38 protein-coding genes, 1 tRNA gene, 5 pseudogenes and 1 riboswitch are annotated in these 48127 nt (G+C 42.1%); of the genes and pseudogenes, 30 read left to right on the top strand and 14 right to left on the bottom strand.

Annotated features, from left to right (window positions below; all coding sequences use genetic code 11):
• Positions 1–612: 612 nt before the first annotated feature.
• A pseudogene (locus ACY3LV_RS19835) lies at positions 613–1336 on the top strand (NPP1 family protein).
• A 438-nt stretch (positions 1337–1774) separates the two neighbouring features.
• Positions 1775–2548 (top strand): acetoin reductase, encoded by a 774-nt coding sequence (locus ACY3LV_RS19830; RefSeq protein ID WP_148961652.1) that lies wholly within the window; start codon positions 1775–1777, stop codon positions 2546–2548.
• A 245-nt stretch (positions 2549–2793) separates the two neighbouring features.
• Here ACY3LV_RS19830 and ACY3LV_RS19825 read toward each other — a convergent pair whose 3' ends face one another.
• Positions 2794–3831, bottom strand: a complete 1038-nt coding sequence (locus tag ACY3LV_RS19825; protein WP_087991916.1) for a polysaccharide lyase family 1 protein — start codon at positions 3829–3831, stop codon at positions 2794–2796.
• Between the two features lie 166 nt (positions 3832–3997).
• Here ACY3LV_RS19825 and ACY3LV_RS19820 point away from each other — a divergent pair, with 166 nt between their 5' ends.
• Both ACY3LV_RS19820 and exlX read left to right on the top strand, forming a co-directional pair.
• Positions 3998–4675, top strand: a complete 678-nt coding sequence (locus tag ACY3LV_RS19820; protein WP_087991886.1) for a YoaK family protein — start codon at positions 3998–4000, stop codon at positions 4673–4675.
• 271 nt (positions 4676–4946) lie between these two features.
• Positions 4947–5645, top strand: coding sequence for an expansin ExlX (gene exlX, locus ACY3LV_RS19815; protein ID WP_333560319.1), 699 nt, complete (start codon positions 4947–4949; stop codon positions 5643–5645).
• Positions 5646–5698: 53 nt separating this feature from the next.
• Here exlX and hpaB read toward each other — a convergent pair.
• A pseudogene (gene hpaB, locus ACY3LV_RS19810) lies at positions 5699–7149 on the bottom strand (4-hydroxyphenylacetate 3-monooxygenase, oxygenase component).
• A gap of 325 nt (positions 7150–7474) precedes the next feature.
• On the opposite strand from hpaB, the gene ACY3LV_RS19805 reads away from it, so the two are divergent.
• Positions 7475–9160, top strand: coding sequence for a methyl-accepting chemotaxis protein (locus ACY3LV_RS19805; protein WP_464864377.1), 1686 nt, complete (start codon positions 7475–7477; stop codon positions 9158–9160).
• Positions 9161–9302: 142 nt separating this feature from the next.
• On the opposite strand, the gene ACY3LV_RS19800 is transcribed toward ACY3LV_RS19805, so the two are convergent.
• Both ACY3LV_RS19800 and ACY3LV_RS19795 read right to left on the bottom strand, forming a co-directional pair.
• Positions 9303–9596, bottom strand: coding sequence for a YozQ family protein (locus ACY3LV_RS19800; protein WP_087991890.1), 294 nt, complete (start codon positions 9594–9596; stop codon positions 9303–9305).
• Positions 9597–9653: 57 nt separating this feature from the next.
• Positions 9654–9776 (bottom strand): biofilm-forming protein, encoded by a 123-nt coding sequence (locus ACY3LV_RS19795; protein ID WP_087991891.1) that lies wholly within the window; start codon positions 9774–9776, stop codon positions 9654–9656.
• Positions 9777–10038: 262 nt separating this feature from the next.
• Here ACY3LV_RS19795 and ACY3LV_RS19790 point away from each other — a divergent pair, with 262 nt between their 5' ends.
• A complete protein-coding gene (locus ACY3LV_RS19790; protein WP_464864376.1) occupies positions 10039–10239 on the top strand; it encodes a UPF0715 family protein in 201 nt (66 codons plus the stop codon).
• A gap of 240 nt (positions 10240–10479) precedes the next feature.
• On the opposite strand, the gene ACY3LV_RS19785 is transcribed toward ACY3LV_RS19790, so the two are convergent.
• Positions 10480–10773, bottom strand: coding sequence for a hypothetical protein (locus ACY3LV_RS19785; protein ID WP_333560320.1), 294 nt, complete (start codon positions 10771–10773; stop codon positions 10480–10482).
• 103 nt (positions 10774–10876) lie between these two features.
• Positions 10877–12919 (bottom strand): molybdopterin oxidoreductase family protein, encoded by a 2043-nt coding sequence (locus ACY3LV_RS19780; RefSeq protein WP_464864375.1) that lies wholly within the window; start codon positions 12917–12919, stop codon positions 10877–10879.
• A 142-nt stretch (positions 12920–13061) separates the two neighbouring features.
• Positions 13062–13153, top strand: a riboswitch (SAM riboswitch).
• Positions 13154–13248: 95 nt separating this feature from the next.
• Between ACY3LV_RS19780 and ACY3LV_RS19775 the strand changes: the two genes are divergently transcribed.
• The 7 genes from ACY3LV_RS19775 (at position 13249) to ACY3LV_RS19745 (ending at position 20529) form a co-directional block, all read left to right on the top strand.
• Positions 13249–14271 (top strand): 2-hydroxyacid dehydrogenase, encoded by a 1023-nt coding sequence (locus tag ACY3LV_RS19775; RefSeq protein ID WP_464864374.1) that lies wholly within the window; start codon positions 13249–13251, stop codon positions 14269–14271.
• A gap of 17 nt (positions 14272–14288) precedes the next feature.
• On the top strand, positions 14289–15752 hold the full coding sequence (locus tag ACY3LV_RS19770) for an FGGY-family carbohydrate kinase (RefSeq protein ID WP_464864373.1): 1464 nt from the start codon (positions 14289–14291) through the stop codon (positions 15750–15752).
• A 94-nt stretch (positions 15753–15846) separates the two neighbouring features.
• Positions 15847–17091, top strand: coding sequence for an RbtT/DalT/CsbX family MFS transporter (locus tag ACY3LV_RS19765; protein WP_464864372.1), 1245 nt, complete (start codon positions 15847–15849; stop codon positions 17089–17091).
• Positions 17092–17283: 192 nt separating this feature from the next.
• Positions 17284–17835 carry a MarR family winged helix-turn-helix transcriptional regulator gene (locus ACY3LV_RS19760; RefSeq protein WP_148961661.1) on the top strand — a complete coding sequence of 184 codons (552 nt, stop codon included), beginning with the start codon at positions 17284–17286 and terminating at the stop codon, positions 17833–17835.
• A gap of 13 nt (positions 17836–17848) precedes the next feature.
• A complete protein-coding gene (locus ACY3LV_RS19755; RefSeq protein WP_464864371.1) occupies positions 17849–18787 on the top strand; it encodes an ABC transporter ATP-binding protein in 939 nt (312 codons plus the stop codon).
• Between the two features lie 9 nt (positions 18788–18796).
• Positions 18797–19543: an ABC transporter permease gene (locus ACY3LV_RS19750; protein WP_464864370.1), complete on the top strand. Its 747-nt coding sequence runs from the start codon at positions 18797–18799 to the stop codon at positions 19541–19543.
• On the top strand, positions 19537–20529 hold the full coding sequence (locus tag ACY3LV_RS19745) for an ABC transporter permease (RefSeq protein WP_464864369.1): 993 nt from the start codon (positions 19537–19539) through the stop codon (positions 20527–20529). The genes ACY3LV_RS19750 and ACY3LV_RS19745 overlap by 7 nt, the downstream gene beginning before the upstream one ends.
• 126 nt (positions 20530–20655) lie before the next feature.
• Here the strand turns inward: ACY3LV_RS19745 and ACY3LV_RS19740 are convergent, their stop codons facing one another.
• From ACY3LV_RS19740 to ACY3LV_RS19730, 3 genes and pseudogenes are all read right to left on the bottom strand, one after another.
• A complete protein-coding gene (locus tag ACY3LV_RS19740) occupies positions 20656–21189 on the bottom strand; it encodes a GNAT family N-acetyltransferase (RefSeq protein WP_464864368.1) in 534 nt (177 codons plus the stop codon).
• Between the two features lie 43 nt (positions 21190–21232).
• Positions 21233–21410: pseudogene (locus ACY3LV_RS19735) on the bottom strand (hypothetical protein); the annotation flags it as partial.
• A gap of 148 nt (positions 21411–21558) precedes the next feature.
• Positions 21559–21864 (bottom strand): DUF948 domain-containing protein, encoded by a 306-nt coding sequence (locus tag ACY3LV_RS19730; RefSeq protein WP_464864367.1) that lies wholly within the window; start codon positions 21862–21864, stop codon positions 21559–21561.
• A 150-nt stretch (positions 21865–22014) separates the two neighbouring features.
• On the opposite strand from ACY3LV_RS19730, the gene ACY3LV_RS19725 reads away from it, so the two are divergent.
• From ACY3LV_RS19725 to proB, 4 genes are all read left to right on the top strand, one after another.
• Positions 22015–22731 (top strand): 3-ketoacyl-ACP reductase, encoded by a 717-nt coding sequence (locus tag ACY3LV_RS19725; protein ID WP_148961667.1) that lies wholly within the window; start codon positions 22015–22017, stop codon positions 22729–22731.
• A gap of 300 nt (positions 22732–23031) precedes the next feature.
• A complete protein-coding gene (rtp, locus tag ACY3LV_RS19720) occupies positions 23032–23400 on the top strand; it encodes a replication termination protein (RefSeq protein ID WP_003220337.1) in 369 nt (122 codons plus the stop codon).
• Positions 23401–23546: 146 nt separating this feature from the next.
• Positions 23547–24440, top strand: coding sequence for a pyrroline-5-carboxylate reductase (proC, locus tag ACY3LV_RS19715; RefSeq protein WP_333519548.1), 894 nt, complete (start codon positions 23547–23549; stop codon positions 24438–24440).
• A complete protein-coding gene (proB, locus tag ACY3LV_RS19710; RefSeq protein ID WP_148961669.1) occupies positions 24437–25552 on the top strand; it encodes a glutamate 5-kinase in 1116 nt (371 codons plus the stop codon). The genes proC and proB overlap by 4 nt, the downstream gene beginning before the upstream one ends.
• Before the next feature lie 61 nt (positions 25553–25613).
• On the opposite strand, the gene gltC is transcribed toward proB, so the two are convergent.
• Complete coding sequence (gene gltC, locus ACY3LV_RS19705; RefSeq protein WP_087991902.1) at positions 25614–26516, bottom strand: glutamate biosynthesis transcriptional regulator GltC; 903 nt, start codon at positions 26514–26516, stop codon at positions 25614–25616.
• A 145-nt stretch (positions 26517–26661) separates the two neighbouring features.
• Here gltC and gltB point away from each other — a divergent pair, with 145 nt between their 5' ends.
• Complete coding sequence (gene gltB, locus ACY3LV_RS19700) at positions 26662–31224, top strand: glutamate synthase large subunit (RefSeq protein ID WP_464864366.1); 4563 nt, start codon at positions 26662–26664, stop codon at positions 31222–31224.
• A 16-nt stretch (positions 31225–31240) separates the two neighbouring features.
• A complete protein-coding gene (gltD, locus tag ACY3LV_RS19695) occupies positions 31241–32722 on the top strand; it encodes a glutamate synthase small subunit (RefSeq protein ID WP_087991904.1) in 1482 nt (493 codons plus the stop codon).
• A 56-nt stretch (positions 32723–32778) separates the two neighbouring features.
• Here the strand turns inward: gltD and ACY3LV_RS19690 are convergent, their stop codons facing one another.
• Complete coding sequence (locus ACY3LV_RS19690; RefSeq protein WP_464864365.1) at positions 32779–33768, bottom strand: zinc-binding dehydrogenase; 990 nt, start codon at positions 33766–33768, stop codon at positions 32779–32781.
• Positions 33769–33896: 128 nt separating this feature from the next.
• On the opposite strand from ACY3LV_RS19690, the gene ACY3LV_RS19685 reads away from it, so the two are divergent.
• Positions 33897–34742 (top strand): LysR family transcriptional regulator, encoded by an 846-nt coding sequence (locus ACY3LV_RS19685; protein ID WP_333560331.1) that lies wholly within the window; start codon positions 33897–33899, stop codon positions 34740–34742.
• 163 nt (positions 34743–34905) lie between these two features.
• Here ACY3LV_RS19685 and ggt read toward each other — a convergent pair whose 3' ends face one another.
• Both ggt and ACY3LV_RS19675 read right to left on the bottom strand, forming a co-directional pair.
• Positions 34906–36669 carry a gamma-glutamyltransferase gene (ggt, locus tag ACY3LV_RS19680; RefSeq protein WP_333560332.1) on the bottom strand — a complete coding sequence of 588 codons (1764 nt, stop codon included), beginning with the start codon at positions 36667–36669 and terminating at the stop codon, positions 34906–34908.
• Positions 36670–36871: 202 nt separating this feature from the next.
• A pseudogene (locus ACY3LV_RS19675) lies at positions 36872–37162 on the bottom strand (Tn3 family transposase); the annotation flags it as partial.
• A gap of 196 nt (positions 37163–37358) precedes the next feature.
• On the opposite strand from ACY3LV_RS19675, the gene ACY3LV_RS19670 reads away from it, so the two are divergent.
• The 6 genes and pseudogenes from ACY3LV_RS19670 to ACY3LV_RS19645 all read left to right on the top strand — a co-directional run bounded on the left by ACY3LV_RS19670 (position 37359) and on the right by ACY3LV_RS19645 (position 40284).
• The gene (locus ACY3LV_RS19670) at positions 37359–37982 is read left to right on the top strand and encodes a bifunctional transcriptional activator/DNA repair enzyme AdaA (RefSeq protein ID WP_333560333.1); all 624 of its coding nucleotides are present in this window, start codon (positions 37359–37361) and stop codon (positions 37980–37982) included.
• 15 nt (positions 37983–37997) lie between these two features.
• Positions 37998–38546, top strand: coding sequence for a methylated-DNA--[protein]-cysteine S-methyltransferase (locus tag ACY3LV_RS19665; protein ID WP_464864364.1), 549 nt, complete (start codon positions 37998–38000; stop codon positions 38544–38546).
• A 144-nt stretch (positions 38547–38690) separates the two neighbouring features.
• A pseudogene (locus ACY3LV_RS19660) lies at positions 38691–39014 on the top strand (DDE-type integrase/transposase/recombinase); the annotation flags it as partial.
• Positions 39015–39068: 54 nt separating this feature from the next.
• Positions 39069–39299, top strand: a complete 231-nt coding sequence (locus ACY3LV_RS19655; RefSeq protein ID WP_148961930.1) for an excisionase family DNA-binding protein — start codon at positions 39069–39071, stop codon at positions 39297–39299.
• Positions 39300–39614: 315 nt separating this feature from the next.
• Complete coding sequence (locus tag ACY3LV_RS19650) at positions 39615–40160, top strand: site-specific integrase (RefSeq protein ID WP_333560335.1); 546 nt, start codon at positions 39615–39617, stop codon at positions 40158–40160.
• Between the two features lie 51 nt (positions 40161–40211).
• Positions 40212–40284, top strand: a tRNA-Arg gene (locus ACY3LV_RS19645).
• 87 nt (positions 40285–40371) lie between these two features.
• On the opposite strand, the gene iseA is transcribed toward ACY3LV_RS19645, so the two are convergent.
• Positions 40372–40917 carry a DL-endopeptidase inhibitor IseA gene (iseA, locus tag ACY3LV_RS19640; RefSeq protein ID WP_464864363.1) on the bottom strand — a complete coding sequence of 182 codons (546 nt, stop codon included), beginning with the start codon at positions 40915–40917 and terminating at the stop codon, positions 40372–40374.
• 286 nt (positions 40918–41203) lie between these two features.
• Here iseA and ACY3LV_RS19635 point away from each other — a divergent pair, with 286 nt between their 5' ends.
• From ACY3LV_RS19635 to ACY3LV_RS19620, 4 genes are all read left to right on the top strand, one after another.
• Positions 41204–42595 carry an MATE family efflux transporter gene (locus tag ACY3LV_RS19635; protein ID WP_087991913.1) on the top strand — a complete coding sequence of 464 codons (1392 nt, stop codon included), beginning with the start codon at positions 41204–41206 and terminating at the stop codon, positions 42593–42595.
• A 131-nt stretch (positions 42596–42726) separates the two neighbouring features.
• Entirely contained in the window at positions 42727–43704 is a 978-nt protein-coding gene (gene galM / locus ACY3LV_RS19630) for an aldose 1-epimerase (protein ID WP_464864362.1), read from the top strand.
• A gap of 33 nt (positions 43705–43737) precedes the next feature.
• Complete coding sequence (gene dacB / locus ACY3LV_RS19625; RefSeq protein WP_464864361.1) at positions 43738–45213, top strand: D-alanyl-D-alanine carboxypeptidase/D-alanyl-D-alanine endopeptidase; 1476 nt, start codon at positions 43738–43740, stop codon at positions 45211–45213.
• A gap of 317 nt (positions 45214–45530) precedes the next feature.
• Positions 45531–48127: non-ribosomal peptide synthetase (locus ACY3LV_RS19620; protein ID WP_464864360.1), on the top strand; the 2597-nt coding region annotated here is incomplete at its 3' end.

Here is a 48127-nt window from a genome sequence, read left to right as displayed (position 1 = left end):
TACCAACACGAAGAAAGTTCAAAGTGGTCAAAGAAATGTCTGCAGGAACTTATTCTCTCCAATTGTTATGTCAGGTAATGAAAATGCCACGATGCTGACAACTGCCACAGAGAATAGAAGTGCTTTTCTGAGAAGTGCTAAGACGAAATAAGTTTTATTCAACACCTCTGATCTATGTATGAAGGGGTGTTTTTTGATTTTATAAAATGAGTGTGAGAGCAGTTTTTAGTAAAGAGCTATTTTATAAAATGTACTAACTAATCTATGTACTAAATTTTCATTGTAATAAAAATACATTGGCACTAAGGGGTGAAACTCCTTCACAAAATCCTATTATAAAAGCTTGCACTACATCATTCTGTGCTTCAAGAAGCTCAGATGAATGATTTTTAGGTGAGTTTACTAATGATGAAACCTGGACTGGATACATGAAAATAAAAACCGAAATGTGTTCTTCAGGATGCTTTGAAGGTAAAGAATGATGAATAATCGTATCGATTCTGTTTATTGATTTTAAGATTCTGTAAATTTGATTGAATGGGGATTTCACCATTGTATAATGACTTGGCAGTTTGGATTTTACATAACTAATGCGATAAGGAGGAAAGTGAAATGAAGAAAATTGCGTTTGCTGTTTTGATGTCACTTCTCGTTTTTATCAGCTTAGTTCCAACAGTTGATGCTGCTGTCATTGATCATGACAAAGTAGTAGGTTTCGATGAAGTTGCCCCAACTACTATTTCTCAAAAAGCCGAAAAAAAGTTCCAGCCGTATTTGAAGGTTTATAGCGGCTGTGTACCCTTTCCGGCAGTAGATGCACAAGGCAATACAAGTGGCGGGTTACAGCCGACGGGAGCGCCTGAAGGAGATTGCAGCAAACATACCGGACAAGTTTATTCACGTTCAACTTGGTACAATGGCGTGTGGGCAATCATGTATTCTTGGTATTTTCCAAAGGATGAGGCTTCTCCAAGGTTGGGGCATAGACATGACTGGGAAGGAATTGTAGTTTGGGTCGAGGGTCGACAATCCGTCTAATCAAAATCCAAAAGTTTTATCTATCGCATACTCCGGGCACGGAAAATTCACGAATGTTCAGTCAAATGAAAGAAATATGAAGGATACACATCCGTTAATTGCATACAACAGCACATGGCCCTTAAACCATGAATTGCATATTAGTGATCAAGTAGGAGGCACTCAGCCATTAATTGGGTGGGAAAACTTAACACCGGCGGCGAGGAATGCTTTGAATACAACGGATTTCAGTAAAGCAAATGTCCCTTTTAATGATCCTAATTTCATGAATCATTTAGAAAAGGCATGGTTTAGATAAATTCATAATGTATCATGCTGGATTAGTCAGTAGATTAATACGGCATTTTCATAACAAGATGCAGGAATAGTTTAAAAGACTTATTGTTAAAGCTTATATTGGTCAGGATTGTGGGGATGGTAAAGTTAAAGATTTATACGGTTATCAGTTGATGAGTTGTACGAATTCTAATAAAAGATTGAATGTAAAGGCCGGTTTGAAACTTGGCCTTTTTGTAATGAGTTGGAGTCTCAAGAATACAATGAACAAGCAAAAAAGAAAGTGTCTCTGGTAGACAACCGGAACCAAATCAGAAGGCAATGTGGGTTTGAAATTATAACAGCAATTCTACATATAGAAACTGTTTTTTTGTATCAGCCCTTTAAATGATGCGGAGAGTTATTGATTTGTTAAAATAAAGATATAGTCACGTTAACTTATTGCGAAAGGGGAATGTTTATGTCCAAGACAGCGATAGTTACAGGTTCAGCAGGCGGATTAGGGAGAGGCATCGCAGAAAGACTATGTAAAGATGGTTTTCGTGTAGTGCTGCATGATATCAATGGAGCACTGCTGAATGAAACGGTTTCAGATTTCAAAGAGAAACACTTTCATGTGATTGGGGTTAGAGGGGATGTATCGAAGCGTGAAGACCAATTCAATTTGGTTAAAGAAGCAGCAGATCAGTTTGGCCGCTTAGATGTTTTTGTAAACAATGCGGGTATTGAAGCTGTTTCTCCATTTTTGGAAATCACAGAAGAACAACTAAATAGATTGTTTCAGGTTAACGTGAATGGAGTTGTCTTTGGCACTCAAGCAGCCGCTGATCAGTTCATGAAACAAAAAACAAAGGGGAAAATCATTAACGCATGCAGTATAGCTGGTCACGAGTCATTTGAAATGCTGGGCACATATTCAGCGACGAAGCATGCGGTGAAGTCTTTTACACATACAGCTGCTAAAGAGCTGGCAAAGTATAAAATAACGGTGAATGCTTATTGCCCCGGAGTCGCAAAAACAAAAATGTGGGACAGAATTGATGAAGAAATGGCAAAACATAGTGATGATCTGCAGCCAGGGGAAGCTTTTGAAAAATTTTCTTCGGAAATAGCCCTGAAAAGATATCAAACCCCCGAGGATGTTGCTAATCTGGTATCATTCTTAGCTTCAGATGCCTCTGATTACATTACCGGTCAAGCCATATTAACTGATGGCGGTCTAGTTTATAGATGATAAAAAACTAAATGATATGTAAATAGAAAAAAGATTTTGAAACTTTGTATTTATCCGATTCGATTTATTCTTTTTACTTGCGATAAACTGGTATAATAAGAAAATTGATTGAGAAGTGATTGTGAAAAAGACAATACACTTTTTGATAAGAATGGTTAGACCGGCTCTGGGCTTGATGAAGTGCAACAAGATCGGCCTATAAGTAAAAAAGAGGCTCGGCGTTTTTTACGCAGGCCTCTTTTGTGTCAGTAGCCAAATACCAGTGTTGTGCTCTGTGATCCGGCATATTTCGTGACAAATTCTTTTGTATACTGCGGCGTTTGGACACGGTAGCTATAGTTAGATCCGGGATTCCAGGAAGTCAGCGGAGAGGTTTGCTTGTTTAAAGACGGGTAGCTGCCTGTATCCTTGAAATAGCCAGTGCCCTTGTCATCGAGGATTCCGCCTTTTTCACTGCCTTTCCCAAAGTAGTTATATTCGGAATATATTTTTGCTTTTGTGGCAATGGTAATCGCTTGGTTAAAGTTGTTGCTGTAATTGTTTTTAACATGAAAGTATCCGTATCTCATGAGGCCCGGGCCTCTTACATACAAATTCTCAAAATAATTATTGGCGATTGTCATGTGGGGATAGCCGTCATATTGATGCTGTGAATCGTCAGGGTATCCCAAAATCAAACCGTATTTATGATTCGCGAATTTTGAGTTGCTGATCGTGATATAATCTGCTGATTTACCGATATACAGGAGCTTGTCCAAATCACTTCCGCTTGCGCTATAGCTGTGGCCCGAAAATGTGACGTGGTCAATCCAATAGTTGATGCCGGAATCTAAATAAAGCTGGATATCATTATTTCCGTTAATCTGCGGACTGTGTTCAAACGTCAGATTTTGAAAAATGACGTTTCCAGAAGCAGATGAAGTTGTTAAATAAATATTTTTCAGCGTTTTTTTCGCGTAAGAGCCTACGAGTGTTTTATTTGAGCCAATGGTGACTGTTGTTTTCGAAGATGCGGAAAGATCATTCTGAAGAACTAAAATTTTCGGAGTTGATCCTCCTAGATGGTTTTTTAAATCATTAACGTTTTGAATGTAAACAATCTGGCCGTTTTTTCCGCCCGTTGTGCTCGCTTTAGAAATGCCTTTTTCATTTTTAGCATTTCCGGCAAATCCTAAAAGGCCATTCGTTGAGGTGTTTGGAAAATCGACAGCTCCAAACGCTTTTCCAGGCAAGAGAACCAAAAACAAACTAAACACGGCGAACCATAAACAAAATCGTTTCAGCATAATTTGCCCCTTTCAATTAATAAATTTCCTTGCGGAGATTATTATTACAGTTAATGGAATGGAATAATAGGTTCTATCTTCCTAATTAAATCCGGGTTATTTCAAAATAAACAGATTTCGTTAAAAGACATACTTGAAATTAGAAGAAGGGATTGATACACCGTTGACTGCAGCAGCTTATCGAAACACCTTGCTTTCACTTTTATGTTTAACAGCTGGAATCGTGGATGTAATCGGGTATTTAAGTTTGGGACATGTTTTCACAGCGAATATGACTGGAAATATTGTATTGTTGGGGTTAGCGATCGGCAAATCCCTTGAGGTCACAGTTTTTAATTCTTTGACCGCGCTAATCGGATTTATATGTGGCGTGATTATTTCAACACTGATGGTCGGAAAGGCAGAAAATACCCTGTGGCCTACTGCGGTGACAAAAGCGCTTGCGCTTGAAGCATTCATTTTGTTTGTCTTTGCTTGTCTTTCTTTTTATTCGGCTTTTGTTCCTGTATACATCCTTATTATTCTCATGAGCATATCGATGGGGATTCAAACAATAGCAGCTAAAAAGCTGGGGATCGCAGGTATTTCTTCAACTGTGTTGACCGGAACACTGGCTTCTCTTTTAGAGGATTTGTCCGGCCGTTTGTTTTTTAAGAAGCAGAAGAAGACATTTTTAAGAGATGCTGTGTTAAGAGCGCTGGCTATTATCTTATATTGTGTGGGGGCTATTATTGTAGCTTTCGCTGAGCCTGATTTTTATGACATCATTATTTGGGTTCCGATCGTGCTGATATTTGGCATCATGATGACAGCTAAGTTGAAACTGAGCGGGGAAAAATAACTTTTCCTCATACTGTTATCGAGCCAAAAACGCGTTTCATGTCCTTTATTGCTATGCGAATTTTGCTCAGTAAATAAAATAAGAAATTCGGCTGATGTGCATACTCATTCATTCGTATTGGTTTTTTTCATAAAACGCTTCCTTTGATATAGGAATGATAGTGATTATGTATGAAAACCATCTATGAATCTATTTCCTCTTTCAAACCAGATGGATTGAGTCTTATAATGATAATGATTCTCATTTAAAGTCTGGATTGAGGAGGTCATGTATGAAAAAGAAAATCAGTGCATTTGTTGGCGTGATTTTGTTGATGATCCTTTGTTTTTCCCCGCAAGCTTCGGCAGCATACGACGACCAACATGAAGGCTATGCAACGTATACAGGGTCGGGTTATTCAGGAGGAGCTTTCCTGCTGGATCCCATTCCTTCCGATATGGAGATTGCTGCAATCAATCCGGCAGATCTCAATTACGGGGGAGTGAAAGCGGCACTCGCAGGCTCTTATTTGGAAGTCGAGGGGCCAAAAGGAAAAACAATGGTCTACGTTACCGATCTGTATCCTGAAGGCGCTCAGGGAGCTCTTGATCTGTCACCTAATGCTTTCCGTAAAATCGGCAATATGAAAGATGGAAAAATCAATATCAAATGGCGTGTTGTCAAAGCCCCAATCACAGGGAATTTCACGTACAGGATCAAAGAAGGAAGCAGCAGGTGGTGGGCTGCAATCCAAGTCAGAAATCACAAGTATCCTGTTATGAAAATGGAATATGCTAAAGATGGAAAGTGGATCAACATGGAAAAAATGGACTATAACCATTTTGTCAGTACCAATGTAGGGACAGGCTCTCTCAAAGTCAGAATGACGGACATCCGCGGAAAGGTTGTGAAAGACACCATTCCGAAGCTGCCTGTAAGCGGAACGTCCAATGCATATACAGTGCCGGGCCATGTACAGTTTCCTGAATGAAAAATACGAAACAGCGGACCTTTTCCCGCTGTTTTTTCATTTTTAAATAGTTATCAATCCTCAGCATCTGGATATAAAAATTTTTTAATCATGTTTACTTGCTGCTGCATTGGATAACTGGTATACAGTCTGCTTGAAATCCGAATAGGATCTCCGAAAAAGTATCTTTCGTAGTGAGTTTGCCTTGTTCCGAATGAACTCATGGTTAAATCCCACGCCAAACGGAAAATTTTCACACGCTCTTCAGCATTTGCATTGGTTGCTTGGAGGTATTGGTCAAGATCTTCCCGTATCTCTGAGTTAAACGCATTTTCTGTCGGCAGCGTCACCATTCGCTAGCGCCAATTAATTGAATGATTTCCGTTAATCGGGGATATAGAGTAGAAGTGACCGTACTGACGACTTGAAGCGGGATCAAACTGGGACGCATATAGCCGCACTCATCTAACTGAGCGTCATTTTCTGATTTGTCAATGAGTGCTTTAATGGTTTCCAATCCCACAATGATCTCAGAGAGTTTTTCTTGTATATGCTGATATTCAGAAACATTAATAGTCTCGACCAGCAGCTGCGCGACTCCTAATAGAAATTCAATTTTGATCATTTGCCTAATGGCAACCTGGTGAAAGGTAAAGGCATGAAAGGAGCTTTTTGTCATAAAATCTTTAGCTGCTTCCACATTATCATAAAAAAACACACGATCCCATGGCACTAACACGTGATCAAAAACAACGATTGAATCCATTTCTTCATATCTTGAGCTTAAGGGATGATTAAAGGCAGATTCGCTTACTACAAATGATTCTCGTGTGATGAATTTAAGGCCTTTTGTATTAGAGGGTATCGAAAAAGCATAAGCTTCATCCGTTTCAAAGAAAAATTTAGGTGCCGAAAAAACCAGAATTTCATCTGTTAACCCGCCTTGGGTTGCAAGAAGACGTGCGCCTTGTATGATTAATCCTTTTTCGGTTCTATCGATGACTTTAGCAGATATCGGTTTTTCGCTGATCCCTAAATAAGACTGTGACCGGTTCACTTGGGGCGTAATGAAGGTATGGGTAAAGGAAAGATCATGCTTAGCAGCTTGCTTATACACGTCTAGTATATGTTCCGGAAAGCAATTCTCTTTATCTCTTAAAAGCTCTGCTGAAGATGCAAAGCTCATCATAACTGTATTCATGTAATCAGGACTTCTCCCCATCATCCCGTGAGTATGTCTGGCCCAATGTTCAATCATGTTCCTTCTTTTTCTCAAATCACTCTTGGTTTTAGGCTGAAGGTAAGAGAGGCCGATAGGATCATGTTCTCCAGGAAGGCAATAAGTCATTTCATTCATGACCTCATCCTTCGTTTGCAAATCATAAAGCGAACTTTTCGTTCTGATGATCCCTTTAAATGCAGGATGATCGGAAATATGACTCGCTATTTTTTCGCCATCATACTATACTTCGTTTTCTAGTTTATTCAATCGGTCAATGAATTCCTTTCCATTGATGATCCCCATTTGACGTTTCCTCCTTCAAATAGCTGTGTATTGTCATTATATTTTCGAAAGAACAGCCTGTTCAGTCTATTTGAAATCGGAAAAGCCTTTTTTAGTATGCCTGAATAAAAGCAGCGAAAAAGAACAATTTGAAATACCTAAGTAGACAAGGCAGCAGATGTCTCGCACGGTTTTTCTGCAATGTCCAGATATGCAAATAATTGGATTGTTCATCATGCTGATAGCACTATAAACTTTATTAAACCTGTCGATATTATTGACATGGGTGTAAGCGAATTACACTCAAACGCTTAAACATTACATAGTGCAGAAAGGGAATCGACACATGAAAGTGAAAACAAAATTGCTGGGGATTATATCAATATTAGTTATTTCAATCATTGGAATTGGAGGCTCCTCAGTTTTTATGATTTCTTCTACTGTGAAAAAGAATGAAGAACTTAAAGACAAAATGGAATTCCAAAAAGAAATGAAACACATCCAATATCGATTGACCGGTTTATCAAATGATGAGAGAGGCTTTCTGATTACCGGTGATAAAGAATATGACGAGGGAATGAAGGAAAAAGCAGACGATGTCTTAAAGAGCCTTGATCGGGTCAATGACTTGGTTGATGAAGAGAATTATCAATCAAATATTGAAGACATTAAGACAAGTTTCACGCAGTATAGAGCTTTAAATCAGCAAGTGGTAAAAGCCTACTCTTCGGATCCTAAAAAAGCAGAAACCATCCATTTTGGAGAAGAAAGAACGTTAAGAAAAGAAGTGGTAGATCCGGCTGTCGACAAGCTTTCTGACCATCTGGATCAAGAGGTCGAGGATCTAAAAGGTGAAATACGCGCCAATGGGGAAATGAGTCAATGGTTTATCAGCATTGTCACAGGGATATCAATTATGTTAGGCATTGTTTTAAGTTTATTGCTGTTAAAGTCTATTATGGTGCCATTGAGAAGCATGAATAAGCAGCTGGAGGAAATTGCTCACGGAGACGCTGATTTAACTAAAAAAGTCATTGTGAAAAATAAAGACGAATTTGGTCAGCTTGCTCAATCTTTCAATTCTTTTACCCAATCATTAACACAAATTGTGAAGCAGATCAGCAGTTCATCTGAACAAGTTGCCGCATCTTCCGAAGAATTATCGGCAAGCGCGGAAGAATCAAAATCAACTTCTGAGCATATTTCCGGAGCCATGCAGATGGCTGCCGACAGCAATGTAAAACAAAGCTCAATGACAGAAAAAAGTGCGGAATCCATTAGTGAATTATTAGACAGTCTCTCATCTGTTGCTTCAAATACAGGTAACATAGCGGATCTTTCTACTTCAATGAGAGATAAAGCTGAAATAGGGTCTAAATCCGTTAACAAAATGTTAGAGCAGATGAAGTTCATTGATACATCTGTAGATTCAGCCGGCAATGGTTTGCAGGCATTGGTATCAAGCACAGCAGAAATCAGTGATATTTCTTCGCTTATCACAAATATATCCGAGCAGACAAATTTGTTGGCCTTGAATGCAGCGATCGAGGCGGCCAGAGCCGGAGAGCAAGGAAAAGGTTTTGCTGTGGTGGCCGAAGAAGTTCGGAAATTGGCCGATGAAACAAATAAATCTGCCAATCACATCCAATCGGTGGTAACAACCATCCAAAATGAATCGGTTGAAACGGTGAATAATATCAAGGTTGTTCAAGAAAATGTAAGCTCAGGTATTGTTCTTTCTCAAGAGACAACAGGGAATATCAATGAAATATTGAACCTTGTGGAACAAGTCGCTTCGCAAATACAAGAAGTGGCAGCGGCAACTCAACAGCTTACATCCGGCGTTGAAGTGATTCAGCATACAGTTCATACATTGGCCGCTGGCACAAAGGAAACGTCAGCAAATACAGAAGCGGTTGCGAAGTCATCACAGGAACAGCTCAATTCAATGGAGGAAATCTCCTATGCTGCTGAATCTCTATCCCAGTTGGCGGAAGAACTTCAAACCGTCATTAATCGTTTTAAATATTAATTAGGTTGCATTTCTTTAAACCCCATCTTATTCGGTGGGGTTTTATGTTTATGAGGGAGTGATTTGGGGATCGTCATTTTCATGGTGATTGTTTCTTCAAACGGAGCTGACTTGCTTTTTAAAGTTAGCTCCGTTTGAATGACTAGTCCAAATTTTGATCAATAGTTCCTTCAAAATAGTCATCACTGACTTGTTCATGAGTTTCAGCCAATCCTTTTTCCAATTGCGTGGTTCCTTTATAATCGGAAGGTTCGAAAAATCTTCCAGCAACTTCCGTGGTGTCATTTATGTTTTCTTTATTATGAGTGTGGTTTTCAGTTTTTACATTCTCTGTCTTATCACCTGCGTTTAAAGACTGCTGAAAATCATACTCCTTGTCTAATGAAGAATATCTTTTGTAGTCGTCCGGTCTGTCTGCTCCATTTTTTTGCGTCACTTTACTCACTCCAGATTGTTGAAATTTTATCGTGTCATACGGGATTCATGCAAAAACTTATCTTGTTCTTTTAGGATCAGAACCATGTTTTTTAGGATCATCTGCTTTAAAAGCTGTCTCAGTCTCATGGTCATTTCTTATTTGTTCAATACTTGAATTTTGAATTCCTTTTTTACTCATTGTTTTCACCCCTTTATGAAAAATGTTGAATGATTAACTCTTCTTATTCTGTCTGTTAGGTATGTATTCATTCGCTTTTTTTCGTTGACTCTTTCTCATTTAGGCAAGAGAGTCAATTTCATGCCAGTCGTATTTTTTAATATAGGCAAAGGTCATTTATGAAACCTTTCGTTAGTACTGTAGATGAATAGGCTGTATAAAGGTGGGGAACTGCTGAGTAATAGAAGGAGAAAAAAAGAACAAAAACGCATCATATCATTTTGTGACGTCAGGGCTATCCAGCCTTTCCTTTAGTTTGTTTTTCGGATTTTATTTTTTCATCAGTTATCGCATGCCGATGATTGCCTTATTCACAGGAGCACTTGCTTTATTATATGATTTTTTTCTGTTTGGGATTTTTGCTTTTATCGCTGTATGCATCTGCAGTGATTTACTGGTTTTGGGATTCTCTGATCCTTTATAAACGTGTACAGCTCATCGGTGTCTAAAGTGAATCAGGTTCACATTTTAAAAAGGAGAGACACTGTGTAAAAAATGATATCAATGCCTAAATAAATGTTTTGGTGAGTGGCATTCTTACTTATCATAAGAGGAGAAATTGAAGATAAATATGATGAAAGATGTATGAAATGAGAGAAAGCTGTCTATACAGCTGAACTGAGAAGAGCGTGTCTAATGAATCTCGCTCTCCTCAAGTTTTGTTTTATTCACCCTGATGTTTCTCAACTAATGTGAATGTCCATTCTTTTAACAAATGTTTTTGTACATACCTTTTTCCGTTTACTTCAATGTAAGGAAGGTCTTTCGTGTCTCCAGCTAACTGTTTTGCCTCTGCTGTCGTTATTCCTAAAAAATATCCGATGTAATAGTAAATATCTCGTTCTTTTATAAGCAAGGTATCACTTTTTTCATATGCTTTTGGATGATTCATTTGCTTTAAACCTTCACCGATAAAATATCCAGCCAAAGCAATACCGATTCCTAAAAAAACGTCCATATGCATGCCTCCATTATGTCGATGTTAGGTTATACGAGCTGAGCATACGCCAGGTTTCATTTTTTAACCAAAAAACCGCCAGAATGTGCTCTGACGGTTTCTTTTAAGCCTTTTCTATCTGCACGCGGCCTGAAAAAAAGGTTGCGCCGCCGCCCATATCGGATAAGCGGTCTGGGGTAAGCGCGTTGACGAGTTGTTTTTTCCCCGTTTCATCCGCCCATAATCCTTGGCTGACTACGACACCTGGCAGCACTTGTTCTCCGACTGCAGCGGCCAGTTCACATTCTCCCCGGCTGTTCCAAATTCGTACAGGGTCCCCATCAACGATTCCGTATTTTTCAGCATCAGTTGTGTTAATAAAGAGCTTTGGCGTCTTTTCAAGCTTGATGTGCTTTGCATTGTTGGAAAACGTTGAGTTTAAGAAATTATGGTTTGGCCCCGGAACATACATAAATGGATGTTCGTCATCGCTTGCAAGAGGCGTATGTGTCGGTAAAGCCGGTAAACCGTCTTGCATCATTTTTTCTGAATATAATTCTATTTTTCCGCTTGGAGTCGGAAGTTCGGATGGAAACAGCGGCTTTTCGCGTTTCGCTTTCATAAATGAATGCTTACTTAGTGAATCGTAATCAATCTCCGCCAAATACGGATTATCTGGATGGTCAAGCGCCTGACGGATTAATTCTTCATCTGAATCTTTGAGCTCCTGGTCTGTGAATCCCATTGCTTCAGCCAGTAATCGGAACACCTCAGTGTTTGATTTGCTTTCTCCATATCTCTCAATCACCGGCTGCTGAAGCTGAATGTAATGATGCCAGTAGGAAGTATAAAAATCAGTATTTTCAAAAGCTGATGTCGCAGGCAGTACAATGTCCGCATATGCAGCCGTTTCCGTCAAAAACAAATCATGAACCACAGTAAACAAGTCTTCCCGCAGCAAGCCCTGTCTGACTTTGTTCGCTTCTGGCGCAACAACGGCAGGATTCGTCCCGTAAATAAAAAGAGAGCGAATAGGCGGATCTGGTTCCAAAAGCACTTTGCCAAGCTGATTCATATTAAACGACCTCGGCGTGTGCCCTTTCAGTAAATCAGGCCGCTGCAAGGCATTCGTGTTATATTCTAAAATGCCGCTGTTATGCTTTATTGCGCCGCCCCCTGTGTGGAGCCATTGGCCGGTGATCGCCGGAAGACAGGCAATCGTCCGTACAATCATCCCGCCGTTATCATGATGCTGGAGTCCGTTTCCAATTCTGATAAAAGAAGGGGAGGTTTCGCCGTACATTCTTGACAGCTGGTATATATCGTCGGTGCTCACACCGGTGATCAGCGATACCCTTTCCGGATCATACTGTTTCACGTGTTCACGGAGCTCTTCATAGCCGACCGTGTATTCAGACAAAAACGCTTCATCATGAAGGTTTTCTTTAAATAAAATGTGCATGATGCCAAGGGCCAGTGCGCTGTCGGTTCCGGGTTTTATAGGAATAAACCAATCTGCGAGACGCCCTGTTTGATTTTTATGCACATCAATCACGACAATTTTGGCCCCTTGTTTTCGAGCTTTTTGGGCAATTGTGATTTGGTGCATGTTTGTGCTGACCGCGTTGATTCCCCAAAAAATAAATAGTTTCGTATGAATGGTTTCCTCGGGATCGGTTCCCGCACTTATACCCATTGTATATTTATAGCCCTCAGATCCCGCTTTGCTGCAAATCGTCCGTTCAAGCTGGCTTGAGCCCAGACGATAAAAGAAGCGGCGGTCCATTCCTTCAGCTGTTAATTTTCCCATATTTCCGTAAAAGCTGTAAGGAAGTATGCTTTCAGCTCCCTCTTTATCAATCAGCTGTTTCCAGCGTGAGGTGATGGTATCGATCGCCTCATCCCAAGAAATCGGTTCAAATGTCGCCCCGCCTTTCGCACCTGTTCGTTTGAGCGGTGTCGTCAGCCGCTTTTCATCATAGATGCGCTCCGTCATGTTTCGAACTTTGTTGCATATGTTTCCGGCGGTCACAGGATGATCGGGATCACCTTGCACTTTCACAATTTTTCCGTCTTTTTTATGTATTAACAATCCGCACTGATCCGGGCAGTCCAGCGAGCAAACCGATTTGAAAATGCCGTTTTGTTGTGTGGCGAAAGATTTCATGGCCCAGTTCCTCTCTTAGATATTTTGTAAGAATTATAACATTTCGGATGATAACGTCAATTCAGAAAAAAGTGATTGACATCAATCTGAGACTTCTTTATGATAAACGTATTCTTCATTCTGAAAATTACATACTTAACATTTTCTATCCAGAGAGGTGGAGGGACTGGCCCTATGAAACCTCGGCAACATTATTGTGCCAATTCCAGCAAGCGTCAGCTTGAAAGATAGGAAAGTAAGGTTTATACCGGCGTCTGACTGTAACAGGGCGTGCCTATATATGAATCTCTTTCCATCTTCGGAAAGAGATTTTTTTATGGCAAAATTTGATGAAAAGGATGTTTTGCACCATGACTGTTTTGGTTACAGCACCGTACAACGAAGAAGGACGAAAAGAGCTTCAAAAATTATTCGGCTCAGTTGCTTATCAATCCTGGAAGGAAAAAGGACGGGCATATAAGGAAGATGAACTCATTCAGCTATTAAAAGAATCCAACGCCACGGGCTTGATTACGGAGCTAGATCAAGTAACAGAAAGCGTATTTGCATCTGTTCCAGAACTTTCATTTATAGGCGTATGCAGGGGAATGCCGTCCAATGTGGATGTGGCAGCAGCGTCAAATAGAGGTATACCCGTCTTCTATACACCCGGGCGAAATGCACAAGCCGTTGCTGAAATGTTTATCGGAAATGTGATTTCCTTTCTCCGCCATACCAGTACCTCTAATCAATGGTTGAAGGATAGGAAGTGGGAAAGCGATTATTTGCAGGCTTATGTCAAATTTAAAGGGAATGAATTAACAGGAAAAACGGTCGGCATGGTTGGGTTCGGAGCAGTTGGGCAAAGGATTGCAAAACTGCTGACTGCGTTCGATTGTAAAATAAAGTATTACGATCCATATGTACAAGACGATCATCCTCAATATGAAAAAGTATCTCTTAAAACGGTGTTTTCAGACAGTGATATCGTTTCTGTTCATCTGCCTCGTACCGAGGAAACACTGGTACTTATTGATCGGACGTATTTTAATCTGATGAAAGAGAGTGCGATTTTCGTCAATACATCAAGAGCTGTTGTGGTAAACCGTGAAGATCTTCTATCTGTATTAAAAGAATATAAAATCAGAGGAGCGATTTTAGACGTTTTTTATCATGAACCCCCAGAAGAATCAGACTACGAATTCATTTCATTGCCTAATGTTCTGGCAACACCGCATCTCGCTGGAGCAACCTTTGAGGTGGAGGATCATCACGTGACGATTCTGAACGAAGCTCTCACAAAGTGGCAGGTTCAAAAAACACTTCATATTCCGACATTATATAACAAAGATGAACTAAAAACAGAGGGATAAGAAAGGAGGGTAACGTAATGAAAAAACAAAAAGGCTATCTCGTATTTGATATCGGCACAGGGAATGCGAGAGCAGCGGTCGTGAGTGTATCGGGCAGCGTTCTAACAGTTGAAAGGGAGGATATCGCGTATGCCGCCGAGGCGCTTTATCCGGACAGCCGTTATTTTTCTCCTCAGGTGCTGTGGAAGCAAGTAATGAAACTGGCAAAACGTGCGCTTTCCCGTTCAGGTGATATTGACATTATTGGTTTGACATCGACGAGTCAAAGACAGGGGATTGTGCTGATCGATCAAAACGGCGACTCTTTTCTCGGGCTGCCGAACATTGATAACCGCGGCCGTGAGTGGGAGGAGAGCATACCCAATCAGGAAGAGATATACAGTCGCACAGGCCGACTGCCGACTGCACTTTTTTCTGCGCTCAAGCTTTATGGTTTAAAACAGCGCCAGTCCTCTTTATGGGAAAAAACAGCGAGCTTTACAAGCATCAGTGATTGGGTGACATACCAGCTGAGCGGAATATTGACATATGAACCATCACAGGCAACTGAAACCCTGCTGTTTGACGTGAAGCAAAACACTTGGTCAAAAGAGATGTGCGGCAAATTCGGCTTTTCTCCATCCATCCTTCCGCCTCTTGTAAGAGCGGGAACAGCGATTGGAACGATAACACATGAGTATGCGTCCGAATTGGGCCTTTCTATACATGCAAAAGTGATAGCAGGGGGCGGAGATACACAGCTGGCTGTGAAAAGCACCGGCGCCGCGCTTGAGGACATTGTCATTGTATCAGGGACAACAACGCCGATTACCAAAATTACGGCTGATCATGACGACACAAAACATAAAGCCTGGCTGAACTGCCATACAGATCAAGGACATTGGCTTTTGGAAACGAATCCGGGGATTACCGGTTTGAATTATCAAAAATTAAAACAGATTTTTTATCCGAATGAATCGTACGAAGTGATGGAGGAGGAGATTTCTGCCCTTGCTAAGGGAGACAATGCATGTGTGGCGGCTCTCGGTTCTTATTTATCGTCAGAAAAAAATGCGTTAACGAGAGGCGGTTTTCTTTTTGATGCCCCGCTTTCAGCGCATTTAAACAGAGCACATTTTGTACGTGCGGCTCTGCAAGAGATCGCATTTTCGATTAAATGGAACTTTGACATATTAACAGAGGTTACACCGTTTGAACGTGACTATGTTTGGGTGTGCGGAGGTGGATTCCAAAGCAGAGCGCTCACTCAATATATCGCGGACCTTCTTCAGAAAAAAATTTATGTTCAAGAGGGATATCATCAGGCATCTGTCGTTGGTGCTGCAGTCATTTGCAACGAAACCTTTCAACTGATAGAGGAGATGTCAGCAAATGTTCGGGTGTTTGAACCGCAGGACTGCCAGATGGAATGGGCTTTATATGAGGAATGGAAGCAAACACAGCGCTTTTTTTCAGGTTCAGAAAGCGAAGTATTGATATAAGGCAGCATTTGCTGCTGTTTTGAGGAATGATCTAATTTTCGACTTTAACAAGGTAATACGGTAATTGATATACGCACCTAAGGAGGAGACAGATATGTTAGATAAAATTGGAATACCGAAACGGCTTGCCTGGGGGTTTTTAGGGGTTGTTTTGTTTATGATGGGAGACGGGCTGGAACAAGGCTGGCTCAGTCCTTTTCTGATCGAAAACGGGCTGAACATTCAGCAATCCGCTTCAATTTTTAGTATATACGGAATCGCGCTGGCCATTGCTTCCTGGTTTTCGGGTGTATGTCTTGAAGCATTCGGCGCAAAACGGACGATGTTTATGGGGCTGCTGTTTTATGTGATCGGTACAGCTGCCTTTATCGTATTTGGATTTGAACAGCTGAACCTTCCAGTGATGTATGTGACATACTTCGTAAAAGGGTTAGGCTACCCGCTTTTTGCTTATTCTTTCTTGACATGGGTCATTTACAGAACACCGCAAAACAAGCTAAGCACTGCTGTCGGCTGGTTTTGGATTGCATATTGCCTGGGCATGTTTGTGTTCGGTGCTTGGTACTCAAGCTACGCGATCAAAGCGTTCGGTTATTTGAATACGCTTTGGAGCTCTATTTTCTGGGTATGTCTTGGTGCATTCTTCGCATTGTTTATCAATAAAGACCGTTTTGAAAAGAAGAAAAGAAAAAGGTCAGAAACAGCTGAGGAGCTTTTAAAAGGGGTTACCATTCTTTTTACGAATCGGCGGGTGCTTACAGGCGGAATCATCAGAATCATCAATAGCATTGGTACATATGGTTTCCCGGTCTTTTTGCCGATTCACATGGCGCAGCATGGAATTTCAACCAATGTATGGCTGCAGATTTGGGGAACGATTTTTCTGGGGAACATTGTGTTTAACCTCATCTTTGGAATTGTCGGCGATAAGTTCGGCTGGAAAAATACCGTTATTTGGTTCGGCGGAGTCGGCTGCGGTATTTTCACCGTCCTATTATATTATGCACCTGTTTTCTCCGGAGGGAGTTTAGCGGTTGTCAGCGTGATCGGCTTTATTTGGGGAGGATTGCTGGCAGGTTATGTGCCGATCGGTGCAATTGTGCCGACGGTGGCCGGTAAAGATAAAGGAGCGGCCATGTCTGTACTGAATTTGGCTGCCGGTTTATCAGCGTTTGTCGGCCCCGCGCTCGCCTGGCTGTTCATCGGTCTTGTCGGTGCGCAAGGCGTCGTCTGGATCTTTGCAGTCCTTTATCTTGCGAGTGCGGTCATGACGAAATGCATTCATATACCTGAGGAAAAAGCAGTACAGGAGGAAACGTCTACTCAATATGCTTCTTAATCAGAAAGCGCCCTGTTACAGGGGCGCTTTTCGTCATTTGTTCGGTAATGCAAGGATCTCCGATACGAAATGCTTCTGAATTTTCGAGTGAGATGTAGAACTTCACTAAATAATATTAGACAACATGTTGACAATATACAGAGAAATGTTATGGTATTAAAGACAATATAATGTCTTTTTAGGAGGGGCATCGTGGATTATTCTAAAGAATTAAAAGATTTATTTTTAATGCAGCAGTCTTATGCTACACTTTTTTCTGTTTTAAACAAAATCCAATCAAGAGGGGATGATTACTATGAAATCTTAACGTCAAGACAATTTATGACGATGGTTGCCATCATGCATTTACCAGAAGAGGAAACGACATTCAACAACATTGCAAAAAAATTAGGCACTTCAAAACAAAACATCAACAGGCTTGTCAGCGGTATTGAAAAAAAAGGTTATGTCACCACTGTGCCAAGTAAACGCGACAAGCGAGCGGTTAATGTGAAGATTACCGATTCAGGAAAACGTGTCACAGAGGAATGCGGTGAAAAAGCGGTGTACTTTATGGCAGATCTATTTAAAGGGTTTTCTACGGAAGAGCTGGAAACATTATGGATTTTATTGAAGAAGCTATACAGTTTCGATGGAGAAGAACAGGATGGTTTTGAAGAAGATGCTGCTGATTTTGACATTGAACAAAATCGGGATCATTTGAAAACAAATTTAGTGCAGGAATTCGCAAAACGGAGAAAGTAAAAAGGAGAAACGTATGAACAACGTGGCGGCAGTAAAAGAGTTGAAAATGCAGTATGGAAACAAAACGGCGGTAGATGGGATTTCGTTTGAAGTGAGAGAGGGGGAAGTTCTCGGCTTACTAGGTCCAAATGGTGCAGGAAAAAGCACTACCATTCATATATTATCCGGGGTATTGTCGGCAAGTTCCGGAAACGTTACGATATTGGGCCATAATGTAAAAAAAAGGTCAAAGGAAATGAAGAAAGGCATCGGAATTGTTCCTCAAGATATTGCGATTTATGAGGAGATTTCCGCAGAGAAGAATGTTCGTTTTTTTGCGAGTCTTTATTATCTTAAAGGAGAAGAACTGAAAGCCCGGGTAAAAGAGGCTTTGGAGCTTGTGCAGCTATACGATCGGAAAGATGACAAGCCTAAGACGTTTTCGGGCGGGATGAAAAGAAGATTAAACATTGCGTGTGCCATTGCCCATCAGCCGAAATTGATTATCATGGATGAGCCCACCGTAGGAATCGATCCGCAATCCCGGCATCACATTTTAGAATCAATAAAAGAGCTGAGAACAAGAGGTGCGAGCATTATTTACTCGACACACTATATGGAAGAAGTCGAGGCCATTTCAGATCGCATTATGATTATGAATGAAGGAAGAATGATCGCTAATGGAACAAAAGAAGAGTTATACAGAAAAGTAAATAAAGAGATAACATACACTTTTCAGCTGAAACATGTTCAGCAATTCAATATAAATTCAATCAGAGGAATCAATGGAGTGACAGGAGTTGATTGCTCAGACAATCAACTGATAGTGACGGTTCGGCAGAATCAAGATCATCTGAGTGAAATGATTGAAAAATTGAGTGCGCAAGGCTGTAGCATCCTAAACATGCACAAAAAAGAGGCATCGTTAGAAACAGTATTTTTAGAGCTGACGGGAAGAAATTTAAGAGATTAGGAGAGCGAAATGAGTTTGTTAAAATTGATAACGTTTGATTTTATGAATATTGTAAGGAATCCGGTTCTTGTGATCGCCAATACGGCCTTTCCTTTCGTTCTCATTCTGGTCATGGGCTTTGTGACGAAAAACAGCTTTGGAGCAGGCGGGGTCAGTTCGTATGATTATTACGGCGTGAATATGATGATTTTTGCTGCAGCTTTGATCGCTATGACAGCCTCTAATACGTTTATGGAGGAAAAGGTGAAGAAAGCGAACCTCCGCATTGTATATGCGCCCGTTTCGACAACCGGTATTTATCTTTCTAAATTACTATCAACCTGGATATTCAGTGTCATTATGTACAGTGTGAATGTGTTGATCGCCCAGACGATTTTTCATTTGAACTTTGGCGGACAACATCTTCCGTATTTCATACTCTTATTGTATGTATTTTTATTTTTCGGCTGTTGTTTTGGAACAATGTTTTGCTGTTTGTTCAAAAATGAAGAACAGGCGAACGGGATCATGCAAATTCCGATAGCTTTTTTTGTTTTCTTTGGCGGTGTATTTTTCGGGATTCACAGATTTGGAGATACAGTCAATAACATATCACTTTTTTCTCCGGTTAAATGGGTAACAGAATGTTCATTTCTCCTCATTTATGATCACGATTTCAGTATGCTGCTGCCTGTTTTGTCAGGACTATTATTTGCTTCAATCATTTGTATTGCCGTTTCGCATGTTGTATTTAAGCCGGAGGGATATGTATGCTGAGTTTATTTCAAAACAGGTGGGAGCGAATCCTCACCAAAAAAGCCATTATCATCCTTGCAGTGATCATCATCCCTCTGATGATTGGCGTTGCGATTATGTTTTCCGGTAAGCCGGTTTTCAAAGAAACAATCGCTTTTGTAACAGATCAGGGCGACGTCCAGTATATGCCGAGTGATTCTGCATTTAGAGTGGTGACGGTGCATCAGAAGCCGAAGTTTTCTGATCTGGTGTTAGGGAAATATGCGGCTATCGTTGAAAAAAATCAACGCGAATACAAAGTGACCACTTTGAAAAGCAAAGCGGATCAAAAAATGATTCAGCAATTTTTCGAGACTGGAAAAATGCCAGGCAGCTATCGCGGAGAGGATGAATTAAGGACTGAACGGGGAACAGGAACGAATATATTAGGCTTTATCGTAATGCTTGTCTTGATGCAAGGTGTGGCATTAGCTTCGTTATATCCAGAAGACCGGATGCTTAGAACCTTCAGAAGAATTTTGGTGTCTCCTGTACATGTGGGGAAATATTTGCTTGTTCAGTTTATCTTTACGTTTTTATGTCTATACATACCTACTTACTTGGCCATCGTGATTACAAATGTATTCTTTCATGCTGAAATTGGTTTCCGTTTGGATGTTCTTGCTGGGTTACTGGGTATTCTTATAGTGCTTGCAACAGCATTCGCTATCTTTATGGCTTCCGTGATGGAGCGAAACATCAGTTTGATGGCGAGCGGTATCAGTGTGGTTACGTGTATATTGTCAGGCTGTTTTCTTTCTTTTGCTCCACATCATCCATTATTGAATGGCCTTTGTCCGATACTGCCGCAAAAAACGTATATGACTTTCATTCACGGGGTAGAAATGGGGCATACAATGTGGCAATACAAAACTCAGGTTGTCTATATTTTGATGTGGTCAGCTGTGTTTTGTTTCCTTGGAGGTTTTATTACAAGAAAAAGGGTCAATAAAGGAATTTATGAATAGGGGAGAAAGAACAAGAGATGTATAGGCCGCTATGCATCTCTTTGTTTTTTGTTAAAATCCGGAAGGCAGTGATCGAGAATTAAGGTGTCATATCGGACATTTTAAAGAGAAGAGAATGTCGTCCGTTCATTCGCTTGATTTTAAAATAGAATATACATTTGTATCATAAGGGATTCCATTTTGATACATATACTGTCTTAAGACGCCTTCTTTTTCGAATCCCATTTTTATGAGCAGTCGATTCGATGCTTCATTTTGGGTAAATACAACTGCGCTAATACGCGTCAGGCCAAGGCGAGCAAACCCGTAGGATACAGCCTCTGAAATGGCTTCTGATGCAAATCCGTTTCGCCAATGCGCCGGGATGATTTCATAACCGATCTCTGCACGCCTATGCTTTTTAGCCAAAGCGTGAAAGCCGATTGTTCCGATCAATTCTTTGGTGTCTCTTCTTTCCATTCCCCACCGTATACCGCGTTTTTCTTGATAAAGAGCGGCAAACGTTTGAACCATTGAAGTAGCCTCTTCTATAGATTCCATGTTTTCAAGTCCGTAATAGCGTGTCACTCCATGGTTTGAAAAACAAGCAAAAATGGCTTTTGCATCTTGATCTGTGATTTGCCTAAGTGTAAGCCGATCCGTTTCTAACACAGGAAACATTCAACCACTCCCCAAGTTTGTGTTTTTGTTTATCATATCCCTTTTATTTCCTCTTTTCTATAATGAATTCGAAACTGAGGAAGCAAAGGAATGAATTTGTCTTTCTAATTGCTCTTTGTTTTGCTAAACTGTTTCAAACGATGGCCGTTCACGCTTGATGGATGGGAGAAGCGATGAAGGCAGAAAAAGTTCCGGAGGCTGTGCTGGGTGAGCAGTAAGTCAATCGGACTTTGTAAGAGAAGGAGGAAGAGTATGTAGTTTCTCTGTGAATGCCTCTAAGCAACTGCGGTTTACAATCATGCGTAAGCCTTCTCAAAAAATGATATCCCATTGTCCATTCTGATCGTAACAACGGGATACCATTCATCTTTATCTGTTATTAAAATGTCGTGCCTGCCACACCTCTTTGACTGCTTGAGGAACTTTTTTCACTTCAGCTGCTGTCTGCTGAAAGGCGGTTTTTTTCATTTCGACATCCTGCTGAATCCTCTTTTGTTTTTGTGTCAGCAGCTGCGCCTCGGTTTTTAATCCTTTGACTTGTCTTTGCATAGCTTGCGTAACAGAGGTGAGCTCCTTTAGTGCAGGATCTATTTTTTTCTTGTTTTGAATCACATTAATCCCTAAGAAAATGATAGAAATAGCTAATACCGCGAGACTGATATAAACAATAACCATATGTTCACTCCTTTTCTTATGTCATTACCCTAATTTCGTTTTTTTAATCAAAAGACATCATATTTGCTCAGTACGTTTGATTTGCGTATTGGATCTTTTGTACTTATAATGTGGTATCGTACATATGTAAACAAAGAAAGGGTGCTTCAATTGCAAAGTTTACAAAATAAAACTGCTCTTATCACGGGCGGAGGCAGAGGAATTGGCCGCGCTACAGCTCTTGCGCTTGCGAAAGAAGGCGTGAATATCGGGTTAATCGGCCGGACTGCCGAAAATGTTGAAAAAGTGGCAGAAGAAGTCAAAGCGCTTGGTGTAAAAGCTGCATTTGCCGCTGCGGATGTAAAAGATGCAGAGCAGGTTAGCCATGCTGTAGCTCAAGTGAAGGAACAGATCGGTGATATCGATATCCTCATTAATAACGCTGGAATCAGCAAATTTGGCGGCTTCTTAGATCTGTCAGCTGATGAGTGGGAAAATATTATACAAGTCAACCTGATGGGTGTGTACCATGTCACTCGCGCGGTGCTTCCGGAAATGATCGAACGCAAAGCCGGAGACATCATTAATATTTCGTCTACAGCGGGCCAAAGAGGAGCAGCTGTGACAAGTGCTTACAGCGCTTCTAAATTTGCGGTTCTCGGATTAACAGAGTCTCTTATGCAAGAAGTGAGAAAGCATAATATCAGAGTGAGCGCGTTAACACCAAGCACTGTCGCTAGTGATATGTCTATTGAATTGAATTTAACAGACGGTAATCCTGAAAAGGTGATGCAGCCAGAGGATCTTGCTGAATACATGGTGGCACAATTGAAATTAGATCCGCGAATTTTTATTAAAACAGCAGGATTATGGTCAACTAATCCGTAAAAATGTGAAGCTTGTCTTTCGACAGGCTTTTTTTGTTTGATATCATCCGTGTTAATAAATGGTTAACGGCAAAGTCGTTTTATTCATTTTAATTTGATGATACCAGTGAAAATCTGTTATAATAGAACTAAAAAAACTATGTACTAAATATTCATAAAGATTTGTTAGTCCGCTCCACTTATAAACACTAAATATAAGATTTCTGCAATATCAGTCTTTAATATAAAGAAGGAAAACAAAAGAATAAATTGAATATTTAGTACATCGTGTTTTCAGTGACAGAAGAAGGGGGTGCCTATGATGAAAGAGGAAAAAAGGAGTTCAACAGGCTTTTTAGTCAAACAGCGCGCATTTTTGAAACTTTATATGATCACAATGACAGAGCAAGAGAGACTTTACGGCTTAAAGCTGCTTGAAGTGCTTCGATCTGAATTTAAAGAGATTGGTTTTAAGCCAAATCATACAGAAGTTTACCGGTCTTTGCACGAGCTTCTTGATGACGGGATATTAAAGCAGATCAAAGTAAAAAAAGAAGGGGCTAAGCTCCAAGAAGTCGTCCTCTATCAATTTAAAGATTACGAAGCTGCCAAACTATATAAAAAACAGCTGAAGGTTGAGCTGGATCGCTGTAAAAAATTGATTGAAAAAGCGCTCTCAGATAACTTTTAAGATAAACAAACACCCGGCTAAGCAGTGTCCATTGGGTGTTTTTGCTTTACAGTATACATATTTGTCGAAAAGAAACAATACAAATCAATGATGACCTTCTTACTTGACAACATTTCCTCACGTGGTAACATTTTAAACGTGTGAAAATGCGAACAAAAAAGCGAACAAAGGAGATGTTACCGATCTTTGATCAAAAAAAAGTAGCCTTTATAGGAGCAGGATCTATGGCGGAAGGAATGATATCAGGTATCGTTCGTGCCAACAAAATCCCGAAACAGAACATCTGCGTTACAAACCGCAGCAATACAGAGCGATTAGCTGAACTTGAACTTCAATATGGAATCAAAGGCGCTGCACCGAATGAATTATGTATTGAAGACATGGATGTGCTCGTGTTGGCAATGAAGCCAAAAGACGCCGAAAGCGCTCTGTCATCACTAAAATCACGTATTCAACCCCATCAATTAATATTGTCGGTCCTTGCCGGCATAACCACCTCTTTTATTGAACAATCATTGCTTAATCAACAGCCGGTTGTCAGAGTGATGCCCAATACATCCAGTATGATCGGCGCTTCTGCAACGGCCCTTGCGCTTGGCGAGCATGTGACAGGAGACCTGAAAATTCTGGCCGAAGCATTGCTCGGATGCATGGGTGAAGTCTATACAATCGAAGAAGATCAAATGGACATATTCACCGGAATTGCCGGCAGCGGCCCCGCGTATTTTTATTATTTAATGGAATTCATTGAGAAGGCAGGCGAGGAAGCAGGCCTTGATAAACAGTTGTCACGAAGCATCGGCGCACAGACGCTTTTGGGTGCCGCAAAAATGCTCATGGAAACAGGAGAACAGCCTGAGGTTTTAAGAGACAATATCACGTCGCCGAACGGAACGACAGCTGCCGGGCTGCAAGCCTTGAAACAGAGCGGCGGCGGAGAAGCGATTTCTCAAGCGATTAAACATGCGGCTGAGCGATCAAAGGAAATCAGCGACAATATCGAAAAAACAGCGGCCCCGCTGTCAGGAGTGGTAAAGTGACGGCTGATATAAACATGAAAAGAGTCGTTGTGAAGATTGGAAGCAGTTCATTAACAAGTCTTCACGGAGAAATCAGCATTCGGAAATTAGAAGCATTGGTCGACCAGGTCGTCAAACTAAAAGACGCCGGCTATGAAGTCATTTTGGTTTCGTCAGGAGCAGTGGCGGCGGGATATCGAAAACTCGGATTTATCCAAAGACCCGAGAAGCTTCCCGAAAAACAAGCATCGGCTTCAATCGGGCAGGGCCTGCTGATGGAAGCATATTCAAAGCTGTTTTTGGCGCATGGTTATGTTGCATCCCAAATTTTAATTACGAGAAGCGATTTTTCTGATGAATATCGATATAATAATGTCCGGAATACAATGAATGTACTGCTTGAACGCGGCATCATCCCGATTATAAACGAAAATGATACAGTTACCGTCAATCGGCTCAAGTTTGGCGACAATGATACGCTTGCAGCAAAAGTCGCGGGATTAATCGATGCGGATATGCTTGTGATTTTATCAGATATCGACGGATTATATGACGGCAATCCGCGCACAAATCCAGAAGCGAAAAGGATGAAGCTGGTGAATGAGATAACGCCCGATATCGAAGCATGCGCAGGTGACACTGGAAGCGACGTTGGTACCGGCGGCATGCGCTCCAAGCTTGATGCGTTTAAAATTGTAATGGCATCCGGCATTAAAGGATTTCTTGGTCAGGCAGATGCTGATGATATTTTATATCAAGCCGTTCATGAAGAGGCTGAAGGCACTTATTTTGAAGCTGAGGGGACGCTTCCGTTGAATCGTAAGGAGCAGTGGATCGCTTTTAATTCCGGTCCTGAAGGTGAAATGATTTTATCAGATGATTATTCACGAAAAATAACAAACGGGCAATCGAGTTTATATCTGGACGGTGTACAGGAGATTAAAGGAAAATTCAAGAACGGATCAGTTGTCAGGCTGATGGATTCGCAAGGGGCAGAAATCGGGCTCGGAATCGTCAATTATTCTTCTGTACAGCTTCAAGAACCCGACAAGAAAAAAGAACTGATGAACAAAGCGGTCATTGATCAGGAAGCATTTGTATGCCATGTTGATTTATCTTTGCCTGTCTATTAATTAAAAACATTTACCAAAGCAAAAAACCCGAAGCTTCTTTATCGAAGCTCGGGTTGATTTTTTATTGATACTGCTCCAGCTTAGAGAAGAATTGAATAACAAACTCATAAAAGTCATTCGCAGACGGCGCAAGTTCTCTGTTTTTCGGTTTAATAATCCCGACAGTCCGTTTCACTTGAGGGAACTCAATTGGAATCTTCACAGTAAAACGAGGTGTCGTTTCAGCAAATGTGCTTTCCGGCAGGAGAGTAACGCCCATTCCAGCGGAAACCAATCCCTTGATGGCATCCAAATCCTCACCCTCCGTAGAAACAAGAGGAGCAAAGCCGGCTTGTTTGCAAGCATCAATCGCCATTTTTCTAAGCACAAATCCTTCCGGGAACAATACAAATTGGTCGTTTCGTAAATCGATTAACTGAACCGTTTTTTGTTTGGCAAGCGGATGATTTAATGGAACAAGCGCGTAAATTTTTTCTGTGAATAAAATGTTTCCTGTTATGTCAGGAAAATTCGTCGGCACCGGCCCTAATAAGGCCAAATCAATATCGCGGTTTCTGACAGCTTCAATCAGAAACTTATAGGAGCCTTGGCGCAGCAAAAATTCGACGTGCGGATATTCTTCTTTAAATGCTGAAATGACAGTCGGCAAAAGCTGGCTCGCGAGGCTTGTAGGAAAACCAATCTTTACCGTTCCGCGATGCGGGTCGAGATACTCATCAATTTGTTCTTTCGCATATTCGATGGCTTTCATCGCCGTTTTCACATGAATCAAAAATTCTTTCCCGATTGGCGTGAGTTTGATATTTCTCCCTTCACGCTCAAATAAAGTCACATTTAATTCTTCTTCAAGATTTGCAATTTGTCTGCTGATTGCTGATTGGGCCACATGCAAATGATCAGCGGCTTCTGAAACGTGTTCTCTTTCAGCCACTTCCGTAAAATAACGCAGTTGGCGCAGCTCCATGTTTATCTCACATCCATCTATCTCATTTTGAGATTCTTTTGATCTAAATTATATATTGTTTATATCGTTTTGAAAACCTACAATGATTATAGAGTGTTAGATTTTATGACCGGTATTATCGGAAATTGATCGGGGGAGAGGAATTATGACGTACAATCAAATGCCGAAAGCTCAAGGTCTCTACCGTCCTGAATTTGAACATGATGCATGCGGAATCGGACTATACGCGCACTTAAAGGGCAAAGCGACTCATGACATCGTCAAACAAGGGCTTAAGATGCTTTGTCAGCTAGACCACAGAGGAGGCCAAGGCAGTGATCCGGATACAGGAGACGGTGCCGGCTTACTGGTTCAAATCCCTGATGCTTTCTTTAGAAAAGAGTGCAAAGACATCAATCTGCCGGAAAAAGGGCGTTACGGGGTAGGAATGGTCTTTTTCTCACAGAAGGAAGAAGAAAGAAAAAAAATCGAAAAACAAATCAATGCACTGATTGAACAAGAAGGCCAAGCCGTTCTTGGATGGAGAACTGTACCTATAAATGTCGGAAAAATCGGAACAGTAGCGCAAAAAAGCTGTCCGTTTGTCCGTCAGGTATTTATCGGTGCAAGTTCTGACCTGAAGGATAACTTGTCTTTTGAACGAAAATTGTATGTCATTCGTAAACAGGCTGAAAACTGGGGAGTAAAGGAAGGTCTTGATTTTTATTTTGCCAGTCTTTCAAGCCAGACCATTGTTTACAAAGGCCTTTTAACACCTGAACAAGTTGATGCGTTTTATTCTGATTTGCAAGATGAAGCGTTCGTTTCTGCTTTTTCGCTTGTTCATTCACGCTTCAGCACCAACACATTCCCTACATGGGAAAGAGCGCATCCAAACCGCTATCTGGTTCACAACGGTGAAATCAACACCCTTCGCGGAAACATCAACTGGATGCGAGCGCGTGAGCAGCAATTTGTATCTGAAAACTTCGGAGAGGACTTGAACAAGATTCTGCCGATTTTGAATGCTGACGGCAGTGACTCTTCCATTTTGGATAACGCATTTGAATTTTTTGTGATGGCTGGACGCAAACCGGCGCATACAGCAATGATGCTCATTCCTGAGCCGTGGACGGAAAATACGCATATGTCTAAGGAAAAAAGAGCGTTTTATGAGTACCATAGTTCTTTGATGGAGCCTTGGGACGGACCGACAGCCATTTCATTTACTGACGGTAAACAAATCGGTGCGGTCCTTGACCGGAATGGTCTCCGTCCGGCGCGTTATTATGTAACCAAAGATGATTATATTATTTTCTCATCTGAAGTAGGCGTTATTGAAGTAGAACAGGAAAACGTTTTATATAAAAATCGCCTTGAACCTGGAAAAATGCTTTTAATCGACCTGGAAGAAGGCCGTATTATCTCGGATGAAGAAGTCAAAACAGAAATTGCAACTGAGTACCCGTACCAAAAGTGGCTTGAAGAAGAGCTTGTCCAAGTGAATCCTGATCCGGAAACAAGAGAGGAAGAACAGTTTACAGATCTTCTTACTCGGCAGAAGGCATTCGGATACACATATGAAGATATCCAAAAATATTTAATTCCTGTCATTAAAGAAGGCAAAGATCCTCTCGGTTCAATGGGGAATGACTCGCCGCTTGCTGTCCTGTCAGACCGCGCGCAATCACTGTTTAACTACTTTAAGCAGCTGTTTGCACAAGTAACGAACCCGCCAATCGACGCGATTCGTGAACAGCTTGTAACTTCTACAATGACTTGGCTCGGCGCAGAAGGCGATCTTCTTCACCCGAGTGAACGAAACGTTCGCCGGATTAAATTGTATACACCTGTTTTATCCAATGAACAGTTTTACGCATTGAAAACGATCGTTCATCCTGATTTAAAAAGCCAAAAAATCGACGTGCTGTTTTCAGAGGATCTTGAACGCGGATTAAAGGACATGTTCACACAGGCTGAGAAAGCTATCAGCCAAGGTGTAAGTCTATTAATTTTATCAGATAAAAAGATGAACGAACGCCTGACACCAATTCCGCCGCTTCTGGCAGTCAGCGCGCTGCATCAGCATTTAATCCGCAAAGGGCTGCGTACGAAAGTCAGCATTATTGTGGAATCAGGAGAAGCGCGTGAAGTGCATCACTTCGCATCACTAATCGGTTATGGTGCGGATGCGATAAACCCTTATCTCGCTTATGCGACCTACAAGCAGGAAATTGATGAAGGCCGTTTGGATATCAGCTATGAAGAAGCGGTCAGCAAATATGGAAAAAGCATTACTGAAGGTGTCGTCAAAGTCATGTCCAAGATGGGGATTTCAACTGTACAAAGCTACAGAGGCGCCCAAATCTTTGAGGCGGTAGGTATCAGCCATGATGTGATTGACCGCTATTTCACAGGAACAGCATCACAGCTCGGCGGCATCGACTTGAAAACAATTGCCGAAGAGGCGCAGCGCCGCCACCGGGAAGCGTATCAGGATGATTACAGCAAAACGCTTGAACCGGGAAGTGACTTCCAATGGAGAAACGGCGGGGAGCATCACGCGTTTAATCCGAAAACGATTCACACCTTACAATGGGCGTGCCGCAGAAATGATTACAATTTGTTTAAGCAGTATACAAAAGCGGCAGATGAAGAACGCATCGGATTTTTACGGAACTTGTTCGCATTTGGGGGAAACGGCAAGCCGCTGAAATTGGAGGAAGTCGAATCCGCTGAATCGATTGTCAAACGCTTTAAAACGGGTGCAATGTCATTTGGATCCTTGAGTAAGGAAGCGCACGAAGCTTTAGCGATCGCAATGAACCGTCTTGGCGGAAAAAGCAACAGCGGTGAAGGCGGAGAAGATCCAAAACGCTTTGTTCCAGATGAAAACGGCGATGACAGAAGAAGCGCGATCAAACAAATTGCATCTGGACGTTTCGGTGTCAAGAGTCATTACCTTGTCAATGCAGATGAGCTGCAAATTAAAATGGCGCAGGGTGCTAAACCGGGTGAAGGCGGACAGCTGCCTGGCAACAAGGTCTATCCTTGGGTTGCCGATGTCCGCGGGTCAACGCCTGGTGTCGGATTAATCTCACCTCCGCCGCACCATGACATTTATTCGATTGAGGATTTAGCCCAGCTGATTCACGATTTGAAAAATGCCAACCGAGACGCAAGAATCAGCGTGAAGCTGGTATCAAAAGCAGGCGTAGGGACAATCGCTGCAGGTGTCACCAAAGCGACTGCCGATGTCATTGTAATCAGCGGTTACGACGGTGGTACAGGCGCCTCTCCGAAAACCAGTATTAAACATACAGGGCTTCCGTGGGAGCTTGGCCTCGCAGAAGCACATCAAACATTAATGCTGAACGGACTTCGTGAACGTGTTGTATTAGAAACAGACGGAAAGCTCATGACGGGCCGCGATGTTATTATGGCTGCTTTGCTTGGTGCCGAAGAATTCGGTTTCGCAACGGCTCCGTTAGTTGTACTCGGTTGTGTCATGATGCGTGCCTGCCACTTGGATACATGTCCTGTCGGGGTAGCGACACAAAATCCAGAACTTCGTAAAAAGTTCATGGGAGATCCTGATCATATTGTGAACTATATGCTGTTCATTGCTGAAGAAGTTCGTGAGTATATGGCTGCGTTAGGCTTCAAGACATTTGATGAAATGATCGGCCGCACTGACGTACTCAATGTGAGTGAACGGGCGAAGAGGCATTGGAAGGCAAGCCAACTTGATTTGTCTACCCTGCTTTATCAGCCTGAAGGCGTACGGACGTTCCAATCGCCGCAAAATCATAAAATTGATGAATCACTAGATATTACAGCGATTCTCCCGGTCGTCCAAGAAGCTATCGAGTCTGGAAAAGAAGCGGATGTTTCTCTCGGAATTAACAATACAAACCGTGTAGCCGGAACGATCACAGGCAGTGAAATTTCGAAACGTTATGGAGAAGAAGGACTTCGGGAAGATACGATCAAGCTGCAGTTTACCGGATCAGCCGGACAAAGCTTTGGAGCCTTTGTTCCTAAAGGGATGACGCTTTATTTGGACGGAGACTCAAATGATTATGTCGGAAAAGGGCTTTCTGGCGGAAAAATCATCGTCAAGTCACCGGAACAATTCAATTCCACGTCAGATGACAATGTCATTATCGGCAACGTGGCGTTCTACGGCGCGACAAGCGGGGAAGCTTATATTAACGGACGTGCTGGTGAACGCTTTGCTGTTCGGAACAGCGGTGTGAACGTGGTTGTAGAAGGTATCGGCGATCATGGCTGTGAATACATGACTGGCGGCAGTGTTGTCGTTCTCGGTGATGTAGGCAAAAACTTCGCGGCAGGTATGTCCGGCGGAATCGCTTATGTATTGGCCGAAGATGCAAAAGCGTTTAAACGCAAATGCAACCTCGAGATGATTTTATTTGAATCATTAGTGAATGAGAAAGAAATCCAGCAAGTCAAAGTAATGCTTGAAAAACATACTGCTTATACAAACAGCAAAAAAGCGGCAGACCTGTTAGACCAATGGGAAGACAGCGTGAACAAATTTGTCAAAGTCATTCCGAAAAACTATAAACAAATGCTCGCAAGCATCGAAGAGCAAAAAGCTGCAGGTTTATCAGATGAAGAAGCTGTCATGTACGCATTTGAAGCCAACACGAAACCAAAGCAGAATACAGCGTCAGCGGGACAAAAACAAGCGGTAGTACAGTAAGAAAGGGGAGAGGAATATGGGGAAGCCAACTGGATTTATGGAAATCAAACGAGAAAAACCTGCTGAGCGGGACCCTCTCACTCGCTTAAAGGATTGGAAAGAATATTCTGCTCCTTTTTCAGAAGAAGCATCGAAACGGCAAGGGGCGCGGTGTATGGATTGCGGCACACCGTTTTGCCAGATCGGTGCGGACATTAACGGATTTACATCCGGCTGTCCGATTTACAACTTGATTCCTGAGTGGAATGATCTTGTCTACCGGGGCAGATGGAAAGAAGCATTGGAGCGTCTTTTGAAAACAAACAACTTTCCTGAATTCACAGGGCGGGTATGTCCCGCTCCTTGTGAAGGATCATGTACATTAGCGATTTCTGACCCGGCGGTATCAATTAAAAACATAGAGCGGTCCATAATCGACAAAGGATTTGAGAACGGCTGGATTCAGCCTAAAATTCCTAAAAAACGAACAGGCAAAAAAGTGGCCGTTGTCGGGTCGGGCCCAGCCGGACTGGCGAGTGCTGACCAGCTGAATCAAGCGGGACATTCCGTCACTGTTTTTGAACGCTCAGACAGAGCGGGCGGTCTTTTAACATACGGTATTCCGAACATGAAGCTTGAGAAGGGCATTGTAGAACGCCGGGTTAAATTGCTGACGCAAGAAGGAATTGATTTTGTCACGAACACAGAAATCGGCGTTGACATTACAGCTGATGAGCTGAAGGAGCAATTTGATGCTGTGATTCTGTGCACAGGCGCTCAAAAACAGCGGGATCTATTAATTGAAGGACGCGACTCAAAAGGAGTCCATTACGCGATGGACTACCTGACACTCGCAACAAAAAGCTATTTAGATTCTAACTTTAAAGACAAGCAATTCATTGATGCCAAAGGGAAAGATGTCATTGTAATCGGAGGCGGAGATACAGGAGCTGACTGTGTGGCCACTGCTCTGCGGCAAAAAGCCAAAAGCGTGCACCAATTCGGCAAACACCCGAAACTTCCGCCAGCCCGCACGAATGACAATATGTGGCCTGAACAGCCGCACGTTTTTACACTCGAATACGCGTATGAAGAAGCGGAAGCAAAATTCGGAAGAGATCCGAGAGAATACTCGATTCAAACGAAAAAATTGGTTGCGGATAAAAATGGCAAGTTGAAAGAACTGCATACCATTCAAATGGAAAAAGTGAAAAATGAGCATGGAAAATACGAGTTCCGCGAGCTGCCTGGAACGGAAAAAGTATGGCCTGCTCAGCTTGTTTTCATTGCTATCGGCTTTGAAGGTACAGAACAGCCGCTGTTGAAACAGTTTGGTGTTGATTCTGTAAATAACAAAATCAGCGCAACATATGGGGATTATCAAACAAATATCGATGGCGTATTTGCCGCAGGGGATGCAAGAAGAGGTCAAAGCTTAATCGTATGGGCGATTAATGAGGGCCGTGAAGTGGCGCGCGAAGTGGATCGATATTTAATGGGGAGTTCAGTTCTTCCGTAAATAAAGGGGATTATCATATAAGAGAAACCGGTCTGTTTGAACAGCCGGTTTCTTTTTTATTTCATTACGATTCCGATATTCCCAAACTGTCTGCCTTCCTGCATTCTGGTATATGCTTCACATGCTCTTTCTAAAGGATATGTGCTGTCAAGTACAGGACGCAGCTGGTGTTTTTCAATGAAAGTGAGCATATCGTGAAATTCTTCACAGCTTCCCATCGAGGTTCCCAATACATTGATCTGAGGAAAGAATAAAGAACGCATCGGAAAACTGAGGACATCACCTGAGCTTGCCCCAAAGCTGACAATACGGCCGTTCGGTTTTACATGGCGGAAATATTCCGAAAAGAGGGCGGGGCCTATACTGTCAAGAACCACATCAACATTTTCTCCATGCAAATGTTCATCCCAATTGCTGTAGCTATCAAATGCGTAATCAGCACCTAATTGCAGCGCTTTTTTTCTTTTCTTCTCACTGCGGGAGGTCACGCTTACTGTCGCCCCGATCGCTTTAGCCATGAAGAGCGCATAGGTTGCAACACCGCTGCCGATGCCAGGTATCAATAGATGCTCGCCTTTTTTCAATTGGGCTTTTGTGAAAAGGGCCCGATAAGCGGTTAAAGCAGATAAAGGTAAAACGCCTGCTTCTTCCCAGGATAAATAAGAAGGTTTTTTGATCGCATTTTGTGAAGGGATGATCACATATTCAGCAAGTGTTCCGTCAGAAGGGCCTCCCAGAATCTCCGGAACAGACGGTACATTTTCTGTCAAATCCCAGTTCAGTGTCGGGAAAATAATCACTTCAGTTTGAACTGCAACGTTTTTCACGCCTTCACCGACCTCTTCAATGATACCCGCGCCGTCAGACCCCAGTGTCACATGAGGATCTTGTTCAGAGTTGTTTTTCATAAGAAACAAGTCGCGATGGTTTAGACCTGCAGATTTTAATTTTACCTTTACCTCGCCGTATCCGGGCTGTTTTGATGGAACGTCTTGAAACGATACCCCCAGAAGTCCGGCTTTCCCGTTGTGAATTACAGCCTTCATGCTGTCTGCCTCCTCATTGAATTGTATTTTCATATCTTCACCTATTTTACATAGCGGTTTTCTTCAAGTAAAATGAACAAAAATGATAGCCGATATCACTTTTTATCATAGCAAGAAGGTGAATTCCTATGGAAAGCAGAGATTTAAAGATTTTTCGGGCTGTTGCCCGCGAAGGAAGCATAACGAAGGCAGCCCAGAAACTGAATTATGTTCAATCGAATGTGACAGCCAGAATACATAACCTTGAGGAAGATTTGAATATCAGGCTGTTTCATCGAACGAATCGGGGGATGAAGCTGACCGCTGCCGGAGAAAATCTTTTGCAATATGCTGATCAAGTATTAGCACTGTTAGACGAAGCTGAAAAATCGGCACAGATGAGCCTGCATCCAAAAGGACCTTTGCGGATCGGGTCGTTGGAAACAACAGCTGTAACGCATCTGCCTGAGCATGCGGCCTGCTTCCTCAATCGTTTTCCTGAAGTTGATTTATCAGTCAATACAGCTGATACGCACAATTTGATTCAACAGGTCCTCGATCATACAGTTGATGGCGCTTTTGTATACGGACCGGTTGAGAACTCTGATGTCAGACAAATCCCTGTTTCCCGTGATGAATTGGTTTTGATTTCATCACGGGAAGGGACGGCAGAAGACATGCTTCGGCAGCCGATGCTCTTTTTTGGAGCTGGCTGTTCTCATCGTGACAGGGTCAAAAGATTGCTGGAGGAAGCAGGCATTCAAAATCAAAAAATCATAGAGTTTGGCACATTGGAAGCCATTATAAGAGGAGTATCCGCCGGGTTGGGAACGGCCCTGCTTCCGAAATCCGCTGTTGATCGTACGAATGTATATACTCATCAGCTTCCCGAAGCGTATCAAGATTTAGAGATCGTATTTATATACAGAAAAGATTTTTTTATGACGAGTGCGTTTCAGGCCTTTATTGACGAGGTAAATGAAATGATAAGATGATGTCTGTTACCTCAATAAGCTGAACATAGAGCACAGGAATTTTCGAGAAAGCCGGCATCCTTTTGGCATTTCGGGATTTTGATCAGGTATCACTGAAGCGTATTATATAAAGTCTGCAGACAAAAAAACTGTACCCGTTTAAAGCGAGTACAGTTTTTTCTTTTTATTTACGTTTTAAATTAATGCCGATCGCCGCGCCGTTTCTGCTTGAATCAGCTACGCCTTTAAAGGTGCCGTTTTCATGGTCAATAGAAATGCTTTGTACGTTTCCGATATCTACCGGGCTTTTGCTGAATTTGTGGCCCATGCCGTTTAGTTTGCTGAGGACATCTTCAGGAACTCCGTCTTCGTAACGGTAGGAACTCATCTTGTTTGTATAAATTCTCGGCTCTTCAACAGCTGCTTTTAATTCCATGCCGTATTCGATGTGATAGAGGATGGTTTGCAATACGGATGAAATAATGGTGGCCCCGCCAGGAGATCCGACGGTGAGGACAGGTTTGTCATCCTTAAATAAAATCGTCGGGGTCATGCTGCTTAAAGGCCGTTTGTTCGGCTGAACTTCGTTAGCTCCGCCTGGGACCGCATCAAAATCCGTTAGTTCATTGTTTAAAATGACGCCGTAATCAGGGACCATAATACCCGTTCCGAATAGCTGCTCAATTGTCGTTGTATAGGAAACAACATTTCCCCAGCGGTCGGCAACTGTAAAGTGTGTTGTTTGGCCGTCTACTTTGTCTTCTGGCTGTTCGACTTGCTTATAGTTTGCGGATCCTTCTTGGTATTTCCAAGGGTCACCGGCTTTCGGTTTTTTATTCACTTGGTCTAGGCTGATAAGTTGCTGGCGTTCTTTAATATAATCGGGGTGAAGCAGGCCTTTAAGGGGAACATTTACAAATTCGGGATCACCTGCGTAGGATGCACGGTCCGCATAAGACAAATGCATCGTTTCAGCAAGCAGTTGATATTTTTCCCATGAGCGGACATCGTATTGGGAAAGGTTAAAATCATCAAGTATGTTCAGCATTTGCAATAAGAAAATACCGCCAGAGCTTGGAGGAGGAGTAGTGGCGATTTGATAGCCTTGATAGTCTCCCCAAATGGGTTCATCGATTGTAATGTCGTAATTTTCTAAATCTTTTTCTGTCATTGATCCGCCGAAATCCTGCACAGTGCCTGAAAGTGCTTTGGCAAATTTTCCTTCATAAAAAGCGTTAGTGCCTTTTGAGCGAATGAGCTTAAACGTTTTTGCCAAATCCTTTTGAATCAATGTATCGCCTTCTTTAAGCGGCTCGCCATTTGGCAAAAATACATCTTTTGCGGCAGTACGCCCTAGCTTTTCCTGATAATTGGAAATGGCATCTGCCAACACAGAATCAATCGGAAAGCCTTTTTCAGCGAGTTTAATAGAAGGGGTAATTAATTTCTTCATTGAACGGGTTCCCCATTTATCCAGAGCTTCTTCCAGCCCTTTCAGCGTACCCGGAACACCGACGGCAGTACCTTTTGTCACACGTTCAGAGAAAGGAATCGCTTTGCCGTCTTCATCGAGAAACATTTCGGGCGTTGCGCCTGCTGGAGCGCGTTCGCGGCTGTCAATGATCGTTGTATCCTTAGTTTTTCCGTCATACACCATCATAAAACCGCCGCCGCCAATGCCTGACATCATCGGCTCTGTTACATTGAGTGCAAATTGAATGGCGACCGCTGCGTCAATGGCATTTCCTCCTTTTTTCAGCACATCAGCACCGATTTCCGAAGCGAGAGGATGCGCGGTGGCAACCATGCCGTCTTTCCCTACATCTACTTGTTTGTACTCATCGTAGCTTTTGGGCGGCTTTTTAGCTTCCGCGTGAAAAGGGGCACTTCCAGCGACTAACAGAACACTAAGCAGAGCTGTTAAACAGATGTTCCACGTTCTTTTCATGTTCTCCCTCCTATATGAAGCTGTAATGTTACAATCTTAGCGTAAAAAAATTACAGCGGTTTCACAAGTGACAAATGGTATATTATATAGAACATTCACCCGTTTTTCTGTGTGAAATTGATTATATTGATTATATTGTTATAAGTCATGCCGCCAGCATTTCAGAAAAACCCACGCTAAGCAAATTCGTCTCTTTATTTACTTAAAGGACGTAAGGGATATAAACTTGTTGAATGTAATCCCTTAAACTTGTTGAATGTAATCCCTCAAACTTGTATTCTCCTAAGAAATTGATGTGTTCCCAACTTAAAGGCCATATATACGGTATTAAGCCCTCTCGAAATTCACCCTTGCGTTCAGCTTTTTCATATAGACTGTATTTCACATCTTCTAGCATTAATTATAATATGAAGTGCATTGGTTCGCAGCAATTGATCTTGAAGGGCTCGCTCTCTACACTTTCCACTCTTCCAAAAAATATGGCTCTGGTGATGAGATGAATTCAAACTCAGACCTGATACCTGGTTCCACAGATTTTTGAACCTCTCCAATTATATGAATTAGACTATGTATGATTACATAACAACTCGTCATTCTCATTTCGTTATCTTGCTGTTACATTCTAAAATGCTTTCAATAAGTTGCTTTGAGGGTTTCCGGGTTTATACTGAAGCTAGAGGTGATTCAAAATGACATACGATTGGAAAACGAATTCAAACCGAACTAATCAACAACCAGAATGTGACAGTCCAATTCTACCTGCCCCTGTTTCTGATGAACAATGGCAGGCTGTTGTTGATAATAATGCTTCTTATGACGGCCGATTTTTTTATGCAGTGAAAACAACAGGGATTTTTTGTCGCCCTTCTTGCAAATCAAGAGTACCCAAAAGAGAAAACATTGGCTTTTTTGAAAATGCTGATCAAGCACTAGCCGCACATTTTCGTCCTTGCAAACGGTGCAAGCCAACCGGGCAAAGATTGCCCGATGAGGAGTGGATTGCTTTCATAACCGAATATGTGGATAGCCACTGTGATGAAAAGTTGACGCTCGAAGTCCTTGCGTTTCTGAGTCATGGTACCCCTTATCACTTGCATAGAACCTTTAAAAAACTCAAAGGCATGACCCCGGTGGACTACATCCAGCATGTTCGAATAGAAAAGGCGAAAATGTTATTGACTACTTGTGATGACCCAGTTTCTAAAGTTGGTGAGTCTGTCGGACTTTCCAATACATCATATTTTATCACGCTGTTTAAGAGGAAAACCGGACAAACGCCGGAAGCTTACCGTAGACGGCAAAAACAACACTGAAGGAGGCTTTTTCAAATGGGAGCTAAAAAAAGCAGTTCTCTCTATTGGTCCTTGTTTTCTTATGAAAACTGGAAGATGTACATTGCCGCAACAAATGATAGTCTATGTTTTGTCGGATCACAAAATCAGCCATTCGAAGAATTGGTGAAATGGGCAAATCATTACTTGCCTGGAAACGACCTGATTCGAGATGACGAAAAATTGCAATCTTTTGCAGATGAGCTTATTCATTATTTTCAAGGCAAGCTCAATCGGTTCACCATTCCAATCTTTTATCGCGGCACACCTTTTCAGGAAGCCGTATGGAAGGCACTATGTGATATTCCGTACGGTCAAACTTGCTCCTACTCGGATATTGCTCAACAAATTCAAAAACCGACTGCGGTTCGGGCCGTTGGGAGGGCCATTGGAACGAATCCGATCCTCATTACTGTTCCATGCCATCGTGTTATCGGCAAAAATGGATCGCTGACGGGCTATCGCGGCGGAATGGATATGAAAACGCGACTGCTGGAACTTGAACGAGGCTTCACAAACAATGGGGAGGAGTTACAACTTGTCTGATCAGACATATAGCATCTTTAGCCGAACTCAACTACATCAAAGGTTTGAAGACGATTCCCTATATCGCAAGACCATCGACATGAAACGATATGGTTTTGGAATCGGGGAGTACAAATATGATCATACTCCCACAGGTTGCCATCACACGGCGGTCTTTCACGTTTGATAACAGTCGATAAGAACTCTGCTTATCCTATGGCAATTGAACAGTTGAAGAAAGAAAAAAGCAACCTGAGGATATGCAACTTAGACAACAAAAAGTACTTGAATAACGATTATGGCTTTATAAAGTAGCGAATCCGTTCTATGCTAGGGTTCAAATGTTTTGCACAGCTTACATCCATCCTTTCTGGAGTAGAAGCTATACAAAAGAATTCATCCATCAGCATAAGTTACGTTTTTTTAGAAATCTATGTGCTTTATTCTCTTTTAATTTTGCACCAAGAACCCTATATACTCTTAAATTGATATGAGCCATGTGCTATATTAGAATCAGTATACGGATTAAGAAAGGACTGCTATATGTATTTAACGATTAAAGAAACAGCTGAATATGCAAATCTTTCAGAGGATTATATTAAAAGCTTGGTGCTCGAAGGAAACATCAGGGCCGTTCATGACGGTGAGCAATTTTTGATTTATAAGGGACAGTTCAAAACGCATCTTGAACAGCTGGAGAATTACAAAGCACTCGTGCAGGAAATATTAAATGAACCAATCCCGGAAGATATTGATGTAAAGGATGAAGATTAGGACACAATTTCAAATTGTGTCTTTTTTTGTATATCTTTTTAAAAGCAACGGAAAAACCGAATCGTCAGATTTTGTTTTAAGAGGTTTTTTGATGATTCCTAGAGTGATAAGTATTAAATAGATTAAAACCTTTATATGAGGCTTTATAACGATTTTAAGAGGGAGGGAGGTTTTAAATGCTTCTTCATTCGCTTATGTAACACTATGTATATTATGTTACATAAATGCCGCCGCACTTTGACATTCAACGTTTTTCAGCTATAATAGTAACATAGACCTCAAAACGTTACATAACTGTTTTTAAGGAGTTTTTTGATGCATATTGTACAGCCGATTCGCAGTTTAGAAAAAATTCAAGATGTAAAACGGTATTTGCTCAACAAAAACAAGCGGGATTACTTTCTGTTTATTTTCGGCATCAATAGCGCGCTCCGTATTTCTGATATTCTGCCGCTGCAAGTGAAGGACGTTAAAAATAAGGATCATGTATGGGCGACTGAAAGCAAAACGAAAAAGAAAAGGAAGATTCTTGTTTTAGAATCGCTGAAACAGGAAATATACGAGTATACGAAAGATATGAAGGAAAACGAATATCTTTTTAAATCTGTCCGAACCAGAAAGCCGATTTCCCGGATTCAAGCCTACAGAATTTTAAGAGAGGCCGCCGCGGCGTGTGGACTTGAGGAGATAGGGACGCATACGCTCCGGAAAACGTTTGGCTATCATTTTTATCAGCGGACAAAAGATATCGCCGAGCTGCAGAGAATACTGAATCATTCATCACCCTCGATTACAATGCGGTATATCGGTATTGATGAAGATACGACAAGGGCCGCGTATAAGGTTTTTGGAGGGCTTTAATACAAACGGCTTGAAAATATTGATCATCAGAGCTACTATATAAATACAAAAGCTCTAGTAGCACAGCGGATAGTGCAGCAGTTTCCTAAACTGCAGGTCGGGAGTTCGAATCTCTCCTAGAGCGTTATATTGACAATAAGACAATGGACTACTCGTCTGTTGTCTTTCTTTATTTCAAATAAAAAACGCCCGCTTATACCGGGCGTTTTTCTTATATAACTGCGTCAAACTGAGCAACTTTCCATTTTTTGTTTTCTTTTACAAATGTCACTTTCCGTTTCGCTGCAGGTGACCCATCTAAAGCAGGAACAGTAAATTCGTATGTGACTGCGCCGCCTTTTTTAGAGATCAGTTTAGCAGTTGACTTTTTCCAGTTCAAAAGATTATCTCCATCGCCGATTGGAACCGCAAGTTTTCCTTTAGAAACAGTGAAATGATAATCTTTAAAGCCTTTTTCGATTGCTGTTTTTGTGAAAATAGGAGTTAAGTAATTCACTGCTTTTGCTTTAGTGCCTAGATCACTGCACATGTACACATATTGAAGATTTTGATACTCGAATGTGCCTGATGGGCAAATTGCTTTTTTTGCTTTTGGATTGTGCCCGCTCATTGTGTTCCAAAAGTGTTCTCTTGCTGATAATGCCAGCTCCAGAGCTTGTTTTTGTGATAAATCGCCTGATGTATGTTTCGCAAATGCATTTGTGCTTAATGACAGAATAAGTGCAATCGTTGTTAGAAATAGAAGACATTTTTTCATTGTGGTTCACTCCTTCAAAATCTCTTTCTCTTATATTACAAATGTTACAATAGTTACGGATAGATTACAATACTTTTGCATAAATTATTTTTTGTTCTTTTACTCACAAAGAAATAGACTGTTACTTGCTAGTTTATTCTTCATAAGCTAAAAAGATGTGTAAAATTAGAAGAAACGGGAAGGGTTTCATATGGACAGTGATGAATAATAACATGTTGCATATCCTGTTTTTGTCAAAGGAATGGGGACATGTTTCAAACGAATTCAAATAAAGGAGTCCTTCAATATGGAAACATCACAAGAACAACTTGTAACCCAGAAGAAAAGCAATCCATCTGTCTGGCGGTCTATGTCACTCTTTTTAGTGCCGCTTCTGCTAAGTAACGTGCTGCAATCAATAGGCCAGTTAGTCGGGATGATGGCTGTAGGCAGATGGCTTGGTGTTGATGCGGTTGCAGCTGTATCATCCTTTTTCCCGTTATTTTTTCTTTTAATCTCATTTACAATTGGAATCGGTTCAGGAAGTTCGATCCTGATCGGACAAGCCTACGGGGCGAAGAATGAGGAACGGTTAAAGGCTGTTGTCGGAACGACGCTCACGTTTACGTTTTTATTAGGGGTTGTGTTAGCCGTCATCGGCAGTATCTTTACCTTGGATATTCTTCGTTTAATGGGTACACCTGAAAATGTTATTCATGTCAGCGCCAGCTATGCACGTATTTTATTTTACGCTATGCCGTTTATGTTTTTATATTTTGCGTATACAACATTTTTGCGCGGAACAGGGGATTCTAAGACACCGTTTTATACGCTGATTGTGAGCACGGTCATCAACATAGCGCTTTTGCCCGTCTTAATCCTTGGTATGTTCGGTTTTCCGAAACTGGGCATATACGGATCCGCATATGCAACCGTCATCTCCACGATTGCGACATTTCTCGTTTTAATGGTGTATTTGCGAAAACGAAACCATCCGCTGCAATTTGATAAAACGGTGCGGCGCTATTTGAAAATGGATAAGGAACTGCTGGCTCTCCTGCTGCGCCTTGGGATTCCATCAAGCATCAATATGATTCTCGTCTCATTATCGGAGATAGCGGTTATTTCATTCGTCAACCACTACGGCTCTGATGCGACAGCTGCATATGGCGTGGTCAACCAGGTAGCCAGCTACGTGCAAATGCCGGCCGTCAGCCTCGGCATTGCGGTGTCTATTTTCGCCGCGCAATCGATCGGAGCGAACGAGTTTGACCGCTTGAAGCAGGTCATTCGCGTCGGAATTTGGCTGAATTATATTATTGGCGGCGTATTGATCATTCTGATCTATGTGTTTTCACAGCAGATTTTAGCGTTGTTTTTAACCGAGAAAGACACACTTTACATCGCGCATCGTCTCTTGATGATTACATTGTGGAGCTATTTGCTGTTTGGAAATGCCCAAATTTTTTCTGCGGCGATGCGCGCAAGCGGAACGGTTTTATGGCCGACCGTTATTAGTATTTTCGCCATCTGGGGAGTAGAGGTGCCTGTTGCATTCGTACTTTCCCACTACACAAAACTCGAGATACTCGGCGTCTGGGTTGGCTATCCGGCTGCGTTTGCTGTCAGCTTGTTGTTGATTTATGGGTATTATCAATTCGTGTGGAAAAAGAAACAAATTACACGTCTCATCCAATAGACTCACGAAACACACCGTTCAAATGTTGAACGGTGTGTTTTTATTTGATCGAGAGAACATCAAATGGAGGAAATATGGCACAGTACATTGAATTATTATACAAGCAATGAATCAAGGAGAGGTTGAGTTACATGTCAAACTACATTGAGAAGATTACGTATTTAGGAACACCTGCCATCAAAGCGGGCAACGAGCATATAGAAATAATTGTTGTTCCCGAGTGGGGGAGCAACGTCATTTCTCTCGTGGACAAAACAACAAAGATCCAGCTTTTGCGAGAACCAGAAACAGCAGAAAGCTTCCGCCACACACCAACATTGTATGGAATTCCGATCCTGTTTCCGCCTAACCGGATAAGTGACGGCACATTCAGTTTCCGGGGCAGAACGTATCATCTTGATATCAACGAAAAAGATAAACACAACCATCTTCACGGCTTTCTTTATCAGGAAAAGTGGAACGCAGTGACCATGAAGCAAACTGATGAAGAAGTGATCGTTGAAACGGAAATTGATCTTTCAGAGCTTCCCCATGTATATAAGCAATTTCCTCATCATGCCGTCGTTCGGATGACATATACGCTAAAGGGGAATACTCTATTTAAACATGCAACGGTCATGAACAAGGGAAAGGAAGCGTTTCCTTGGGGGATCGGTTATCATACTACATTTGTTTTTCCGGAAGAAAGCTCGTTATTCTCCCTGACAGCCGATCAGCAATGGGAGTTGAATGAACGCCTGCTGCCGACTGGGAAGCTGATGGATGCACCGAATAAAGAAGACTTGCATGAAGGGATGAATTTGCGCCACATGCAGCTGGATGATGTCTTTTTATCTGCTTATCAGAAAAGAGGCGGAGAAAATCAGGCAGTCATTTATCATCAGCATGCACATCTAAGCATTATATATCAGGCAGATGAACAATTTAAACATTGGGTTGTATACAATGCGGACGCAAAACAGGGGTATTTATGCCCTGAACCTTACACATGGGTGACAAACGCAGTCAATCTTGATTTGCCTTCATCACTCACTGGTTTACAAGTGCTGGAGCCGGGCGAAAAAACGACTGCCAAAAGCAGTATCACCATTGAGCTGAATCATCAATAACCTATGATGAGATGCAGAGAGGCGGGGTAAATAATGAAAAAAAGCATAAAGCTATATGTTGCTATTTTGCTGCTATTCGTCGTTGCTTCGGTGCCTTATATGCATCAGGCTGCGCAAGCGGCTGATAAACACGATGCACTTGCCGGGCAGATCGATAAGGTTTTAACTGATCATCCTGCACTCGAAGGCGCAATGGCCGGCATCACCGTTCGCTCTGCAGATACAGGCGCTGTTCTATATGAGCATTCAGGAGACATCCGAATGAGGCCCGCCTCTTCTCTGAAGCTTTTGACTGCGGCCGCGGCACTTACTGTCCTTGGCGAGGACTATTCCTTTACAACCGAGGTCCGGACAGACGGCATCCTCAAAGGAAAAAAACTGAATGGAAACCTTTATTTGAAAGGGAAGGGTGATCCGACACTTTTACCAGCTGATTTTGAAGAAATGGCTGAGCAATTGAAACAGTCCGGCGTGAAAGTGATTAAAGGCAATCTGATTGGTGATGATACGTGGTATGATGACAAGCGATTATCACCTGATTTACCGTGGAGTGATGAATACACGTATTACGGCGCTCAAATTTCCGCTTTAACAGTGTCTCCAAATGAAGACTATGATGCAGGTACTGTGATTGTAGAGGTCACCCCTGGGAAAAAAGAAGGGGAAAAGCCTGCAGTTTCTGTATCTCCGAAAACGGATTATGTAACGATTAAGAACAATGCTGAAACGGCTGCGGATGGTCAAAAGAAGGACCTCACGATCGAAAGAAAGCATGGGACAAACACGATCGCAATTGAGGGTAGCGTACCGGTTGACGCAAGCAAGACAAAGGAATGGATTGCTGTCTGGGAGCCGTCTGGATATGCTTTAGATTTATTTAAGCAAGCACTAAATAAACAAGGGATTACTGTAAAAGGGAACGTCATGAGGGGGAATACGACCGGTTCCTCAGACGTGTTAATCTCTCATCGCTCAATGCCTTTGTCAAAACTATTTGTTCCGTTTTTGAAACTAAGCAATAATGGACATGCCGAAGTGCTCGTAAAAGAGATGGGGAAAGCGGAAAAAGGAGAAGGGAGCTGGGAAAAGGGACTCGAAGTATTAAACAGTACGCTTCTGGAATATGGTGTTAATTCCAAATCACTTGTCTTAAGGGATGGATCAGGAGTCTCTCATATTAATGCTGTATCCTCCGACCAAATCTCAAAGCTGTTATATGACATTCGAGATGAAAAATGGTTCTCAGCGTATCTAAATTCCCTGCCTGTTGCGGGCAATAGTGACAGAATGATAGGCGGAACGCTGAGAAACCGCATGAACGACACTCCTGCACAAGGAAAAATAAGGGCAAAAACCGGATCGCTAAGTACGGTTAGCTCTCTATCCGGGTACGCAGAAACCAAGAGCGGAAAAACCCTTGTTTTCTCAATTCTTCTAAACGGATTGATTGATGACGAGGATGGAAAAGATATTGAGGATCAAATCGCTGTCATCTTAGCAAATCAATAATAGCGGCAGACCTGTTTTCCAAGCGAAAACAGGTTTTTTATGTCTCCCATAAATGATCAAAAACAGTATGTAAGACCTGACATAAAACGGTACTTTTATCACTTACTGTTCAAAAAAATGATAAAAAAAGAAAATTAACCTAAAGAAATAATACTATATTCAAAAAAATGTTATAAAAATTTAATATTTTTCATTGTACTTTAAAAAAAATCCGTTAATATAGTCCATATAAGGATTATATAGTCATATAATTACTTTTATCGTCATTTTTCTGCTTTTTTCTTATCCTCTTATTATAATGAACTGGAGGGAATCCGTTGAGCGAACATACTTATTCTTTAACCCATGCCCAAAGGAGAGTGTGGTTTACCGAATTGCTGGAGCCAGGCACCGGCATTTGCAATCTCACGGCCTGTGTGAAATTCAGAGGCAATATTGATCTTGATGACCTAGAGGAAGCGTTGAATCATTCCATCTCCCGCAATGACGCCATTAGGTTTCAACTGCTAGAAGGAGAGGAACTTGAACCGCGGCTGTATCTTACTGAATATCAATATACTTCACTTGGAATAATAGATTTTTCAAATGTTGAAATGATAGAAATAGAGCAATGGATACAAGATCAAGCGAGAATCCCATTTAAACTGTTCAACTCGCCCCTTTATCAATTTTATCTCCTAAGAATCCACACTCATGAGGTTTGGCTGTTTGCGAAATTCCATCATATTATAATGGACGGCATCTCCTTAAATGTGATGGGAAATCAAATTATAGACCTTTATCAAAAAATAAAAAAGCAAGATCCTTTACCCGATCAGCCTCAACCTTCTTACTTGAGCTACATCGAAAAAGAGAGTCAATATCTACAATCTTCACGTTTTGCAAAGGACCGTTTATTTTGGAGTCAAACCTTTCAGCAGCCGCCGGAATACCATTCGTTAGCCGGCCAGACGTCCTTACAAAAACAGAGCACATCCGCATCCAGAGATACCATCACACTTTCACCTCATCTAGGGCAAACGATTCGAATCTTTTGCGAAGAACAAAAGATCAATATCATTTCCTTATTTATGGCTTCATTTTACATATGCATCAGCCGGATCACATCTAAAAAAGATCTTGCCATTGGCACCTACTATGGCAACAGAGGGTCAAAGGCTGAAAAAGAAATGCTCGGCATGTTTGTCAGTTCTCTTCCCATCAGAATAACGGTTGATCCTGATGAAGATTTTCTTTCCTTTGTCCACAGAGTAGGCAGGGAACAGCTTTCCGTTATGCGTCATCAACGGTTTCCTTATAATTTGCTGGTGAATGAATTAAGAAAAGACCGGAAAGAATTACACAACCTTATCGGTATATCTATGCAGTATCAGCCGCTCCAATGGCACAAAGCAGACGGTTTTGACTATGAAACGGCGCTTTATTTCAGCGGATACACCGCGAACGAGCTTTCTGTTCAAATACAGGAACGGATAGACAACGGAACCATACATTTAAATTTCGACTATCAAAATATCTTATTTTCTCTTGAGGATATTAAACGAATACAGCACCATCTGCTTACGTTGCTGGAAAACGCCCTTCAACATCCGCACAGTTTCATAAAAGAATTAGATATGATCAATGTAAGAGAAAAACAAAAATTATTGAATGAGTTTAACAAGACAGAAGCTATTGTGCCTAAAGCCCCAACCCTCCACGGACTGTTTGAACGACAGGCGGCTTGCACACCGGAGCGGCCAGCCATCCGTTTTTCCGGCGGTTCGCTGACATACGCTGAGCTTGACATGTATGCCAGCCGGCTGTCCGCGCGCCTCGCGGCACGCGGCATCACGAAGGAAAACATCGTCGGTGTCCTGTCTGAGCGGTCACCTGACATGCTGATAGCTGTACTTGCCGTATTGAAAGCAGGCGGGGCGTATTTGCCGCTTGATCCTGCATATCCAGAGGAGCGGCTGAGCTACATGCTGAAAGACAGCGGCGCAGCTCTCTTGCTGACGCAGCCGGGATGTTCCGCACCGAACTTCTCCGGAGAGACACTTGAAGTTGACATGGCATCTCTTGCGAACGAAAAAGCAGAAAGTCATGTGTTTGCTCCCGCTGACAGCGGTTCTCTCGCCTATGTCATCTATACGTCAGGCTCCACCGGGCAGCCAAAAGGGGTAGCCGTTGAGCACCGCAACGCCGTTTCCTTTTTGACCGGCATGCAGCGCCAGTTTCCGCTTCAGGAAGAGGACATTGTCATGGTGAAAACCTCTTTTTCCTTTGATGCATCTGTCTGGCAGCTGTTTTGGTGGGCGCTTTCCGGCGCTTCGGCTTATCTGCTTCCGCCCGGCTGGGAGAAAGACCCGGCATTGATCGTAAAATCCATTCATCGGGAAAAAGTGACGACGGTTCATTTTATTCCGGCTATGCTGAACAGCTTTCTGGATCAAGCGGAAATGGAATCGCTGGGTGACGGGACAAGCCTGAAGCGTGTATTCGCCGGAGGTGAACCGCTTGCGCCCCATACGGCGGCCCGTTTTGCTTCTTTATTGCCGCAGGTTTCGCTGATCCATGGCTACGGGCCGACAGAAGCAACGGTAGACGCGGCATTTTACGTATTGGACCCAGAGCGGGACAGGGATCGCTTGCGGATTCCGATCGGGAAGCCTGTACCCGGTGCGCGTTTATATGTTTTAGATCCGCATTTAGCCGTACAGCCTTGCGGTGTCGCCGGCGAACTGTACATCGCCGGATCGGGTGTTGCGAGAGGCTATTTGAATCGGCCGGCATTAACGGAGGAGCGTTTTCTTGAGGACCCGTTTTACCCGGGTGAACGCATGTACAAAACCGGTGATTTGGCGCGCTGGCTCCCTGACGGGAATATTGAATTCCTCGGCCGGTTGGATGATCAGGTCAAAATCCGCGGCTA

This window comes from Bacillus sp. 11C, assembly GCF_055486375.1.
Note: the sequence above shows the minus strand (reverse complement) of the source record. Positions and strands in the feature narration are given on the sequence as shown.

Coding starts and splice junctions, on each gene's coding strand:
- ACY3LV_RS19830 (WP_148961652.1), top strand. CDS start 1,775: ATGTCCAAGACAGCGATAGTTACAGGTTCAGCAGGCGGATTAGGGAGA.
- exlX (WP_333560319.1), top strand. CDS start 4,947: ATGAAAAAGAAAATCAGTGCATTTGTTGGCGTGATTTTGTTGATGATC.
- ACY3LV_RS19805 (WP_464864377.1), top strand. CDS start 7,475: ATGAAAGTGAAAACAAAATTGCTGGGGATTATATCAATATTAGTTATT.
- ACY3LV_RS19795 (WP_087991891.1), bottom strand. CDS start 9,776: ATGAGTAAAAAAGGAATTCAAAATTCAAGTATTGAACAAATAAGAAAT.
- ACY3LV_RS19785 (WP_333560320.1), bottom strand. CDS start 10,773: ATGGACGTTTTTTTAGGAATCGGTATTGCTTTGGCTGGATATTTTATC.
- ACY3LV_RS19780 (WP_464864375.1), bottom strand. CDS start 12,919: ATGAAATCTTTCGCCACACAACAAAACGGCATTTTCAAATCGGTTTGC.
- ACY3LV_RS19775 (WP_464864374.1), top strand. CDS start 13,249: ATGAAAAGGATGTTTTGCACCATGACTGTTTTGGTTACAGCACCGTAC.
- ACY3LV_RS19770 (WP_464864373.1), top strand. CDS start 14,289: ATGAAAAAACAAAAAGGCTATCTCGTATTTGATATCGGCACAGGGAAT.
- ACY3LV_RS19765 (WP_464864372.1), top strand. CDS start 15,847: ATGTTAGATAAAATTGGAATACCGAAACGGCTTGCCTGGGGGTTTTTA.
- ACY3LV_RS19755 (WP_464864371.1), top strand. CDS start 17,849: ATGAACAACGTGGCGGCAGTAAAAGAGTTGAAAATGCAGTATGGAAAC.
- ACY3LV_RS19750 (WP_464864370.1), top strand. CDS start 18,797: ATGAGTTTGTTAAAATTGATAACGTTTGATTTTATGAATATTGTAAGG.
- ACY3LV_RS19745 (WP_464864369.1), top strand. CDS start 19,537: ATGCTGAGTTTATTTCAAAACAGGTGGGAGCGAATCCTCACCAAAAAA.
- ACY3LV_RS19740 (WP_464864368.1), bottom strand. CDS start 21,189: ATGTTTCCTGTGTTAGAAACGGATCGGCTTACACTTAGGCAAATCACA.
- ACY3LV_RS19730 (WP_464864367.1), bottom strand. CDS start 21,864: ATGGTTATTGTTTATATCAGTCTCGCGGTATTAGCTATTTCTATCATT.
- rtp (WP_003220337.1), top strand. CDS start 23,032: ATGAAAGAGGAAAAAAGGAGTTCAACAGGCTTTTTAGTCAAACAGCGC.
- proC (WP_333519548.1), top strand. CDS start 23,547: ATGCGAACAAAAAAGCGAACAAAGGAGATGTTACCGATCTTTGATCAA.
- gltC (WP_087991902.1), bottom strand. CDS start 26,516: ATGGAGCTGCGCCAACTGCGTTATTTTACGGAAGTGGCTGAAAGAGAA.
- gltB (WP_464864366.1), top strand. CDS start 26,662: ATGACGTACAATCAAATGCCGAAAGCTCAAGGTCTCTACCGTCCTGAA.
- gltD (WP_087991904.1), top strand. CDS start 31,241: ATGGGGAAGCCAACTGGATTTATGGAAATCAAACGAGAAAAACCTGCT.
- ACY3LV_RS19690 (WP_464864365.1), bottom strand. CDS start 33,768: ATGAAGGCTGTAATTCACAACGGGAAAGCCGGACTTCTGGGGGTATCG.
- ACY3LV_RS19685 (WP_333560331.1), top strand. CDS start 33,897: ATGGAAAGCAGAGATTTAAAGATTTTTCGGGCTGTTGCCCGCGAAGGA.
- ggt (WP_333560332.1), bottom strand. CDS start 36,669: ATGAAAAGAACGTGGAACATCTGTTTAACAGCTCTGCTTAGTGTTCTG.
- ACY3LV_RS19670 (WP_333560333.1), top strand. CDS start 37,359: ATGACATACGATTGGAAAACGAATTCAAACCGAACTAATCAACAACCA.
- ACY3LV_RS19665 (WP_464864364.1), top strand. CDS start 37,998: ATGGGAGCTAAAAAAAGCAGTTCTCTCTATTGGTCCTTGTTTTCTTAT.
- ACY3LV_RS19655 (WP_148961930.1), top strand. CDS start 39,069: ATGTATTTAACGATTAAAGAAACAGCTGAATATGCAAATCTTTCAGAG.
- ACY3LV_RS19650 (WP_333560335.1), top strand. CDS start 39,615: ATGCATATTGTACAGCCGATTCGCAGTTTAGAAAAAATTCAAGATGTA.
- iseA (WP_464864363.1), bottom strand. CDS start 40,917: ATGAAAAAATGTCTTCTATTTCTAACAACGATTGCACTTATTCTGTCA.
- ACY3LV_RS19635 (WP_087991913.1), top strand. CDS start 41,204: ATGGAAACATCACAAGAACAACTTGTAACCCAGAAGAAAAGCAATCCA.
- galM (WP_464864362.1), top strand. CDS start 42,727: ATGTCAAACTACATTGAGAAGATTACGTATTTAGGAACACCTGCCATC.
- dacB (WP_464864361.1), top strand. CDS start 43,738: ATGAAAAAAAGCATAAAGCTATATGTTGCTATTTTGCTGCTATTCGTC.